Source organism: Duganella sp. GW822-FHT06D06, assembly GCF_058799615.1.
Map to the genome: position 1 here is coordinate 1 of NZ_JBXALQ010000006.1, position 57,671 is coordinate 57,671.

The 57,671-nt window shown below is 64.3% G+C and carries 48 protein-coding genes and 1 tRNA gene (1 of these 49 running past the window's edge); 30 read left to right on the forward strand and 19 right to left on the reverse strand.

The window, feature by feature from the left end:
- A partial coding sequence (locus tag AC1RMD_RS12620) for an ATP-binding protein (protein ID WP_492926968.1) occupies positions 1–1,971 on the reverse strand: 1,971 nt, incomplete at its 3' end.
- A 174-nt stretch (positions 1,972–2,145) separates the two neighbouring features.
- Here AC1RMD_RS12620 and AC1RMD_RS12625 point away from each other — a divergent pair.
- Positions 2,146–3,357, forward strand: coding sequence for a glycosyltransferase (locus AC1RMD_RS12625; protein ID WP_492926969.1), 1,212 nt, complete (start codon positions 2,146–2,148; stop codon positions 3,355–3,357).
- On the opposite strand, the gene AC1RMD_RS12630 is transcribed toward AC1RMD_RS12625, so the two are convergent.
- The 5 genes from AC1RMD_RS12630 to AC1RMD_RS12650 form a co-directional block, all read right to left on the reverse strand.
- A complete protein-coding gene (locus tag AC1RMD_RS12630) occupies positions 3,297–3,566 on the reverse strand; it encodes a hypothetical protein (protein ID WP_492926970.1) in 270 nt (89 codons plus the stop codon). The two genes, AC1RMD_RS12625 and AC1RMD_RS12630, sit on opposite strands and share 61 nt — an antisense overlap.
- Before the next feature lie 143 nt (positions 3,567–3,709).
- A complete protein-coding gene (locus AC1RMD_RS12635; RefSeq protein ID WP_492926971.1) occupies positions 3,710–4,810 on the reverse strand; it encodes a nitroreductase family protein in 1,101 nt (366 codons plus the stop codon).
- A complete protein-coding gene (locus tag AC1RMD_RS12640; RefSeq protein WP_492926972.1) occupies positions 4,807–5,673 on the reverse strand; it encodes a ThiF family adenylyltransferase in 867 nt (288 codons plus the stop codon). The genes AC1RMD_RS12635 and AC1RMD_RS12640 overlap by 4 nt, the downstream gene beginning before the upstream one ends.
- Before the next feature lie 118 nt (positions 5,674–5,791).
- On the reverse strand, positions 5,792–5,992 hold the full coding sequence (locus AC1RMD_RS12645; RefSeq protein WP_492926973.1) for a YbdD/YjiX family protein: 201 nt from the start codon (positions 5,990–5,992) through the stop codon (positions 5,792–5,794).
- Complete coding sequence (locus AC1RMD_RS12650) at positions 5,992–8,076, reverse strand: carbon starvation CstA family protein (RefSeq protein WP_492926974.1); 2,085 nt, start codon at positions 8,074–8,076, stop codon at positions 5,992–5,994. Before AC1RMD_RS12650 ends, AC1RMD_RS12645 begins: the two co-directional genes overlap by 1 nt.
- A gap of 263 nt (positions 8,077–8,339) precedes the next feature.
- Between AC1RMD_RS12650 and AC1RMD_RS12655 the strand changes: the two genes are divergently transcribed.
- From AC1RMD_RS12655 to AC1RMD_RS12670, 4 genes are all read left to right on the forward strand, one after another.
- Positions 8,340–9,710, forward strand: coding sequence for a cache domain-containing protein (locus AC1RMD_RS12655; protein WP_492926975.1), 1,371 nt, complete (start codon positions 8,340–8,342; stop codon positions 9,708–9,710).
- Between the two features lie 22 nt (positions 9,711–9,732).
- A complete protein-coding gene (locus AC1RMD_RS12660) occupies positions 9,733–10,350 on the forward strand; it encodes a response regulator (RefSeq protein WP_492926976.1) in 618 nt (205 codons plus the stop codon).
- Between the two features lie 268 nt (positions 10,351–10,618).
- Positions 10,619–11,785 carry an EAL and HDOD domain-containing protein gene (locus AC1RMD_RS12665; RefSeq protein ID WP_492926977.1) on the forward strand — a complete coding sequence of 389 codons (1,167 nt, stop codon included), beginning with the start codon at positions 10,619–10,621 and terminating at the stop codon, positions 11,783–11,785.
- Positions 11,786–11,788: 3 nt separating this feature from the next.
- On the forward strand, positions 11,789–13,873 hold the full coding sequence (locus AC1RMD_RS12670; RefSeq protein WP_492926978.1) for a putative bifunctional diguanylate cyclase/phosphodiesterase: 2,085 nt from the start codon (positions 11,789–11,791) through the stop codon (positions 13,871–13,873).
- A gap of 95 nt (positions 13,874–13,968) precedes the next feature.
- Here AC1RMD_RS12670 and AC1RMD_RS12675 read toward each other — a convergent pair whose 3' ends face one another.
- Positions 13,969–14,472 carry an FxDxF family PEP-CTERM protein gene (locus AC1RMD_RS12675; RefSeq protein ID WP_492926979.1) on the reverse strand — a complete coding sequence of 168 codons (504 nt, stop codon included), beginning with the start codon at positions 14,470–14,472 and terminating at the stop codon, positions 13,969–13,971.
- A 286-nt stretch (positions 14,473–14,758) separates the two neighbouring features.
- On the opposite strand from AC1RMD_RS12675, the gene AC1RMD_RS12680 reads away from it, so the two are divergent.
- The 8 genes from AC1RMD_RS12680 (at position 14,759) to AC1RMD_RS12715 (ending at position 19,955) form a co-directional block, all read left to right on the forward strand.
- Positions 14,759–14,848: transfer RNA gene (locus AC1RMD_RS12680), tRNA-Ser, on the forward strand.
- A gap of 529 nt (positions 14,849–15,377) precedes the next feature.
- Complete coding sequence (locus AC1RMD_RS12685; protein WP_492926980.1) at positions 15,378–15,812, forward strand: STY0301 family protein; 435 nt, start codon at positions 15,378–15,380, stop codon at positions 15,810–15,812.
- Positions 15,813–15,868: 56 nt separating this feature from the next.
- Positions 15,869–16,165, forward strand: coding sequence for a hypothetical protein (locus AC1RMD_RS12690; RefSeq protein ID WP_492926981.1), 297 nt, complete (start codon positions 15,869–15,871; stop codon positions 16,163–16,165).
- A 126-nt stretch (positions 16,166–16,291) separates the two neighbouring features.
- The gene (locus AC1RMD_RS12695) at positions 16,292–16,549 is read left to right on the forward strand and encodes a helix-turn-helix domain-containing protein (protein WP_492926982.1); all 258 of its coding nucleotides are present in this window, start codon (positions 16,292–16,294) and stop codon (positions 16,547–16,549) included.
- Positions 16,550–16,552: 3 nt separating this feature from the next.
- Positions 16,553–17,878 (forward strand): type II toxin-antitoxin system HipA family toxin, encoded by a 1,326-nt coding sequence (locus AC1RMD_RS12700; RefSeq protein WP_492926983.1) that lies wholly within the window; start codon positions 16,553–16,555, stop codon positions 17,876–17,878.
- A gap of 199 nt (positions 17,879–18,077) precedes the next feature.
- Entirely contained in the window at positions 18,078–18,860 is a 783-nt protein-coding gene (locus AC1RMD_RS12705; protein ID WP_492926984.1) for a class I SAM-dependent methyltransferase, read from the forward strand.
- A 169-nt stretch (positions 18,861–19,029) separates the two neighbouring features.
- On the forward strand, positions 19,030–19,284 hold the full coding sequence (locus AC1RMD_RS12710; RefSeq protein WP_492926985.1) for a hypothetical protein: 255 nt from the start codon (positions 19,030–19,032) through the stop codon (positions 19,282–19,284).
- Between the two features lie 242 nt (positions 19,285–19,526).
- Positions 19,527–19,955 (forward strand): VOC family protein, encoded by a 429-nt coding sequence (locus tag AC1RMD_RS12715; RefSeq protein WP_492926986.1) that lies wholly within the window; start codon positions 19,527–19,529, stop codon positions 19,953–19,955.
- Positions 19,956–20,024: 69 nt separating this feature from the next.
- On the opposite strand, the gene AC1RMD_RS12720 is transcribed toward AC1RMD_RS12715, so the two are convergent.
- Both AC1RMD_RS12720 and AC1RMD_RS12725 read right to left on the reverse strand, forming a co-directional pair.
- Positions 20,025–21,425: an ATP-binding cassette domain-containing protein gene (locus tag AC1RMD_RS12720; protein ID WP_492926987.1), complete on the reverse strand. Its 1,401-nt coding sequence runs from the start codon at positions 21,423–21,425 to the stop codon at positions 20,025–20,027.
- Positions 21,426–21,568: 143 nt separating this feature from the next.
- Positions 21,569–22,357 carry an SOS response-associated peptidase gene (locus AC1RMD_RS12725; protein ID WP_492926988.1) on the reverse strand — a complete coding sequence of 263 codons (789 nt, stop codon included), beginning with the start codon at positions 22,355–22,357 and terminating at the stop codon, positions 21,569–21,571.
- A gap of 23 nt (positions 22,358–22,380) precedes the next feature.
- On the opposite strand from AC1RMD_RS12725, the gene AC1RMD_RS12730 reads away from it, so the two are divergent.
- Together AC1RMD_RS12730 and AC1RMD_RS12735 are read left to right on the forward strand one after the other, a co-directional pair.
- Positions 22,381–23,160 carry an alpha/beta hydrolase gene (locus tag AC1RMD_RS12730; RefSeq protein ID WP_492926989.1) on the forward strand — a complete coding sequence of 260 codons (780 nt, stop codon included), beginning with the start codon at positions 22,381–22,383 and terminating at the stop codon, positions 23,158–23,160.
- Between the two features lie 63 nt (positions 23,161–23,223).
- The gene (locus tag AC1RMD_RS12735; protein WP_492926990.1) at positions 23,224–24,123 is read left to right on the forward strand and encodes a helix-turn-helix domain-containing protein; all 900 of its coding nucleotides are present in this window, start codon (positions 23,224–23,226) and stop codon (positions 24,121–24,123) included.
- On the opposite strand, the gene AC1RMD_RS12740 is transcribed toward AC1RMD_RS12735, so the two are convergent.
- Both AC1RMD_RS12740 and AC1RMD_RS12745 read right to left on the reverse strand, forming a co-directional pair.
- Complete coding sequence (locus tag AC1RMD_RS12740; RefSeq protein ID WP_492927331.1) at positions 24,120–25,427, reverse strand: MFS transporter; 1,308 nt, start codon at positions 25,425–25,427, stop codon at positions 24,120–24,122. The genes AC1RMD_RS12735 and AC1RMD_RS12740 overlap by 4 nt on opposite strands.
- A 62-nt stretch (positions 25,428–25,489) precedes the next feature.
- On the reverse strand, positions 25,490–26,416 hold the full coding sequence (locus AC1RMD_RS12745) for a TauD/TfdA family dioxygenase (protein WP_492926991.1): 927 nt from the start codon (positions 26,414–26,416) through the stop codon (positions 25,490–25,492).
- A 340-nt stretch (positions 26,417–26,756) separates the two neighbouring features.
- Here AC1RMD_RS12745 and AC1RMD_RS12750 point away from each other — a divergent pair, with 340 nt between their 5' ends.
- The 3 genes from AC1RMD_RS12750 to AC1RMD_RS12760 all read left to right on the forward strand — a co-directional run bounded on the left by AC1RMD_RS12750 (position 26,757) and on the right by AC1RMD_RS12760 (position 32,087).
- Complete coding sequence (locus AC1RMD_RS12750) at positions 26,757–28,370, forward strand: methyl-accepting chemotaxis protein (RefSeq protein WP_492927333.1); 1,614 nt, start codon at positions 26,757–26,759, stop codon at positions 28,368–28,370.
- Positions 28,371–28,538: 168 nt separating this feature from the next.
- Entirely contained in the window at positions 28,539–31,217 is a 2,679-nt protein-coding gene (locus tag AC1RMD_RS12755; protein WP_492926992.1) for a TonB-dependent receptor plug domain-containing protein, read from the forward strand.
- Between the two features lie 48 nt (positions 31,218–31,265).
- Entirely contained in the window at positions 31,266–32,087 is an 822-nt protein-coding gene (locus tag AC1RMD_RS12760) for a zinc-binding metallopeptidase (protein WP_492926993.1), read from the forward strand.
- Positions 32,088–32,097: 10 nt separating this feature from the next.
- On the opposite strand, the gene AC1RMD_RS12765 is transcribed toward AC1RMD_RS12760, so the two are convergent.
- Positions 32,098–36,210, reverse strand: coding sequence for a DUF3857 domain-containing protein (locus AC1RMD_RS12765; RefSeq protein ID WP_492926994.1), 4,113 nt, complete (start codon positions 36,208–36,210; stop codon positions 32,098–32,100).
- A 161-nt stretch (positions 36,211–36,371) separates the two neighbouring features.
- Here AC1RMD_RS12765 and secD point away from each other — a divergent pair, with 161 nt between their 5' ends.
- From secD to AC1RMD_RS12800, 7 genes are all read left to right on the forward strand, one after another.
- On the forward strand, positions 36,372–38,225 hold the full coding sequence (secD, locus tag AC1RMD_RS12770; protein WP_492926995.1) for a protein translocase subunit SecD: 1,854 nt from the start codon (positions 36,372–36,374) through the stop codon (positions 38,223–38,225).
- A 104-nt stretch (positions 38,226–38,329) separates the two neighbouring features.
- Positions 38,330–41,803 carry a DUF748 domain-containing protein gene (locus AC1RMD_RS12775; protein ID WP_492926996.1) on the forward strand — a complete coding sequence of 1,158 codons (3,474 nt, stop codon included), beginning with the start codon at positions 38,330–38,332 and terminating at the stop codon, positions 41,801–41,803.
- Position 41,804: 1 nt separating this feature from the next.
- Positions 41,805–42,659 carry an EamA family transporter gene (locus tag AC1RMD_RS12780; RefSeq protein WP_492926997.1) on the forward strand — a complete coding sequence of 285 codons (855 nt, stop codon included), beginning with the start codon at positions 41,805–41,807 and terminating at the stop codon, positions 42,657–42,659.
- Positions 42,660–42,719: 60 nt separating this feature from the next.
- Positions 42,720–43,037 (forward strand): hypothetical protein, encoded by a 318-nt coding sequence (locus tag AC1RMD_RS12785; RefSeq protein WP_492926998.1) that lies wholly within the window; start codon positions 42,720–42,722, stop codon positions 43,035–43,037.
- Between the two features lie 113 nt (positions 43,038–43,150).
- Positions 43,151–44,347 (forward strand): alanine transaminase, encoded by a 1,197-nt coding sequence (gene alaC / locus AC1RMD_RS12790; RefSeq protein ID WP_492926999.1) that lies wholly within the window; start codon positions 43,151–43,153, stop codon positions 44,345–44,347.
- 84 nt (positions 44,348–44,431) lie between these two features.
- Positions 44,432–44,968, forward strand: coding sequence for a hypothetical protein (locus tag AC1RMD_RS12795; protein ID WP_492927000.1), 537 nt, complete (start codon positions 44,432–44,434; stop codon positions 44,966–44,968).
- A 211-nt stretch (positions 44,969–45,179) separates the two neighbouring features.
- The gene (locus tag AC1RMD_RS12800; RefSeq protein WP_492927001.1) at positions 45,180–46,253 is read left to right on the forward strand and encodes an AI-2E family transporter; all 1,074 of its coding nucleotides are present in this window, start codon (positions 45,180–45,182) and stop codon (positions 46,251–46,253) included.
- Between the two features lie 72 nt (positions 46,254–46,325).
- On the opposite strand, the gene AC1RMD_RS12805 is transcribed toward AC1RMD_RS12800, so the two are convergent.
- Positions 46,326–46,550, reverse strand: a complete 225-nt coding sequence (locus AC1RMD_RS12805; protein ID WP_026335227.1) for a hypothetical protein — start codon at positions 46,548–46,550, stop codon at positions 46,326–46,328.
- Positions 46,551–46,737: 187 nt separating this feature from the next.
- On the opposite strand from AC1RMD_RS12805, the gene AC1RMD_RS12810 reads away from it, so the two are divergent.
- Genes AC1RMD_RS12810 through AC1RMD_RS12820 form a run of 3 tightly spaced genes read left to right on the forward strand, consistent with a single transcriptional unit; the run spans position 46,738 to position 49,140 of the window.
- Entirely contained in the window at positions 46,738–47,403 is a 666-nt protein-coding gene (locus AC1RMD_RS12810) for a phosphatase PAP2 family protein (protein ID WP_492927002.1), read from the forward strand.
- The gene (locus tag AC1RMD_RS12815; RefSeq protein ID WP_492927003.1) at positions 47,337–48,320 is read left to right on the forward strand and encodes a diacylglycerol/lipid kinase family protein; all 984 of its coding nucleotides are present in this window, start codon (positions 47,337–47,339) and stop codon (positions 48,318–48,320) included. The genes AC1RMD_RS12810 and AC1RMD_RS12815 overlap by 67 nt, the downstream gene beginning before the upstream one ends.
- Before the next feature lies 1 nt (position 48,321).
- Positions 48,322–49,140, forward strand: coding sequence for a metallophosphoesterase family protein (locus tag AC1RMD_RS12820; protein WP_492927004.1), 819 nt, complete (start codon positions 48,322–48,324; stop codon positions 49,138–49,140).
- 97 nt (positions 49,141–49,237) lie between these two features.
- Here AC1RMD_RS12820 and cls read toward each other — a convergent pair whose 3' ends face one another.
- The 3 genes from cls to AC1RMD_RS12835 form a co-directional block, all read right to left on the reverse strand.
- Positions 49,238–50,629: a cardiolipin synthase gene (cls, locus tag AC1RMD_RS12825; RefSeq protein WP_492927005.1), complete on the reverse strand. Its 1,392-nt coding sequence runs from the start codon at positions 50,627–50,629 to the stop codon at positions 49,238–49,240.
- Positions 50,626–52,725, reverse strand: coding sequence for a site-specific recombinase (locus AC1RMD_RS12830; RefSeq protein ID WP_492927006.1), 2,100 nt, complete (start codon positions 52,723–52,725; stop codon positions 50,626–50,628). The genes cls and AC1RMD_RS12830 overlap by 4 nt, the downstream gene beginning before the upstream one ends.
- A gap of 103 nt (positions 52,726–52,828) precedes the next feature.
- Positions 52,829–54,121, reverse strand: coding sequence for an acetyl-CoA hydrolase/transferase family protein (locus tag AC1RMD_RS12835; protein WP_492927007.1), 1,293 nt, complete (start codon positions 54,119–54,121; stop codon positions 52,829–52,831).
- A 113-nt stretch (positions 54,122–54,234) separates the two neighbouring features.
- On the opposite strand from AC1RMD_RS12835, the gene AC1RMD_RS12840 reads away from it, so the two are divergent.
- Together AC1RMD_RS12840 and AC1RMD_RS12845 are read left to right on the forward strand one after the other, a co-directional pair.
- A complete protein-coding gene (locus AC1RMD_RS12840) occupies positions 54,235–55,314 on the forward strand; it encodes a porin (protein ID WP_492927008.1) in 1,080 nt (359 codons plus the stop codon).
- Positions 55,315–55,356: 42 nt separating this feature from the next.
- Positions 55,357–56,193, forward strand: coding sequence for a branched-chain amino acid aminotransferase (locus AC1RMD_RS12845; RefSeq protein WP_492927009.1), 837 nt, complete (start codon positions 55,357–55,359; stop codon positions 56,191–56,193).
- On the opposite strand, the gene AC1RMD_RS12850 is transcribed toward AC1RMD_RS12845, so the two are convergent.
- From AC1RMD_RS12850 to AC1RMD_RS12860, 3 genes are all read right to left on the reverse strand, one after another.
- Positions 56,194–56,724, reverse strand: coding sequence for a DUF3617 domain-containing protein (locus tag AC1RMD_RS12850; RefSeq protein ID WP_492927010.1), 531 nt, complete (start codon positions 56,722–56,724; stop codon positions 56,194–56,196).
- A 73-nt stretch (positions 56,725–56,797) separates the two neighbouring features.
- Positions 56,798–56,944 (reverse strand): lmo0937 family membrane protein, encoded by a 147-nt coding sequence (locus AC1RMD_RS12855; protein ID WP_492927011.1) that lies wholly within the window; start codon positions 56,942–56,944, stop codon positions 56,798–56,800.
- A 297-nt stretch (positions 56,945–57,241) separates the two neighbouring features.
- A protein-coding gene (locus tag AC1RMD_RS12860; protein ID WP_492927012.1) for a glycine zipper 2TM domain-containing protein crosses the window boundary here: on the reverse strand, positions 57,242–57,671 show its 3' portion. 200 nt of this gene lie beyond the right edge of the window; the window shows 430 of its 630 coding nt (coding positions 201–630); its start codon lies off the right edge, out of view; it ends in the stop codon at positions 57,242–57,244.

Here is a 57,671-nt window from a genome sequence, read left to right on the forward strand (position 1 = left end):
GGCCGGCGGCGCCTCGGCCGGGCGTGCCGGCGGCGCGTTGCGGCCGGGCGCCAGCAGGCAATCGAACAGGTCGCTGGCGCGCGGCGGCTTGATCAGCTGGAAGGCGACGCCGGCCTCGCGCCGCTGGACGCCGTCGGCGGCGTTGCGTTCGGTGCTCAGCAGCAGCAGCCGGCAGGCCGCCAACTCGGCCTCGGCGCGGATCGCGGCGGCCAGCGCCAGGCCGCTGGTGCGCGGCAATTCCATGTCCAGCAGCACCACGTCGTAGGGCCGGCCGGCGGCGGCCGCCTCGCGCAGTTGCGGCAGGGCGTCGGTGGCGGTGGCGCTGGCGCTGGCGATGCGCCAGCTGCGCAGCAGCGTTTCCAGCTCGTTCCGGCTGGCGGGATTCTCATCGACAATCAAGGCGCGGCATTCCTGGGTGGCGTGGCAAGAGGGATCGTCGACATCGATACGACGTTTGTCAAAATTTACGGCAAACCAAAAGATCGACCCTTGAGTTAGCGCATGGTCGACTCCTATCGTGCCACCCATCAGCTCCACCAGTTGTTTTGAGATCGCCAGGCCCAGGCCGGTGCCGCCGTGCTTGCGGGTGGTCGAGCCGTCCGCCTGCGAAAAGGAATCGAAGATGCGCGCCCGCGCCTCGCTGGAGACGCCGATGCCGGTGTCGTGCACTTCGAAGCGCAGGCCGACGGTTTGCGCATCCTCCTGCAGCACGGCGACCTTGACGGTGATCTTGCCGCTCTCGGTAAACTTGATGGCGTTGCCCAGCAGATTGAAGATGACCTGGCGCAGCCGGTTGGGATCGCCGCAGATGGCGATCGGGATATCGTTGGCGATCGCCAGCTCGAGCCGGATGCCCTTGGCCTGCGCCTGCGGCGAGAAGACGTTGTCTATGTCGTCGAGCAATTCGCGGAAATTGAAGTCGATGTATTCGACGGTCAGCTTGCCGGCCTCGATCTTGGAGAAGTCCAGGATGTCGTTGATGATGACCAGCAAGTGCTCGCCGGAGCGCTTGACCATGCTGGTGTAGTGGCGTTGCTGCTCGGACAGGCGGGTGGCCAGCAGCAGCTCGGTCATGCCCAGCACGCCGTTCATCGGCGTGCGGATTTCGTGGCTCATGGTGGCGAGGAAGGCGCTCTTGGCCTGGCTGGCGGACTCGGCGGCGTTCTTGGCTTTTTCCAGCTGTTCGGTGCGCACGCCGACCTGGCGTTCCAGCTGGTCGCGGTATTGCGCCAGCGCGGCGTCGCGCGCCTCGACCTGGGCCAGCATGTCGTTGAAGCTGTCGGTCAGCGCGCCCAGCTCGTCGCTGCGCTGGTGGACGATGCGCGGCGTGGCCAGGCCGCGGCTGACCTGCTGGGCGGCGGCGATCAGCTTGCCGACCGGCTCGGCAATGCTGCCCTTGAAGCGGGCCGCCGTCAGCAGCGCCATCATGAACGACAGCATGGCGGCCACGGCCGCCGCGGACAGGTTCTTGAACAGGTCCAGCCACATGCGGGTCTGCGCGCATTCGATCATCACGGTGCCGATGAACTCGTCCTTGACGTGCACCGGCCGGTACAGGCGCAAGGCCGGCGCCCACAGCGGGCCGCTGTGGAAGGTGCGGACCTCGTCGCCGGCGTCCTCGACCGCCAATTGTTCCGGCGCATCCTGTTCCGAGGGCAGGGCGGCCGACTTGTAGCGGGCCAGCAACTGGCCGGTGCTGTCGTACAGGATGGCCTGCTGGATCTGGTCTTCGACCGCCAGCGTGCTCAGCGTCTGCTGGGCGCGCCGGGTGTCGGCCGACAGCAGCGCCGCCACGCTGTTGTTGCCGATCACGCCGGCCAGCGAGGACAGCTGCCGGCGCTCGTCGTCGGTCCGGCTGAGGACCGACGTCGCGGCAAAGGCGAAGAACACCAGCATCAAGGCGCTGCCGGTGGACAGCACGGAAATGATGGTCAGTTTCTGGCTCAGACCCGAACGTTCGAAATTGAACATTGCTGTAAGCGGTGGCTAACGGTGAGCGCCGAAATCGTCGGCGCGACAAGCTGATCTGTAAGTGCCAAATGGAAAAATATAGCGTCCGGAACCAGACAGCCTTGATCTGCATCTAATCCCCGCACGTTTGAGCATTCTCAAAGGGCGCGGCAAAGTGCGTCGCAAGCTGCAAGGATGGAACGCAAAAAAATCCTCTTCGTGGCGGAAGCCGTCACGCTGGCCCATGTCGGCCGGCCGCTGGCGCTGGCGCAAACGCTGGCGCCGCAGCAGTACGACGTGCACTTCGCCTGCGCGCCCGGCTATGAAGCGTTCTTCCACGGCAGCAGGCTGAGCAACTGGCCGTTGAGCAGCATCTCCAGCGCGCGTTTCCTGGCGGCCCTGGCCGCGGGCAAGCCGGTGTACGACAGTTCCACCTTGCAGCAATATGTGCGGGACGACCTGCGCCTGCTGCAAGCGGTGCGGCCGGATGTGGTGGTGGGCGATTTCCGCCTGTCGCTGTCGGTCAGCGCGCGCGTGGCGCAAGTGCCGTATGTCGGCCTGCTCAACGCCTACTGGAGCCCCTACGTGCCGCAGCGCTACACGGTGCCGGCGATCGCGCTGGCGCGGGTGCTGCCGATCGCGCTGGCGGACCGGCTGTTCCGCCTGGTGCGGCCGCTGGCGTTCGCCATGCACAGCAGGCCGCTGAACCGGGTGCGGCGCAGCTACCGCCTGCCGTCGCTGGGCTACGACTTGCGCAGCGTGTATGCCGACGCCGACTACGTGCTGTATCCGGACATCGCCGAGATGTTCCCGGCGCTGGATCTGCCGCAACATCATTCCTATCTGGGGCCGGTGACCTGGTCGCCGCCGACGCCCTTGCCCGGCTGGTGGGATGCTTTGCCGACGGACAAGCCGTTGATCTACGTCACGCTGGGCAGCTCGGGGCAGGGCGCGCTGCTGCCGCAGATCATGCAGGCGCTGGCGGCGTTGCCGGTGCGGGTGATCGCCGCCACCGCCGGCCAGGTCGATGCCGGGCCGCCGCCGGACAACGCCCATGTGGCCGACTACCTGCCGGGCGAGGAGGCGGCGCGGCGGGCGCAGCTGGTGATCTGCAACGGCGGCAGTCCGACCAGCCAGCAGGCGCTGGCGGCCGGGGTGCCGGTGCTGGGCATAGCGGGCAACCTGGACCAGTATCTGAACATGCGCGCGGTGGCGGCGCTGGGGGCCGGCGCCCTGCTGCGCTCGGACCGGCTGGACGAGGAGACCTTGCGGCGCACCGTGGTGGACTTGCTGGAGCGCCCGGCGGCGCGGGCGGCGGCGGCCCAGCTGGCCTTGCTGTTTCAGCGCTACGACGTGGCGACGCGCTTCGATACGGCGCTGCGGCGCGCGGCCGGCGGCCGCGGCTGACGAGGATGGGCCCGCCGGCTGCGCGGGGGCGTGTACAGCGAGCGCATGGTGGCGGCGCCGGTGACATTGTTCTGGAACACGGCGCCGGTGGCGATGTCGAGATACCCGGCATCCACGAAGTCGATCTTGTCGCGCATGTCGAACGCGCCGGTGGACAGGGCGCCGGCGGCGGCGACCTTGGCTTCAAGGGCAATCAAGTGACCGGACATGATCGGGATGCCGTCGCCGTCGGAATCGCCGGCGCCGCCGCAGCCGGCTGAGCAAAAGCCTTGCCCGTGGCGGCGCGGCCTGTGAAATCAACGGCTTGAGCTCGCTTGCGGCCGGTGCCGGCGCGCCGTGGTAAAGAGCGCCGTCACGGCCTGCCGGCCGGGCCGACCAGCAACTCGCGCAGCGGCTTGCGCAGCGAACGCGCCGTCGCCGCCGGACCGGCGCCGATGCGGCCCATGAACACCGCCGTCTCCCACGCCGGCTGGCCGACCAGCGCCGCGCCCTCGCGCGCCAGCGCCTGCGCGCGCTCCTGCATGCCGCGGGCGCCGGAGAACACCCGGCCCTCGCGCACGTAGCGGGCGAAGATCAGCGGCGTCAGCTCCGGTTGCAGTTGCAGGCCCTGGGCGGTGGCGGTCAGCCAGAAGCGCTGCATGGCGCGCCCGGCCTGCAGGTAGTCGTCGATGCGCTGGGCCCGGCGCGGCGCCGTCAGCACGAAGTGGGCGGCGCAGGCCAGGCCGGGGATCAAGTCCATTTGCAGGCGCGGCGCCAGCGTGCCGGCCAGCCAGGTGTTGAAGAACTCCACCCGCTGCCAGCGCTGCATGATCCAGCGCATCAGCTTGGCGGTGGCGGCGTCCACCCCCAGCGCCTGGTCGGGGATGCGGTCCTCGCTGTAGCGGGCGTTCCATTCGATCACCGCCTTGTGCACCTGCCAGGCTTCCGGCATGGTCAGGCGCAGCTTGGCGTTGCGGAACATCAGGCGCGCCGCGGCGCGGCGTTGGCTGCCTTCCAGCCAGTGCACGCCGTAGCCGTCGGGCAGCGTGGCCAGCAGCGCGGAGCGTTCGGCCGGCGTCAGCGGGCGCCGGCTCAGCGGGCGCCGCTGCACGCTGCGCGGCAGGATGGCGTCGGCCAGCGGATCGGGCTCCAGCAGCGGCGCCGGAACGAACTCGACGCCGATGGTGGGGCGGCTCTCCGCCGCCTCGACGTGGCGCACGACATGCATCTCCAGCTGGTGGGTGCTGGCGGCGATGGCCATGGTTTCCAGCAGCGCGCCGATCGAGATCTGGCTGGGATGGCCGTCGAGGTCGTAGACGCAATGGTCGCGCGTGTCGTGGCCGTGCACCACCAGGCGGCGGGCGTCGAGGATTTCAAAGCGCCACGGCTGGGTGTTGTCGCCGCTGGGGGCCCAGCGCGCCAGCTCGAGGATCTGTTCCAGCGTGGCGTCGAGGTGTTGTTCCATCTTGCTCATGATTGCTCTCCGCGCCGGCGTTTCACCAGCATCATGGTCAGCCGCTGGAGCGGGTGGCGGTGGCCGCCGGGGCGCCAGGTGCGGACCAGCTTGTTGCGATAGGCGTCGAAATGATAACCGCGCGGAGCGGCGTCGACCGCGCCGCGGTTCAGCAGGATCTTCAGCGCCTCGGTGGCGGCCGCGCCGGCGCACAGCTCGCAGCCCATGATGGTCGACGGCCCGCGCTGCTGCTTCAGGTTGATGCTGGACGGATCGACCAGGTAGCGCGCGTGCAGCCCGGCCGGCGCCAGCCCGACCAGGAAGCGCAGCGCCTTTTCCTCGTCCGGCAGCGAGCCCCAGCCGAAGTATTGCTCGAACGTCATCTGCCCCGGCAGGAAGTTCAGCACCGCCGTGCCCATGCCCAGCGGCGCCGCCGTGATGGCTGGAATGCCCAGCCGCGCGCAGGCGGCGAAGGTGGCCTGGCGCGCGCCGAAGGCAAAGAAATCCAGGCCGTCCACGTACAAGTCTACGCCTTCGAAGAACTGCGCCAGGTTGCCGCTGTTGACGCCGCTCGGAAAGCGCGTGATCTGCACCTCGGGATTGATGTCGCGCGCCATCCCGGCCAGCACGTCGACCTTGGGCAGGCCCAGCGTGGACATGGTGGCGCCGACCTGCCGGTTGAAGTTGGCGATGTCGAAGGTGTCGAAGTCGGCGATGTGGAAGGCGCCCACGCCCAGCCGGGCCAAGGTCAGCAGATGCACGCCGCCGACGCCGCCCATGCCGGCGATGGCGATGCGCTTGCCGCGCAGGACCGATTGCTCGGCTTGCGTGACCCAGCCGATGTTGCGGGCGAACGCCTGTTGGTATGAAAAAGGTTGCGACATGTGTCTCCCTGGAATGGCCGGCAACGCGGCTCAGCGGAGTTAGACATGTGGGCGGCGCAAAAAGTTCCCGCAAAAAAAAGCCGATTCGCGCGGAACCGGCCTTTCCTTTCTATTTCGGCTAGCAGCAACCGCCGCGCTTGCCGGCGCCGCCGTAGCGGGCTTCCTGACGTTCGCGGAAAAATTGCTCGTACGTCATCATCGGCTCGTCGGGATGGGTGGCTTCCCGGTGCGAGACGTAGGTATCGTATTCCGGCAGGCCCATCATCAGACGCATGCTTTGTCCGAGATAGCGGCCGGCCTTGGCGATGTCGCCCAGCATCACAGCACCTGGGGCGACAGCACCATCGCGCTTTCCTGGGCGGTCGGCTGGGCCGAGGCGCGCGCCGCCAGCACCGTGCGGATGCCGAACGCCAGCACGCTGAGCACGACGACCATGAAGAAGCCGGCCAGCGACGCATCCAGGTAATCGTTGAAGATCACCTGCTGCATCTGCGCCACCGACTTGGCCGGCGCCAGCAGCTTGCCTTCGTCGTAGGCGGCCTGGTACTTGGCGGCGTGCGCCAGGAAGCCGATTTTCGGATTGGCGTCGAAGATCTTCTGGAAGCCGGCCGTCAGCGTGCACAGCAGCAGCCACACGGTCGGCAGCACGGTGACCCAGGCGAACCTGGCGCGCTTCATCTTGAACAGCACGCAGGTGCCGAGCATCAGCGCGATCGCCGCCAGCATCTGGTTGGCGATGCCGAACAGCGGCCACAAGGTGTTGATGCCGCCCAGCGGATCGACCACGCCCTGGTACAGGAAGTAGCCCCAGGCCGCCACGCACAGGGCGGTCGCGGTCAGGTTGGCGAACACGTTCTCGGTCTGCTTCATGGCCGGCACGAAGGCGCCCAGCAAGTCCTGCAGCATGAAGCGGCCGGCGCGGGTGCCGGCGTCGACCGCCGTCAGGATGAACAGCGCCTCGAACAGGATGGCGAAGTGGTACCAGAAGGCCATCATGACCTTGCCGCCGATGACGCCCGACAGGATCTGCGCCATGCCCACCGCCAAGGTCGGGGCGCCGCCGGCGCGCGAGATGATCGAGTGCTCGCCGACATCCTTGGCGGTCTGCGTCAGCATTTCCGGCGTGATGTAGAAGCCCATCTGCGACACCGCGTGTGCGGCGGACTCGGCCGTGGTGCCCAGCAGCGCGGCCGGGCTGTTCATGGCGAAGTAGACGCCCGGCTCGATGGTCGAGGCGGCCACCAGCGCCATGATGGCGACGAACGATTCCATCAGCATCGCGCCGTAGCCGATGAAGCGGGCGTGGGTTTCGTTCTCGATCATCTTGGGCGTGGTGCCGGAGGCGATCAGCGCGTGGAAGCCGGACACGGCGCCGCAGGCGATGGTGATGAACAGGAAGGGGAACAGCGAGCCGGCCCAGACCGGACCGGTGCCGTCGATGAACTTGGTCATGGCCGGCATTTTCAGGTAGGGCGCGACCACCACGATGCCCAGCGCCAGGCCGACGATGGTGCCGATCTTGAGGAAGGTCGACAGGTAGTCGCGCGGCGCCAGCAGCAGCCACACCGGCAGCACCGAGGCGACGAAGCCGTAGCCGATCAGCATCCAGGTCAGCTCGGTGCCGGTGAAGGTGAACATCGGCGCCAGCGCCGGGTTCTCCTGCACCAGCTGGCCGCCGAAGATGGCCGCCATCAGCAGCACGAAGCCGATGATCGACACTTCGCCGACGCGGCCGACGCGGATGTAGCGCGAGTAGACGCCCATGAACAGCGCGATCGGGATGGTGGCCATCACGGTGAAGCTGCCCCACGGCGAGCCGGTCAGCGCCTTCACCACGATCAGCGCCAGCACCGCCAGGATGATGACCATGATCATGAAGGTGCCCAGCAGCGCGATCATGCCGGGGATCTGGCCCAGCTCCGATTTGATCAGGTCGCCCAACGAGCGGCCGTCGCGGCGCATCGAAATGAACAGCACGATGAAGTCCTGCACGGCGCCGGCGAACACCACGCCGGCCAGGATCCACAGCATGCCGGGCAGATAGCCCATCTGCGCGGCCAGCACCGGGCCGACCAGCGGACCGGCGCCGGCGATGGCGGCGAAGTGGTGGCCGAACAGCACGTACTTATTGGTCGGCACGTGGTCGAGGCCGTCGTTCAGCTTGTTGGCCGGCGTCATGCGGCGGGCGTCCAGGCCCAGCACCTTGTCGGCGATGAACAGGCTGTAGAAGCGGTAGGCGATCAGGTAGACGCAGACGGCGGCGATGACGATCCAGATGGCGCTGATGGCTTCGCCGCGCTTGAGCGCGATGACGCCCAGCGCCGCGGCGCCGCACAGGGCGAGCGCGGCCCAGCCCAGCCGGCTGGCCAGCGTGGGTGGCGCGGTGTGGTGGTGTGTTTTCATGCTTCCTCCAAGGTTTTGGGCGCTGCTTTAAGGCGGGGGTCAAGTCTGACATTCGGACACGGCCTCTGCCGTAGCCGATCGTACGGCAGAGGCCGTGTCCGAATGTCAGACTTGACCCCCTTGGCAGCTTATGTCCAGTATTCAGGAAGCTGATATCCGCCGCAAGCGCAGCACTACGCACTATGGCTCGGTACAACTACGTAGTAGCCGCAGCCGGCGGGGGGCGTAGAATCGCGCTACAGAATAATTCGGGACGGAACGTCATGAAGTTGCGGCAAAAAGTCATATTCCTGGCCATCACGCCGCTGATCCTGGCGCTGATCGCCATCGCGCTGGCGGTGCGGCACCAGTCGGTGCTGCTGGCCCAGCAGCAGCGCGAGACCATCCAGCAAGCCTACCTGAGCAGCAAGGAGGCCGAGCTCAAGCACTACGTGGCGCTGGCCTCGCACGCCATCGCCCATCTGTACGAAGCGGGCCGCGACGACCAGGCCACCCGCGACGAGGCCAAGCGCATCCTGTCCTCGCTCAGCTATGGCGACGACGGCTATTTCTTCGTCTACGATATGCAGGGCAAGACGCTGATGCATCCGCGCCAGCCCGAACTGGTCGGCCAGAACCTGTTTGAGATGCGCGACGAGCAGGGCCAGCCGACCATCCAGAACCTGCTGGCGCGCGCCCGCGCGGGCGGCGGGCTGGAACGCTACCGCTGGGTCAAGCCGTCCACCCACAAGTCCGGCGCCAAGCTGGGCTATGTGATCCCGATGCCCAAGTGGGGCTGGATGCTGGGCACTGGTATCTATCTGGACGACGTCGACCAGGCGCTGGCCAAGGTCGACGTCCAGCAATCGGGCAACATCCACAACACCATGCTGTGGATCGCCGCGATCGCCATCGCGGCCTCGGTGGCGGTCGCCAGTTCCGGGTTGGCGCTCAACATCAGCGAGCTGCGGGTGGCCGACGCCAAGCTCAAGGTGCTGGCCCAGCGGGTGGTCGAATCGCAGGAGGAGGAGCGGGCGCGGCTGTCGCGCGACCTGCACGACGGCATCAGCCAGTGGCTGGTGTCGATCAAGCTGCAGATCGAGGCCGGCATCATCCGGCTGACCTCCGGCCTGGCGTCCGGCAAGGTCGAGCAGCAGCAGGCGGCGCAGGCGGCGTTCGAGCACGCGGCCGACCAGCTCAACAACGTGATGGGCGAGGTGCGCCGCATCTCGCACAATCTGCGCCCGGCCATCCTGGACGACCTGGGCCTGGCGGCGGCGCTGCACCACCTGGGCCAGGAGTACACGCTCAGCAGCGGAACCCCGGTACACTTCGAGGCGGAGGGGGGCACCGACGATTTGCCCGATGTCGCCAACACCGTGCTGTTCCGCGTGGCCCAGGAAGCCTTGACCAATATCGAGCGCCACGCCGGCGCCAGCCGCATCGAGATCCGCCTGACCGGCGAGCACGGCGGCGTCACCTTGCGGGTCCGCGACGACGGCGCCGGCTTCGATGCGGAGGGCATCGCCCAGCATCCCAAGCGCGGCATCGGCCTGCGCAATATGATGGAGCGCATGGACGCCATCGGCGGCCGCTTTGAAATCGCTTCCTCCAGCGACGGCACGGCGGTGACCGCCTTTGCCGGCAATGGTTAAAACAGTTTATAAAGATTAAAACATGACAGCCACAATCAAAATCCTGCTGGTCGACGACCATCCCCTGGTGCGCGACGGCCTGCGCGCGCGGCTGGAGGCGATGCCGCAATTCCAGGTGGTGGCCGAGGCCAGCGGCGCGGCCGAGGCGCTGGAGCAGGCCGCGTTATGCGAGGTCGACCTGGTGCTGATGGACATCAATATGCGCGGCACCAACGGCATCGAAGCGACGGCCCAGTTCAAGCAGGCGTTTCCGCGCATCGCCGTGCTGATCCTGTCGATGCACGACAAGCTGGAGTACGTGTCGCAGGCGATCCAGGCCGGCGCGCGCGGCTATGTGCTCAAGGACGCGCCCGGCAAGGACATCGTGGTGGCGATCGAGACCGTCATGTCCGGCGGCATCTACTACAGCGCCGCGCTGGCGCGCCAGCTGGCCCAGCCGCACACCCAGGACAACCAGCTGACCTCGCGCGAGCACGAGGTGCTGCGCCACATCGCCAACGGCGAGTCGAACAAGCAGATCGCCCGCGCGCTCGACCTCAGCGTGCGCACCGTCGAAACCCACCGCCTGAACATCAAGCGCAAGCTGGGCATCGAAGGGCAGGCCGAGCTGATCCGGTTCGCGGTCCAGCATCTGCAGTAATATTGCGGGGAACGCAATGCTGTTGTAAATACAGAGTATCGACTCTAATTCTATTAAGCAATTTTTAACAGTGCGTGTTTGTGCGGCAATATCTGCTATATTCCTGCACCGCTTGTGTATTTGCAATTGTATAAAAGTAAACGTTTCGCGCGCGATGATTGGTCTTGAACTGGTCGTATTGAAAATAACAATACTGTCGGGTGGTAATTGATTGCCTAATGTCAATGCTTGATCTAAGATTGCGCGCACAACCTTCAATGAGATATTGATGTCTGCGCCTGAAACTAGCATGTTTCCACTGGTGGAATTACAAGCCGTGTCCAACGCTCACAACGAGTGGGTGGCACTGACTTTTGAATTGTCCGCAGATTCGGGCGACGCCTTCCAGGCGGCGCTGAGCTTGCTCAAGACGCCGGACGTGTTCGCCGCGCTGGCGCCGCTCGATTGCATCCTGCCGGTGGCCCAGCCGGCGCTGCTGGAACTGTCCCAACTGTCCGAGTTGCCGCCCAACCGGGTGATCCTGCGCGTGCCGGCCGCGGCCTGCGCCGCGATGCCGGTGCAAAAGAAACTGTCCTCGTACGCCGACGCCGGCTACCGCATCATGATCGAAGGCGTGGCCGGCATGGACGCCACCCTGTGCGGCGCCAAGTCGCTGATGGTCGACGCCGCGCTGGTCATGCCGCCGGTGCTGGCGCTGGTGGCCCAGCCGGGCCCGCACCTGGCCACCGGCATGGGCAGCGAGGAGCGCATCGCCGAATGCGCCAAGGCCGGCTTCAGCTGGTTCGCCGGCGACTTCGCCCTGCATCCGCCGCAAGACATGAACGCCGGCGACGGCACCTCGCGCAAGCGCCTGCTGGCGCTGCTGGGCCTGCTGGCCCGCGACGCCGACTCGCGCGAACTGGAAGTGCTGCTCAAGCAGGATCCGGCGCTGTCCTACCACTTGCTCAAACTGGTGAACTCGGCCGCCTTCGCGCTCAGTTCGCCGATCCACAGCTTCGGCCAGGCCATCAACGTGCTGGGCCGTCGCCAGTTGCAGCGCTGGCTGCAGCTGCTGCTGTACGCGCGCCAGCAGGACGACGGCCTGTCCAACCCGCTGCTGCCGCTGGCGGCGGTGCGCGCCTCGCAGATGGAAGGGCTGAGCAAGGCGCTCGGCTGGGAGCGCGACCAGCAGGACATGGCCTTCGTGGCCGGCGTGTTCTCGCTGCTCGATGTGTTGCTGGGCATGCCGATGACGGAAATCGTCGCCGCGCTCAGCCTCGACCTGGACGTGGTGATGGCGCTGCTGGACCGCGCCGGCCCGCTGGGAGAACTGTTGGCCCTGGTGGAGCGCCACGACCGCGCCGGTCTGGACCAGGCCGGCATCGACCATGAGACTTACTGGCAAGTGCAATTGCAGGCTTACCACTGGGCGATCCAAGTGAGCAGGAATATCTAAGCCATGGTCGCGCACCCCGTCTCCGATTTCCTGAGCAACAGCGCGGCCTTGTGCGACGCGGTGTTGCGCTTGCGCGGAGCGGCGCTGGCCGAGGAGCTGGGGCGCATCGTCCGCAGCGTGATGAACAGTCCCTTGGGCGAATTCCTGCCGGCCGACACCCACGCCATGCTGCTCAAGCCGCCGGTGATCGAAGTGCTGGCCGCCAACGACGACGCGGTGCCCAGCCTGACCCAGGACATCCTGTTCGACGACGAATATTTCGGCCGCTTCGTGGTGTCCGGGCGCGCGCATTACAGCTCGCTCGACCACGAGCACCTGGCCAGCCTGGCCAACCTGGCCGGCAGCGTCTTGCAGGTGCACGCGCTGGCGCAGCGTTCCACCCACGCCTACGTGCAAGTGGAATCGCAGTTGCAGCACCAGGCGCAGATCCTCGACCACATCCACGAGTCGGTGCTGACCATGGACATGAACGGCTTCATCATCAGCTGGAACAAGGGCGCGGAGCGCCTGTTCGGCTACAGCTCGGTGGAAGCGGTGGGGCGCAACATCCTGTTCCTGTACGACGACGAAGACGAGAGTTTCGACGACACCTTCCTGGAGCAGGGCGGGCGCCTGATGGAAGTGCGGCGCAAGAAAAAATCGGGTGAAGTGTTCTGGGCCAGCCTGTCGCTGTCGCCGCTGCGCGACATCAACGACCGCGCCATCGGCCTGATCGCCTACCTGACCGACATCACCGAACGCAAGATGGCGGAAGAGCGCATCCACCACCTGGCCTACTACGACGCGTTGACCAACCTGCCGAACCGTTCGCTGCTGACCAAGCTGGTCGACCAGGCCTTGACCGTGGCCCAGCGCAGCAAGCTGCACGGCTGCGTCCTGTTCATCGACCTCAACCGCTTCAAGCTGATCAACGACACCCTGGGCCGCAAGATCGGCGACGAGCTGCTGTGCGAAGTGGCGCGCCGCTTCCGCGCCGTGCTGCGCGACCAGGACCTGGTGGCGCGGCTGGGCGGCGACGAATTCGCCGTCGGCCTGTTCGACATCGGCCAGCATTTCGAAGCGAGCATGGTGGCGCAAAAGCTGCTGGGGACCTTGAACACGCCGATCCTGATCGACGGCCACGACCTGCGCGTGGGCGGCAGCATCGGCATCAGCGTCTACCCGCAGGACGGCGGCGACGCCGAGACCCTGTTGCGGCTGGCCGACATCGCCATGTACCGCGCCAAGCAGGAGGGCGGGTCGGAAGGCGACCACGTCGCGTTCTACAGCCAGGACATGAACCAGGGCATGCAGGAGCGCATGCGGATCGAATCGGGGCTGCGCCACGCGCTGGGCCACGGCGAGCTGCTGCTGCACTACCAGCCCAAGTTCAGCATCGACAGCGGCAAGATCATCGGCGCCGAAGCGCTGGTGCGCTGGCGCCATCCGGTGCGCGGCCTGGTGCCGCCGATCGAGTTCATTCCGCTGGCCGAGGCCACCGGGCTGGTGGTGCAGGTCGGCGAATGGGTGCTGGAGGCGGCTTGCGCGCAGGCCAAGGTGTGGAAGGATGCCGGCTTGCCGCCGATACGGCTGGCGGTCAATGTGTCGGCGCGCGAGTTCACCTCGGCCTTGCCGGGGCGGGTGCAGGAGACGCTGACGCGCTACGGGCTGGAGCCGTCGTGGCTGGAGCTGGAGATCACCGAAAGCACGCTGATGCACAACATCGACCGGGTGATCGGCATCATGGATCGGATCACGGCGCTGGGCGTGACTTTGTCGCTGGACGATTTCGGCACCGGCTATTCGAGCTTGTCTTACCTGAAGCGCTTCCCGATCGATACTTTGAAGATCGACCGTTCGTTCACCATCGGCATCCCTGGCGACGCCAATGACTGCGCGATCGCCAACACCATCATCAGCATTGCGCAGCAGCTCAAGCACAAAGTCATCGCCGAGGGCGTGGAGACGGTCGAGCAGCTGGCGTTTCTGAAGAATTCGGGCTGCGACGAAGTGCAAGGCTATCTGTTCTCGCGGCCGCTGGAGGCGGAGGCGTTCGAGCAGGCGCTGCGCGAGAACTGGACGCCGGGGCGTTCCAGCCGGGCCGCTTGAAGCTGGCCCGATGCCAATCGTAGGGATGAAAAAAAACAGACCGTGAGGTCTGTTTTTGTTTGCTGGTGCCGGACGCCATCGGCGCCGGCCGAGCATTATGCCTTGCGGCGGCGGGCCATGAAGCCTACCAGGCCCAGGCCGGCGATCATCATCGCATAGGTTTCTGGTTCAGGTACTGGGGTGGCGACCAGCGACAGCGAACCGACGAAACCTTGGGTGCTGATCAGTGGCGTACCGGTCACGACGATGTGGTGCAGCGTGCTGGTCAGCGCTGGCAGGGACAGCAGCCAGTAGTCGGCGCCATTGTTGCCGATCTGGCTATCTACCAGCGGGAAGAAGTTGATGCCGTCCAGCTTCACGCCGGTGACGTTGTAGCCAGCGCCGCCGGTGAAGTTGGCCGATACCTGGCCGAAGAAATTGTTGACGCCGGTGAAGTTGGTCAGGTCCAGATCAAAGGTGTTGGTCGCAGCGTTGCCGGCGAAGGTGCCCGAGTAGGCGTTAGGCCCCGCCGCTGGGGTCAGGACGATAGCGGTGTTTGCCGAAGCAACTGCGGAAGCAACCAGCAGCGCCGCTGCCAGGATGGTGGATTTAAAGTTCATAGATTCCCGTCAATTCTGTTGGGTTAGGATGCGATAAATTTCCGCAGAAGGCTATTTCTCGATGGAAAAACAGTTTTAACTGATTATTAAGTTGCATGATATCCAAGTCGGGCAATCATTGCAACTTATTTTTCAAATAAACAACTATGATGTAATTTTGTAACCTATTGACATGATGTGGCGGGGCGGGAGAGGCGGTTGTCGTTGGCTGCTGCCGATGCGATACGGCAAGTAGCGGGTTTTGGCACCCAGGCGGGGGTGAAATCTGTATAATGCTGCACACTTAGGAAGCGTGGCCGAGTGGTTGAAGGCACTAGTCTTGAAAACTAGCGACGGGTTAAACTGTTCGTGAGTTCGAATCTCACCGCTTCCGCCAGGAAATAAAGAAACCGCCTTCGGGCGGTTTTTTATTGCCTGGCGGAAGCGAGCAGGGCCCATCCGGGCTTGTTCCGCAGGCGCAGGGGCGGTGCCCTGCGAATTCCCTGCTACACTCCCTGCGGGCCCTGCGTGTGAGATTCGAAGGGCATGGCCCTGCAGGGCCATCCCGCTCCGAATCGGCCAACTGCTGCCGCGTAGCGGCAGCCTCGCGCGCCGAGGGCGCGCGGTCAGCACACTCCAACTCTCACGGCGAGCGGACCGGCGGCCCGTCAAAAAATTTCCCAACTTCAACTTCATGCTCGGCGACCCAAAACGTAGAATGCGCGTTCCCGACCTGACTCTTTACGCGACGGATTAAGTCTGCTCAACTCATCCAGCACCTCCATCTTGCAACATCAATCAGCCGCGCATCCGAGTGGCCGACCTAATTGTTTGGTAGTGACTACGATAAACAATATCTATCCCTAATGGCACTTTCAGGCGGGCATCGGATAACGCCGAAGCATTTTCCGTGATCAGGTAAAGCGATGAACAGTCATCTTCGGAAAATCGTACTTGCAGTGTTGGCGGCAATTTCATACGCTGCTCAAGGGGCATCGCTGCGTATTGAATGCCCCGCTGAGATTCCTGCAGCTTCGATACATATCCAGAGCGTCAGTAAAGAGTGGCTGCCGGTTGTAGACGAGCCTGGAAAGCTGACTAGCGCGGGGGCTGCGTCAGGGCCACCCCATTCGTATCAAACCTTGATCGGCGAACCGAACAAGACTAATCGGGACGTCCTGTCTACCACCTTCGAGTTTGATCGCCCGTCTCGCGAGGCTGGCAACTGGATCGAGTGTATCTATGGAGGCGGGCCAGAGATGTCATTGTGGCAGCGCCTGCCTGATGGCGTCACTTCCTGTGTTGTTGATATTCGTAAGAAGTCAAAACCCGTGCAGGTGCAGGTGAACTGCAAGCAGTAAGACCCTGAAGCAATGACGCCGTCGCGCAGACCGGCGATGCCTCGAAGGAGGAATAAATGGAATTTACTTTTAAGCTCAACTATCAACTGTCCGGTGCCGATGGAAATCAGGACGAACTGATCGAGCGTTTGGGAGCGGTCGGATGTGACGATGCGCTGATTGGCGTAGGCGTGCCTGGCCGCATCGCGCTTGAGTTTACGCGAGAAGCGAGCTCTAGCTTTGAAGCGCTGACCAGTGCACTGGCAAATGTGAAGCAGGCTATTCCAACTGCCAAACTCATCGAGACGGGAACGGACTTGGCCGGCCTTGCCGACATAGCGGAAGTCAAATCGATCCTGCGTCTGCAGACGTGACGCAGGCATTGTTCGCCGATGATTTGTCCCTACACAAGCTAGCTGTATGACGGGTATTTGACGAATACCTGCTATACGCGTAATCTGCAAATATTTGGTACGCAGGTAAAACGCGGAAAGCATCCCATGACGCAAATTCTGTCGCTCTCCAAGCAGCTAGGCCCAATTCTGCAGTCGGCGCGAAAATCCGCTGGCCTTTCGCAGACGGAACTCGCGCAACGCCTGGGCATCAGCCAAAGCCGCATCTCTGCGATGGAACTGGATCCGGGGTCGATCAACGTCGAGCAGCTGCTGGCGCTGCTGGCTGCATTGAATCACGAGGTACTGGTGCAGCCGAAAAATGGCAGCGCCAAAGAGCGTGGATCTGGCACGACGGATTGGTAAGCCATGGGCCGCAACTCACACTCGCGCTCGCTGTCGGTTTGGAGCAACGGCGAGCGCGTAGGAACCTGGATCATCCCAGCTCGTGGCGAGACCCAATTCCTTTACGATAAAGCGTGGCGGGCATCGGCCGTAGGGCGGCCGCTGTCGCTGTCGTTGCCCTACACTGGCGACCAACCTTTGCGGGGCGATGTCGTCCGCGATTTCTTCGATAACCTGTTGCCCGACAGCGAACCTATCCGCAAGCGCCTGGCATCGCACTACAAGCTGGCGTCCATTGAAGCGTTCGATTTGTTGCAGGAAATCGGCAGGGACTGCGTTGGCGCGGTCCAGCTGCTGAAGGAAGACGAAGCGCCCACCAACGTCAAACGCATCGACGGCAGGCCAATGTCCGAGGAAGACGTCGAGCGGCATCTGATCCAGCTCACGCAGTCGGGGACGATGGGGCGTGGCGAGGATGCCGACGACCTGCGCATCTCACTGGCCGGCGCGCAGGAAAAGACCGCTCTGCTGTGGCATAACGGCGGGTGGATGCGCCCGCACGGATCGACGCCAACTACCCACATGCTCAAATTGCCATTGGGGTTGGTCGGCCACCGCAAAGCGGACCTGACAGCATCGGTAGAGAACGAATGGTTGTGCATGAACCTGCTGGCGGAGTTCGGCCTGCCGGTTGCCCAGACCGCCATCTTGAATTTTGGCGGTCAGAAGGTGCTTGGTGTCGAACGCTTCGACCGCCGAATGCACCCGTCCGGAAAATGGATCATGCGCTTGCCGCAGGAGGACTTCTGCCAGGCCCTTGGGGTACCATCGCATTTGAAGTACGAGAGCGACGGCGGGCCGGGCCTGGCGGATCTGGCTGCGGTGCTGCGCGGTTCCGAGCGCGCGGAGGAAGACCTGACGACTCTGCTGACCAGTCAGGTGTTGTTCTGGCTGATGGCGGCGCCGGACGGTCACGCCAAGAACTTCAGCATCCACTTGCTGCCGGGCGGTCGTTATGCGCTAACGCCGCTTTACGATGTCATGTCGATCTGGCCGGTTGAGGGTGGTGGGGCGAATCAATATTCGCTGCACAAGGCCAGGTTGGCCATGGCGATGTTAGGCACGAACAAGCATTACCAGTACTCAGACGTACAGCGTCGACACTTCAGCAGCACCGCCGCCAAGTGCTTCCTGCGCACCGATGCAGAAGACATCATCGAAAGGGTGCTGGCGAGGACCCAAGGAGCGATCGAGGCGGTCGCTGCCCGGCTGCCACCAGGATTTCCTGAACGCGTCGCCGGGACGATTTTTGCCGGCATCGAGCGATCCGCAAAGCAGTTGAGTGGGTGAACTCCAACAGCGTTACAACAGCGACGAGGAGTCCATATACAAGCAAAAGGTGCGGGGGATGTGCCCACCTTTTGTCGGCGGTACGCTCGCGAACGCATTTGATGCACGCAAATGTTAACTTGACGACAAGTAGAGCATGGTCGATGATTGCCGGGCGGCACGGCATGGCGCCGCTGCCATCAATCCTGGAGACGACACATTGAAGATATTCATCCTGGCCGCCGGCTTGCTGGCGTGCAGCCTGGCTGGCCTCACGCAGGCCGCCGATATGGCCGACGATGCCCCACTGCGCACGGCCATCGCAAGCAGCCACCGGAGTAGCACCAACGTGGCGCGCGATACTTGGCGCCATCCTTACGAAACGCTCACTTTCTTCGGCATCAAGCCGACCATGACGGTGGTCGAATTGCTGCCGGAAGGCGGCTGGTACACCGAGATCCTGGCGCCCTATCTGCGCCAGAACGGCAAGCTGATCAGCGCCGGCGTCATATCCAGGACCTTGCTGGAGTCCAAGCCGGCGGTCTATGACAAGGTCGTGCGGGGCGCCTTCAGTCCGCCCAAGGCCATCTACAACTTCGCCCCGGCAAACAGCGTCGACATGGTGCTCACCTTCCGCAACGTGCACAACTTCGTCGAGCTGGGCGACGACAAGGTCAAGGACATGTTCAAGGCGCTGTACACCAGCCTGAAGCCCGGTGGCGTGCTGGGCGTGACTGACCACCGCCTGCCGGAATCCAAGCCGCAAGATGCCACGGCTACGAGCGGCTACGTCCACGAGTCGTATGTGATCAAGATGGCCGAGAGCGCCGGCTTCAAGCTGGCCGGCAAATCCGAGATCAACGCCAATCCGAAGGACAAGGCCGACCACAAGGGTGGCGTGTGGGCGCTGCCGCCGACCCTGTCCAACGCCGCACTTGATCGCGACAAGTACCAGGCCATCGGCGAGAGCGATCGCATGACGCTCAAGTTCGTGAAGCCATAAACGGCCGGTGCTCGCCGCGGCCAACGTAACGCCGGGCGAGTATTTGTGATTTTTTGATGCAGTGTCGCGCGTAGTCGTGGCTGAAGCTTCACCTTGCGGCTGAATCCGGCCAAGAACGGTCCTCCGATAATCCGCAATTGGAATCAACTTGGCGCTTTGAGATACCTACATGAAACTCTTACAAAGTGAGCGCGAGACGCTGGTAGGACCTGCGGTGGTAGGCGTCGTGGTAGGTATCGTTTCCGCAGTCTGCACTGTCGCTTTTAACAGTGAATACAAAGCACCAGCTTCGGCCGACTGGGCGACAATAAGCGACACGATGCGGAGCTTTTTCAGCGGTTTTTTCCTAACGTTCGTCCCTTTTGGTGTGGTCCCCGTGATAATTGCGCGCTTCGGGTCCGGTGCCGGAAACAAAAGCAAGTAATGGCCGCTCGGAAGGACTGTGGCCTCAATGTAGTGCTGTATTGAAGAAATAAACCTTTAGCCGTTGCTGCGGCCTGCGGTCCTGATGACCACAACCGGGCAAGAACAGACATTGAGATTGTAGGACTACTTGCTGTAACGGTTGGCTATTTTGTGACCACCCATGTCGGCTGATGTGACAGACCCGCAGCCGGCCAAAAATCGGTCCATCGACATATTTATTCAAGAAGAAATGGAATTTTCATGCAGCAATCCATAGTCCATATAGCCTTGGTGGTGCGAGACTACGATGAAGCCATCGATTTTTACGTCACAAAGTTAGGTTTCGAGCTTATTGAGGACACATATCAGGCTGAGCAAGGCAAGCGTTGGGTTGTAGTGGCGCCACCTGGAGGTGTAGGTACAACGCTACTGCTGGCAAAGGCGTCTAAACCGGAGCAAGAACCATTTGTTGGAAATCAGGCAGGTGGTCGGGTATTCCTGTTCCTAAACACGGACAACTTCTGGCGGGACTATGAACGTCTACGAGCCCAGAACATAACCTTCATACGCGATCCGAAAGAAGAAGAATATGGGACAGTAGCTGTATTTAGGGACCTATACGGTAATCTCTGGGACTTGTTACAGTTACGTTCTGATCATAGGATTGCAGCGCGTGCTCGGCCTTGTTGAAGAACTCCGCTTTCGGCCAGAGGACTAAACCGCTCGCGCGGTAGGACTTCGGTTAACGGTGATTCGTAGTTAATTCAGCTGATAACTTTGATTCACGTCGATCTGTCGCAGGAAGTCCTCGTCGTGAGAAATCAGCACCAGGGCGCCAGGATATGAGCGCAGCACCTCTATCACATGCTTGCGCACCCGCATATCCAGATTGTTGGTAATCTCATCGAGTATCAATAGCTCCGGCGCTTTCGCCGCGATACATGCGAGCGAGAGGCGTGCCCGTTCTCCTCCTGAAAGAACGCCAACCCGCGCGTTGACCAGATCATTGTGCCGGAATAAAAAATCACTCAGATGGCCGCGCAAGGCCGTTGCATCCCACGTTGGGACCACACTCTGCAGCGCCTGCAAGACCGTATGCTCAGGATCGATGTTGGCGTAGTGCTGATCCAGATATCCGATCTCGTCCGCTTTCGGCGTGAACCAGTCGCCGCTGCGCGCCACCTCCGGCGCGCCCATGATCGCCAGCGCCAAGGTGGACTTCCCACTGCCGTTGGCGCCTTTGAGCAGCAGGCGCTCGCCGCTGGCCAGCGACAGATGGATGCCTTGCAACAGCGGTTGCGCATAGCCTGCCGCGCCATTTGAAATTTGTAATACGGTATGGCGCGATTTGGGCGCCGCGCCAAGGTGAAAACGCGGCTCGATGACGGGATCGGTACGCAAGGCCTCCATCTGTTCCAGCAATTGATGCTTGTGCTCCTTGATACCGGCCATTTTACGCCCCGACGTGGTAGTGCCGCGGCCGAGTTTTGTCGGCGACTTCACGGTGGCCCATTTACGGTTTTCGATGTTCTTGGCGCCGCGTTCCCGTGCACGGCTGGCGCGCTCTTGTTCCTGCATCAATGCATGGTGGGCATCCTGCTTGGCGTGCTCGATGGCGGAGAGCTGCTTTTCAAGCGCAGAATTTTGAAGTTGTCGTTCCGCGAGATAGTCGGAATATTTCCCAGCGAAGACTTCGATTTCCCCGGAGCGCAGACACCAGATGGTATCGCAAACCTGATTCATCAAAGCCTCGTCGTGGGTGACCAGTATCACGCCCCCGTAAAAGGCCTTGAGCATGCGCGCCAGCGATCGCCGGTTGTCGGCGTCGAGGTGATTGGTCGGTTCATCGAGCAGCAGGAGGTCGGTCGCCTGTGCCAGTGCCGCGCTGAGCGCTTGATTGACGCGCTGGCCGCCGCTCAGATGTTGGCCGCCGTGCTGTACTTGAGCAAGGTAACCGATGCCCAGGCCCGGGCTTGCGCAAACTTGCCCTTCGGTCGGCGCCAGGAGGCCGCCCAATAGTTTTAGCAGGGACGATTTTCCACACCCATTGTCGCCGACAATGGCAATGCGCTGCCCCCATTCGATGGTGGCATTGAATTCGGAAAAACAAATTTTATGTGGGAATGCAAGGCCCAGGCCTTGCAGCTGAATCATAGACATGAATACTCTCGCGATAAATCGGATCAAAGGGCAGATCTTTTGTTTGCCCGTAGAGGGCGATTAAGCGAGTGTTTTCATTTCTAAAGTGTCCTTGGGTGTGGAGGGTTAATTCTAATGCAACTGTACTGAAAAGTAAATCTTCGTCAGAACAACTCCAGATTGTCGCTGGCCGGTTTGGGCTGGACCGGCTTTTCCTTCTTCGGCACCGGCGCCGGCCACGCGGTCATTTTCTCGGCGGGGTAGGGCTGCAGGAAGCTGCGGGCAAACTCGGGATTGGTGCAGTTCAGCCAGTCGTCCCATGCGGCCGGCGGCACGATCACCAGGCCGCGCTTCTCGTCGGGCGGGCGGCGCTCGTCGCCGAGAAAATGGAAGCGCTGCATCAACGGATGATCGTCGGCGTTGATCGTCAACTGGGTGAAGGAAGTCTGCATGCCGTCCTCGCTTTCCCACTCGCGCCACAGGCCCGCCACCGCGAACATCGACTGGTCCTCCATGCCTATGCCCCAGCGCACGGCCTTGCCGCTTTCATAGCACGGTTCGTAGAACGTGCGCATCGGCACCAGGCAAAGCTGCGCCTGCTTCCATGCGCCCGAAAAGGAGCGTAGCTGGCCCACCGTCTCGGCCCGCGCGTTCATTGTGTCGTAGGGCTTAACGCCGGCCGGGATGCGATGGCGCGGCACCATGCCGTAGCTCGCCAGCACGCCTTCGCGGCCGCCATCCGCGCCGCGCCGGACGATGGGCGCGGCGTAGTCCTTCCAGGTTTCCTCTTTCCAGAAACCGGTGTCGTGCAGGTCGATGATGACGCCCATGACCGCTTCCAGCATTTCAGGTTCAGGCGGGCGGAAGTTGACGCACATGGTGACGATATGGTGTGGGGACGATAGCGAATGATAGCGCTTTTGGAGCGCGCGACGAAGTTGTGATATTTTCATGTTTTCACTTCGGGGAGCGGTCGATGGGCAGATATCGTTGGTGGCTGGCGTTGATATTCGCCACGTGCGGCTGCTCCGCCTGGGCCGACGGCCAGACCTTTCGCATTCCCACCCGTCCCGGCGTCGAGACCAGCGTCTACTGGGAAGCGCAGGAGGGCGCCAAGGCCACCGTGTTCCTGTTCACCGGCGGCAACGGCGGCTACGGTAAGGTGGTCGACGGCAAGCCCACCAGCCACAACTTCCTGGCGCGCAGCGTGGCGCTGTTCCTGGCCGACGGTTTCAACGTCGCCATCTTCGGCCTGCCCAGCGACACCCCGGCGCTCGACTACAGCGACCGGGTCAACCCCAAGCACCTGGCCGACGTGCGCGCCGCGCTGGAATTCGTGCGCAGCAAGAGCCCGGCGCCGGTGTGGCTGGTCGGCACCAGCCGCGGCACGGTGTCGGCTGCCTACGTCGCCATCGCCAGCGTCGACAATCCCGGCATCGCCGGCCTGGTGCTGACCTCCAGCGTGACCGCCTTCAAGAAGGAGGGCGCGGTGCCGACGCAAAACCTGGCCGCGCTGAAACTGCCGGTGCTGGTGGTGCACCACGCCAGCGACGGCTGCGCGGTCTGCCGTCCCCACGAAGTGGACTGGATCATGAAGGGCCTGAAAAACGCCCCGTTCAAAAAACTGCTGATGATCACCGGTGGCGCCAACCCCACCGGCGACCCCTGCGAGAGCTACCACTACCATGCCTACATCGGCCAGGAGCGGGAAGTGGTCGACCGGATGTCGTCCTGGATGCACAATCCTGCCAATTGATGATTTGACATCAAGACTGGCGCGGCCGATAATCGACGCTTCGCCATATGCCGAGACGAGCCCATGGGTACCGCGATAGACAACACCGAAGTGCTGAAAGACTGGTTCCTGCGCAGTGGCGTCCATACGCCGCTGCATACCTGCATCGGCCCCTTGCCCAGCTCCAAGGCTTCGATCGTGCGCTGGAGCAGCAACCAGCCGGACTCGATGATCCAGACCATCAGCTCCCATCCCAACGATTACCGCATCGCCATCATGCTGGAGCCGGTCGACGCCCGCATCTGGTTGCACGGCCAGCCGGTGTGGGGCGGGGTGATCGCGGCCGAGCGTTTCCGCATCTGTCCGCCCAGCGGGTCCAGCCAGTGGAGCCGTTTGAGCAGCTGCGACATCGTCAACCTGTTCGTGCCGGCCGCGCTGATCGACAACCTGAACGCGCAGCGTGAAACGCCGCTGAGCCTGGGCGCCCAACAGTTCACCTCGGACCGGCATGTGATGGAGCTGGTGCGCCGCATGCTCAACGGCGACGCCATGGCCGGGCCGCTGCAATCGCAGTACTGCGACGGCCTGATGGTGGCGCTGCTGAGCTATCTGCTGGAGCACTACAGCCGGCCCGCCACGGCGCCGCAATCGAGCACCCTGGGCGGCGGACGCCTGCGCCGCGTGCTGACCCACATGGGCGGCAACCTGGCCACCGGCGTCAGCAACCGCGACCTGGCGGCGTTGTGCGGCATGAGCGAGGCGCATTTCTCGCGCGAATTCCACCTGGCGCTGGGCCTGCCGCCGCACCGCTACCTGATGAAGATGCGGCTGGAGCAGGCGCGCACCATGTTGCTGGCCGGCGGACGGGCGATGGCCGACATCGCCGAAGCCTGCGGTTTCCACGACGCCAGCCATCTGTCGCGCACCTTCAGCCGCCATTTCGGCACGCCACCAGCCAGATTCCGCCAGCAAAAAGGAAATTAATTTCTCAGCAGCCGGCGCGAGAAACTCACCGCCGCCCCCAGCGCGGCGAAACCGGCCGCCACCAGCAGCGCGTACACCGTGCCGCGCGTGTCCGACAGCATGAAGCAATACGCCACCAGCGCCGCGCCGGTGGCCTGGCCGCTGAGGCGGGCGGTGGCGACGATGCCGCTGGCGCTGCCTGAGCGCGAATGCGGCGCGCTGCCCATGATGGCCTTCATGTTCGGCGCCTGGAAGAAACCGAAGCCGACCCCGCACAGCGCCATGCGCCAGCCGATGTCGAACGCCGAGGCGTCGGCCGCCATCCCGCTCAACAACAGCACGCCGGCGCACAGCAGCAGCAGGCCGATGCCGCCCAGCGTGCCGGCGTTGTAGCGGTCGCTCAGCCGGCCGGCCACCGGCCCCATCACCGCCACCAGCGCCGGCCAAGGCGTCATCAACAAGCCGGTGTCGATCGGCGAGCGGCCCAGCGTGTGCTCGAAGAAAAACGGCAGCGACACGAAGGCCAGCCCCTGCACCGCGAAGGTACAGAACGCCGTCAGCGCCGACAACGCGAACATCGGATTGCGGAACAAGTCCACCGGCAGCAGCGGCGCCGCGTGGCCGCGCTGGCGGCGCAGCAGCAGCACCCAGCAGACCGCCGCGCCGGCGATCTCGGCCGGCAGCCGTTGCGGCGCGACGCCATGCGCGGCGTCGCCCAGCGCCAGGATCAGCAGGCCGAAGGCGCCGACGTTGTACAGCGCCGCCAGCAGGTCCACCTGGTGCGACGCGCGCGGCGTGTGCGGCAGCGCCTGCCAGGCGGCGCTCAGCGCCAGCAAGCCCAGCGGCACGTTGATCGCGAACAGCCACGGCCACGACGACAGCGACAGGATCAGCGAGGCCACCGTCGGCCCCACCGCGAACGCCACCGCCACCACCAGCGCATTGGTGCCGAAGCCCTGGCCCTGGCGCTCGGGCGGGTAGATGGCGCGTATCAGCGCGGTGCTGACCGCCATCATGGCGCTGGCGCCCACGCCTTGCAGCAGTCGCGCCGCCACCAGCGACGGCAGCGACCAGGCCAGCGCGCACGCCAGCGAGGCCAGCGTGAACAGCACCAGCCCGCCAAGCGCGACGCGGCGGTAGCCGGCGATCTCACCCAGCGCGGCGAACGGCAGCAGCGTCGCCACCATCGCCAGCTGGTAGGCGTTGACGATCCACACCGACGCCGCCGGCGTTGCGTGCAGCTGCTGCGCCATGGCCGGCAAGGCGGTGTTGGCGATCGCCGTGTCCAGCGAGGCCAGCGCCACGCCGGTCATCAGCGACAGCATGGCCCACAGGCGCTCGGCCGGCGGCAGGCCGGTCTCGACCGCCGCGCAGCCGCCCACCGCGCTCAATCGCGCACCACGCCGGACGGTCCGATGCGCTCGGCGTTGGGGACGTCGGACATGCGGATGCGGATCAGGTGGCGGCGTTCGTCCACGTAGGTGGTGCGGCCGTGCAGCATGCGGTGGTTGTCGGCCCACAGCAGGGTGTCGGTGGCCAGCTGCTGCTTGAAGCGCGGCGCGCTGTGCTCGGCCACCTCGTTCATCAACGCCAGCGCCGCCACCAGCGCCGGCGAGCTCAGGTCCGGCCGTACGGCCAGGCCTTTCTGGATGGCGTCGTAGCGCCAGCGCAGCGTGAAGCGGTCGCCGTCGCGGCGCGGCGGCCCGAACACCGGCGCCACGTGGTGTTCGATGGACGTCTCGCCGGCGGCGTACACGGCCGGCACGCGGAACGGCACCGGCGCGCTGCACAGCAGTTCATAGGCCGCGCGGCCGGCCGCCGTTTGTTGCAGGGTCTGGTAAATGTCCGCACCGTCGATCAGCAGCGAATGGCCGCCCTCGCAACTGGCGGCCTGCACCACGTACAGGATGAACTGCTCCTCCGGCATCGGATAGAACGAGGAATCGGTGTGCATGTCGGCGCTGCCGACGCGCTCGGAAAAGGTGGTGAAGCGGGCGTCGCTGTGCGCGGCCGGGCGCGACTTGACGTCCCAGGCCACGCGGCCGGTGCGCTGGTCGGTGGAGGTGGGGTAGCCCAGCATCAGCGTGATCGCATACAGGGCGGCGTTGCGGCGCTCTTCGCTCAGGCCGTGCAGGCCGAGGTCGGTCAGCGCCGCGCCGTTGGTGCCCAGGCCGCGCAGCTGGCGGGTCAGCCGCCGCAGCGCGCCAACCTCGCCCAGCTCGGCGCGCAGGGCCACTTCCTGCGGGTGGGCATAAAATCCGTTTTCATTAAAACCATTAAACCGCGCGCGCAGAATCTCATATATGGAATTCAAATCGCTGCCCCAAGATATATCAGCGGCTGAAATAGTGACATTCTCACTTTTATTCAATGACGTAGACATGGAGTTCCTTTTGTTTAAGACGCGGCTGGCGGCGGGGGAGTGGGATATTCTAATACCGGTTGGTTGGGTTATCTGTTGTTTTTAATGGATGATGGAAACTATAATTTCCATCTTTATCATTATGAAAATGCTTTGGAAACAAGGTGTTGCGAATCATCAACAATGTGATAAAGCCCGCTGCTTGCCTGGCGCGCGATGCGCTATGATTTGAATATGACCCACGCCGATTTGCGGAAGTTACTATCAAATTAAACGTTGAGGGACTAGTATGATGAAATGGTTTAATTCGCTACGCCTGGCGCAAAAACTGGGGTTGGTATTCTCCCTGGTATTGGCTTTGACCGTGTTGGTGGGGGTATTTTCCGTCTGGGAGCTATCCCAGGTTAATAATACGTCCAAGCGGTTTTCGGCACGCTGGATGCCCAGCATCCGGGTGATCGAAGACATCAAGTCGCAGATCGCGCGCATCCGCACCCGTGAGTTGCAATACATCATTTCGACCAGCCCGGCGGACATGGACAAGTACGACCAGGTGATCGCCAAGGACCTGGTCGACCTGAAGAAGATGCAGGACGACTATGTGGTGCTGGCCAGCAGCGCCGAGGAAAAGGCCATGTACGGCAAGTTCGTCGATCTGTGGGCGCGCTACATGCAGGAGGACGCCAAGATCCGCGCCGCCGCCCGTGCCAGGGACGACGACCAGGCCAAGGCCTTGATCCGCGGCGAGTCGAACAAGTTGATCGTGGCCCTGCGCGGCCAGGTCGACCAGCTGGTCGAGTACTACACCGACGGCGGCAAGCAGGAGGCGGTCGAGGGCGACCGCCGCTACGCCTCGTCGCGGCTGTGGATACTGGCGCTGGTGGCCGGCAGCGTGGTGTTCGGCGCCGCCGGCGCGCTGCTGATCACGCGCTGGCTGACGCGCAGCCTGGGCGGCGAGCCCGACTATGCGACCGACATCGTGCGCCAGATCGCCGCCGGCGACCTGGGCGTGACGGTCGAGACCCGCGCCGGCGACACCACCAGCCTGCTGTTCGGCATGCGCAGCATGCGCGACAACCTGGAGAAGATCGTCGGCGAGGTGCGCGGCGCGACCGGCGTGATCGCCAGCGCCTCCGGCCAGATCGCCGCCGGCAACCTGGACCTGTCCTCGCGCACCGAGCAGCAAGCCAGTTCGCTGGAGGAAACCGCCGCCTCGATGGAGGAGCTGACCTCGACCGTGCGCCACAACGCCGACAACTCGGCCCAGGCCAACCAGCTGGCCACGGTGGCCGCCAGCGTGGCGCAGAAGGGCAGCGCGGTGGTGGCGCAGGTGGTCGATACCATGGGCGCGATCAATGCCTCGTCGCGCAAGATCGCCGACATCATCGCCGTCATCGACGGCATCGCCTTCCAGACCAATATCCTGGCCCTGAACGCGGCGGTGGAGGCGGCCCGCGCCGGCGAGCAAGGCCGTGGCTTCGCGGTGGTGGCGACCGAAGTGCGCAACCTGGCCCAGCGCTCCGCCGCGTCGGCCAAGGAAATCAAGGACTTGATCGGCGAATCGGTGGGGCAGGTGGACATCGGCAGCAAGCTGGTGGCCGAGGCCGGCGCGACCATGAACGAAGTGCTGGAAAGCGTGCAGAGCATGGCCGGCGTGATGGCGCAGATCACCCATGCCAGCCGCGAGCAGAGCGCCGGCATCGAGCAGGTGAACCAGGCGATTTCGCAGATGGACACGGTGACCCAGCAGAACGCCGAACTGGTGCAGCAGGCCGCCTCGGCCTCGCAGGGCTTGCAGGACCAGGCCGCCACATTGTCGCAGCTGGTCAGCGTGTTCCGGCTCAAGGATGGGGCACGTTCCTCGCGCGCGGAAAAGTGGCCGGCGCTGAGCGGCGCGGCGCCTTAGCGTCGCTGGCGTTGGCGTGGTCAGCGCCCCACAGTTTGCACTGCGGCATGGGAATGCGAGCAGGAAAGTACTAAAACAGCAGTCCTGTCCGTGACCTGAGCGCGGCGACCAAAGACACTCCGTGACAGTTGCAGTATTTCATCAAACTGTCATACCACGGAGTGTCTCATGTCGCCTATTCGCCCTATCGTTCGTGCCGTCGCGCTGTTGTGCGCCGGCGCGGTTCCCCTGACCGCCGCCGCCCAGGCCAGCGCTGAAACCAGCCCCGCCGTCGCGCCGCGCGTGGAAATCACCGGTTCGCGCATCAAGCGTGTCGACGCCGAAACCGCGTCCGCCGTGCAGGTTATCACGGCCGAGCAAATCGCCCGTTCCGGCGCGGCCACCATCACCGACGTGCTGCGCGATCTGCCGGCCGGCAATACCGGCGGCTACACGGCCGAGGGCACGCCGGGCCAGGCCTTCGGCTCGGCCGGCATCTCGCTGCGCGGCCTGGGCGCCGGCGCCACGCTGACCCTGATCAACGGCCGCCGCGTGGCGCCGTTCGGCTTCGGCTCGGCCTCGTTCGTCGACACCAATGCGATCCCGGTCGACGCCGTCGAGCGCATCGAGGTGCTGCTGGACGGCGCCTCGGCGATCTACGGCGCCGACGCCATCGGCGGCGTCATCAACATCATCCTGCGCAAGAACTACGAGGGCCTGGCGCTCAAGGTTTCCGGCGGCACCTCGGCCTACCACGACGGCAATACCGGCGACATCGGCCTGACCTACGGCAAGGGCACGCTGGCGCAGGACGGCTACAACTGGCTGCTGAGCCTGTCCCACCGCGACACCAGCCCGGTGCTGGTCAATGCCCGCCCGCGCACCAAGGATGCCGACTTCCGCCGCTTCGGCCTGGCCGACCGCCGCTCCTCGTTCTCCAGCAACGTCTACACCGCGTCCGGCACCACCGGCGGCAGCTTCCTCGGCATCCTGGGCGACTGTCCGGCGCTGGTGGACGCCGGCTCGCCGCTGAACGGCCGCTGCATCAACGACAACACCAGCGCCGTCACGCTGCAATCGAAGAGCCAGCGCGACAACGTCTACAGCGCGCTGACCTACGACCTGGGGCGGGGCTGGGAATTGTTCGGCGACGCCGCGCTCAGCCGCAGCCGCCAGGCTTCCAGCATGTACAGCTACGCCACCAATTCCTACGGCGCCTACACCAACGACCTGCTCGACAAGTACGGCCTGTACGGCAACGCGCCGGGCACCACCATCAGCTACCTGCTGCTGCCGGCCGGTCATCCGCAGAACAAGTGGGGCAAGACGGTGGGCGTGCGCTACGTCTTCAACGACGTGCCGACCACCATCAACAGCGAGAGCCGCAATGTGCGCGCCACCCTGGGCGCGCGCGGCACGCTGGGCAAGTGGGACCTGGAAGCGGCGGCGATGTTCTCGCGCTCGCTGACCGACACCCGCTACCACGGCTACATCCAGGACAAGGTGCTGATCGACGAGGTGCTGGATGCGGACGGCCTGGTGCGCAACAGCTTCCTGCTGCGCAACCCGGGCGGCAACGACCAGGCGCTGATGGCGCGCCTGTATCCGCTGCTGGACAACCACGCCGACACCCGCACCAGCAGCGTCGACGTGCACGGCAATCGCGAACTGTTCGCGCTGCCGGGCGGACCGCTGTCGATCGCGGTCGGCGCCGAGTACCGCAGCGAAAAATTCAACGCCACGCCGGACCGGCTGTTCACCGACGGTTCCATCCAGCTGATCGGCATGACCGGCGCCAGCGGCTCGCGCAGCGTGGCGGCCGCGTATGGCGAGCTGTCGGCGCCGGTGCTCAAGACGGTGGAGCTGAGCCTGGCCGCGCGTTCGGACCGCTACAACGATTTCGGCTCGGCCTTCACGCCCAAGGTCGGCGCCAAATGGAGCGCGCTGCCGCAGCTGGCGTTCCGCAGCACTTACGCCGAAGGCTTCCGCGCGCCGTCGCTGCCGGAGCTGCATGCGGGCAACACCAACGGCTACACCAAGGTGCTCGATCCCAAGCGCTGCCCGGTGTTCAGCACCACCAACGAAGATTGCGAACGCTATGTGGCCTTTACCACCGGCGCCAACCCCGACATCCAGGCGGAGAAATCCAAGAGCGTGACGATAGGTTTCGTGGCCGAGCCTGTGCCGGGCTGGTCGCTGTCGGTGGATGCGTACAACATCAAGCGCCGCGACGAGCTGTCCACCATCAGCTCCACCTACCTGTTGGAGCATGAAGCACAGTTTGCCGACCGCATCGTGCGCAACCCGGTCAGCGGCAAGCTCGATCATCTGAGCCTGATCACGGCCAACCTGTCGACCACGGAGACCCGCGGCGTCGACGTCGATGCGCGCGGCAGCTTCAAGGTGGGCAGCTGGGGCCGCTTCTCGCTGAGCGCCAGCTACAACCGCATGAACAGCTACAAGAGCATCGATGTGCCGGGCAACGATCCGGTCGACTACGTCGGCTACTACGGACTGCCGAAGAACCGCGGCCGCGCCGGCGTGGCCTGGGATCGTGGTTCGTGGGATGCCAGCGTCAACTGGAGCTACGTCGGCGGTTATTTGCTGAAGAGTTCGCCGGATGCGGTCTGCTCGTTTGAAGCGGCCACGCCGCAGTTGTGCAACGTGCGTTCGTGGCTGACGGCCAGCGCCTATGTCAGCTACAAGGGCTTCCGCAACCTGACGCTGTCGATGTCGGTGCAGAACCTGGCCAACAAGGAAGCGCCGATGGACGCCAGCCAGATCGCCTACCTGCAAGGCTACAGCCCGTCGTACCATAGCCAGCTGGGCCGCTTTGTGCAGCTGAGCGCCAACTACAAGTTCAAGTAATCAACCCAGGCGCCGGCCCAGTGCCGGCGCCGTTCTAAAAGTCTCCCCATGTCCTGTCACCGAATTCTTATTGCGCTGAGTGCGCTGCTGCTGTCCGCCTGCAGCACCCTCGCGCCTGTCGATCACAACAACGATGCGCTGCGCATCGAATGCCACTGGGATCTGCAATATCCGAGCGTGGCGCCGGCCGACGCCACGCTGGCGCAGCTGCGCGAAACAGCCACGCGCCGCCTGGCCGCGCTGAACCTGAACGCCCAGTGGGAACTGAACAGCGAAGGCGCCAGCGCCGAAGCCTTCACCGACAGCGAGTCGGACCGCCAGCGCCTGCATCGCTTGCTGAGCGTGGTGCTGCCGGGGATGGAGCGTTATCCGGCCTCGTTCTTCGCCAACGTCCGCCTGCACAACGTCCTGCTGGTGAAGGAGCTGGCGGTGGCCGGCCAACGCCGGCTGGCGATGCCGATGGCCGAGGTCGACAGCGTGGCCTATGCCGACAACAGCGCCAAGCTGTGCCCGGCCGGCATGGAGATGCGCGTGCATCACGAGTTCTACCATTTCATCGACTACCGCGAACACAACGACTACTACCATGCCGATCCCGCGTGGCTGGCGCTCAATCCGGCCGGACTCACCTACGGCAAGGGCGGCGCCAGCTTCTACGGCAAGAACCTGCAGGACGTCGGCCACGCCAAGCCTGGCGTGGTCAGCCTGTATTCCAGCTACGGCCAGGAAGAAGACAAGGCCGAAACCTTCGGCTGGATGATGACGCCCGACTACGCCGCGCGGCTGGACCTGTATGCGATGCAGGACGCCAACCTGGCGGCCAAGCTGCGCCACATGCGCGAGCAGTTCCGCAAATACAGCCGGCCTTGATGGGGGCAAGCTACTGCGGCGATTTTCCTTCCACGTCCAGGCCGTCAGGCAGCGGCTGCGACGGTCGCCAGGCGGCGGCAATCGCTGTCGCCTTCGCGACCTGGTCGACGCTTAACTCATGCGCCAACCGGTCGCGGTGTATTGCGCTAGCCGCGTGCCCGTTGGCGGCCAGGTGATAGTACAAGAACGCCTGGTATTTGTTCACCGCCATGCCTTTGCCTGATTCGTTAAGTTCTCCGAGGCTAGCCTGCGCCAGCACTTCGCCGGTGCGTGCCGCCTCGCGGTACATGCGAATCGCACGTGGGAGGTCGACCGGGACGCCCAGGCCTTTTTCGTACATGTCCGCCAGATTGTTGAGCGCTTCCATATGCCCCTGATCGATCGCCTTGCGGTACCAGGCTGCGGCTTCGACCGGAGCCAAAGTGCCGGCGCTGCCGTATTCCAGCACTTGTCCCAATCGGAACTGACAGTCTGCATGGCCATTGCCGGCGCATTGCCGGAATTCCTTCTCTGCTCGCGGCAGATCGACGGGCGTGCCTTTGCCCAGTGCGTAGGCAAGGCCAAGCTGCGCACGCGCGGCATTCAATCCCTGCGCTGCGGCTTGCTCATACAACTTGAATGCGGCGGCCAGGTCTTTTGGGACCCCTTGACCCGATGCATATGCCATCCCCAATTGCAACTGCGCAAAGGCGGAGCCTTGGTCGGCTGCTTTCCGCCATAGTTCGATGGCGCGCGGCAGGTTCTTGTCTATGCCTACTCCCTGGCTGAGCAGCGTCCCCAATTGCGCGATGCCGTGTGCATTGTTCTGTTCCACGGCGCGCGCAATCCACAGTAGCGCCAGCCCGACATCCGTGGTACTCCCTTCGCCGGTCAAATACATGCCACCCACCAAGGCTTGGGCTTCGCTGTTGCCCAATTCTGCCGCCGTGTGCAGATACCGGAATGCTAGCTCTGGATTGGGTTTAATTCCGTCAATGCCGATACGATATATCTGCCCCAAGTTCAGCGCAGCGTGGTCATGTCCAGCGTCGGCCGCGCGCGCGTACCATTCGACCGCCTTGGCTGTGTCTTGTGCTGTCCCACGGCCGGTGGCGTAGACGTTGGCGAGCTCGTTCATGGCGGCCAGCTCGCCTTGCTCCGCCGCGTGCCGGTACATGGCGATTGCTGTGCTCGGGTCCGGCTTGAGGTCGTGACCTTCTTCCAACAGGCAGCCTAGTTCCAATTCACCCCGTGCGTCGCCGCGCGCCATGGCTTTCCTGTAGTGTTCCCTTGCCGCTTTGTAGTCTGGAGGGTTGGCGCCTGCGGCCGCCAGACCCAACTGGACATCGGGGTCCAGCGGCTCCAGCAGTTGCAGTTCTTTGCGCGCTAACAGCGCCGTGCGCGTGCCGTCGATGCCGTGCACAGGGAACCAGCGCACAGCGCGCAGCGCGGCGTCGCGTTGACCAGACTGGCGCAGCTTGGCGCCGATATAGAACCAGGCTTCGTTGAGCGCCAGCTCGCGCTTGGAGGGACCGAACTGTCCGGCGATAGCCAGCAACTGTTCCTGAGTCAAATTCCCTGACAGATAAGCCAGTACCGGGCGCGGCCACGGACCATCGGTCAGCGTATCCAGATAGGTTTGGAACACGGTCGAAGGTTGGCGACCATTGCGTTGCAGGATCAGCAGTACTTGCGCGGCGTCGGCTGGCATCAGCGTGCCACCGGCCAGTTGTGCGCTCGCGTAGCGTTCCGCGTCGGCGGAGGCCCCGGACAAATCGCCGCTGTACAGCCGCGCCCAAGCCAGGTTCAGCGTCAACGCATCATTGTCTTTGAGCTGCTTGGTCTTGACGAAACTGGCGACTGCGTCGCGATGCCGGCCCTGGTGGAAGGCGATCAGGGCTTTGCACTGGTCACGTTCGGTATCGACGTCTTTCAGTTCGTCGATCATGGCGATCAACTTTGATGTCTTGGTGGCGAAACTGGGGTAGCTGCTGCCCAGAGCCAAGGCGTCGAGTATGCCGTTGCACATCAGGTTGACGTTGGCGCCGCTCGCCTTGTCCGATTTGATGGCCGATAATTCCTGACCGATTCCGCGCAACTCGCCGAGCAAACGCGTCGCGTTAACATCGCGCACGGAGAAGTTCACTGCGTTCGGCGCTGGCAGCGAACCTTCGTGCAGCTTCATCGAGGATTCGCCAAACGTGTTGAGGGCCGGCGACTTGGCCTGGGCTGCGAGCTCCGGCAATTCTGCGGCGTCTAGCCGCTTGCGTTTGATTGCGTAGTCGATGACATAGTCGACTTCATTGCCGCGCCAGGAGTACTCCTTGTGCGCGTGGAAGTAGGGATTGTCGACGATGGTGGTGTCATCGGCGCCGATGACCTTGACCCGGCTGGGCCAGACGATCCCCATGCGATAGCGGGCCCGGTATAGCCCCATCGGGATTTCGAACGGGAAGGTGCGCGTCAGCTTGTTTGGAATGCCCAAGGTGTCTTCCAGGATCCTGGACTTGTGGGCGATTGCGTACCAGTTGTCGCTCAGTGTAACCGGCTTGGGCAGGGAAATATGGGCCAGGACCGAGAAGGTGCTCCCGTCTTCGCTGTCCTGGAGGGTGGGGGTGCCCACCAGTTTGGCGCCGCGGAATTGTTTGTCGTAGTCGCCCACCACGTCCTTGCGAAGTTCGGCGGGCGACATCGCAGTGTAGCGGACGCGCGCATAGCGGCTGTAGTAGTCGCGATAAATGGTTCGGACGTCGAGCTGGACGTCGCCGTCAAGTTCGCCGATGATGAATTTTTCCTGAACTTCATACAGCGGCGCGCTGCTGGTATTTTTCGGCAAGTTCAGCAGCTCGCTGGTATCGGCGGTGGCTACCAGGCCGGCGGCGCCGGGCGCTGCGGTTGGCAGCATTGACAGCTGGCCTTTCTCGCCGTCGCGAGTAGGGTCGACGAAATAGGTTTTGCCGTCGGCGTGCACGCGCACGATGACGTGGTCGAACCACGATGGCGACGGTTGCAGCCTGGTTGGGAGGGTTGGGCTGCTGGCACTGACCAATACCGGTTCGGCCTTGATGCCCATCTGGGCCAGGATCGCAATCAGTAAGCTGCTCTTATCCTTGCAGTCGCCAAAGCGGCGCTTGAGGACCACCTCCGGCAGTTGGGGGCGATGCGAGTTCTCGCCCAGCGCTACGCTGAAGTAACGGACTTCATCCTGCACCCAGTGCAGCGCTGCGCTGGCGCGTTCTTCTTCCGTTTTTTCGTTTAAAAACTGACGCGCAACGGCGGTCACACCGGCCGACGTCAGCGGCCTGGTGAACAGGCTCGCTGCCCAGGCTGCCACTTGTTGCCAACTGCTGTATTCACTGGTCTGTATCATTCGCAGCGGCAGGAAATCCGTCGGGATATTGCTCTCCATATCCACCGGCGCGATGGACTTTTCCTCAAAGCGCAGACGCTCGATGGCGCCGCTTTTCTCGACCACAGGTTTCAACTGGGGCGGCTGAGCATCGCCCAGTTCGCGCCAATACATAGGCTGGCCCGCCGGACGGGAAATGGTCACGCGTCTCAGTTCCTGCGGCAATATGCCGTCCCAGGAGAAATCGTCGGCGGACAGATTGCCGAAGACCGGATTGCGGCCCTCGGTTGTATAGATGATGTGCAAGGTATCGCCGACGCGGATGTCGTCGAGCAGCAGCTGGACCGTGGTGGCGCCGACATAGAATCCGCTTTCCAGGCTAGCCTCGCGATCGAGCAGGCGTGTGTTGGCAGTGGCGGTGCGGTCCAATACCTGGTCTCCGCGCAGGATCGCTACCCGGTGCAGCAGCAGCTTCTGGTACGCGGGGAAATAGGAGATTCCGAATTGGCCAATTTCGCCCAGTGATGACTTGTCGTTGACCTGTATCGCGCGATTTACCAGAAAGGCTGGATTTGGGCCGGTCCAGGCTTGCGTCTCCGCGAGCCTGACGATCACCGGGCCGGACTGCATAGCTGCCGGGACACTTGCCAACGGCGTTATCCATTTTGGTAAAGCTGCGTTGCGAAAGAAACTGTTCTGGACCTTGGCTGCGGCGGGCGCCGTGGGCGTAACGGCTGCTTGGGCGGAGGTGGCGACGAGAACCGGCGCGCAAACTAGTAGAAAAGATGAACGCATGGATAGACTGGAGGTGTGGCAGTGAGAATCGCACTATTGTATATGAAATAACAAATGCAGAGAGGAAACAGTTATTGAGGAAAATATTTCATCGATTGTGCTTGCAATAAATTCAAGCAGCCACAGCTTAGGTCGGTCCATTCTTAAAAAGTGATTAAGAAATGAATCGTTACCCGTTGTGGAAGTACATCGTGATTGTGATCACGGTGTTGTTGGGCGCGCTCTACACCGCGCCCAATTATTTTGGCCAGTCGCCGTCGCTGCAAATCAGCAGTGGCAAGACCAGCGTGCGCGTGGGCGCCGAGCTGGTCGGCAAGGTGGAAAGCGCGCTCAAGCAAGCGCAGGTGCCAAGCACCGGCGTCGCCTACGACCGCGCCCACGCCGCGGTGCGCGCGCGCTTCGCCGATCCCGATACCCAGTTCCGCGCCAAGTCGGTGCTGGAGAAAAGTCTGAACGCCGACACCGCCGATCCGCAATACCTGGTCGCGCTGAACCTGCAGGCCGATACGCCGAAGTGGATGCAGAGCCTGCACGCGCTGCCGATGTACCTGGGCCTGGATCTGCGCGGCGGCGTCCACTTCCTGATGCAGGTCGATACCAAGGCCGTGCTGGACAAGAAGCTGCAAGGCGTGCAGGCGTCGGTGCGCAGCGTGCTGCGCGACAAGGCCGTGTTCCATAGCGGGATTAAGCGCATCGGCAACACCTTGGAGATCGGCTTCCGCGACGAAGCCACGCGGCAGAAGGCGAAAGACCTGATCGCCGGCCAGGGCCCCGAGCTGCTGCTGACCGACGCCAGCGACGGCGCGCAGCTGAAGATCGTCGTCACGCTCAAGCCGGACGCGTTGACGCAGACCATCAACGACGGCGTGACGCAGAACATTGCCACCTTGTCCAAGCGCGTGAACGAGCTGGGCGTGGCCGAGCCCATCATCCAGCAGCAGGGGGCGGACCGCATCGTGGTGCAGCTGCCCGGCGAACAGGACGTGGCGCGGGCGCGCGCCGTCATCGGCCGCACGGCCACGCTGGAAGTGCGCATGGTCGACGAGAGCATCACGCGCGGCACGGAACTGGACGCGGCGATACCGTTGAACTCGCAGCTGTACACGGTGGGGCGGGGCGCGCCTACCGTGCTGTACAAGGACGTGGTGCTGACCGGCGACTACATCACCAGCGCCACCGCCGGCCTGGACGAGAATCAGCAACCGGCCGTGTTCATCGACCTCAACACGGCGGGCGGACGCAAGATGTCGGCCGCCACCAGCGACCGCGTCGGCAAGCACATGGCCATCGTGCTGATCGAGAAGACCGGCAAGCCGGAAGTGATTTCGGTGGCCACGCTGACCAGCGAACTGAACGCCCACTTCCGCACCACCGGCGTCGGCACCGCGCAGGACGCGGCCGACCTGGCGCTGATGCTGCGCTCGGGCGCGCTGTCGGCGCCGATGGAGATCGTTGAAGAGCGCACCATCGGCCCGCAGCTGGGCGCGGAGAACGTCGCCAAGGGTCTGCATTCGACCATGTACGGCTTTGCCGCGATTGCCGTGTTCATGATCGGCTACTACATGCTGTTCGGCTTCTTCAGCGTGCTGGCGCTGGCCTGCAATCTGTTGCTGTTGCTGGCCTTGTTGTCGCGGATGCAGGCGACCTTGACCTTGCCCGGCATCGCCGCGATCGCGCTGGCGCTGGGCATGGCGATCGACGCCAACGTGCTGATCAACGAGCGCATCCGCGAAGAGCTGCGCGGCGGCGCCACGCCGCAGCAGGCGATCGCCACCGGCTTCGACCGCGCCTGGGCCACCATCCTCGACTCCAACGTCACCACCCTGATCGTCGGCGCGGCCTTGTGGGTGTTCGGCTCCGGGGCGATACGCGGCTTTGCCGTGGTGCACTGCCTGGGGATCTTGACGTCGATGTTTTCGGCGGTGTTCGTGTCGCGCGGCGTGGTCAACCTGTGGTACGGGCGGCGCAAGAAACTGGCGTCGCTGGCGATCGGCACCGTTTGGCGCGGCAAATAGAGGGTGGCGGGGACAGTCCCGCCCGGTCCGAGTAAGCCTGCTATTGCCATGCTTGCTATACTGTTGCCTGTGAGAGAAATTTTCAGGGGAATAGTTTGCAGGCATTGAACAGACGATGGAAGCGGTGGGGCTTGGGCGTGGCTGGCGCGGTGGGTGTGTATGCGTTGGCGGGCGGCTGGCTGTTGCCGCAGGTGATCAAGAGCCAGCTTCCAAAGTTTGTCGAGACCGAGCTGGAACGCAAGGCTAGCATCGGCGAAGTCAGTTTCAATCCCTTCACGCTGCGGCTGGCGGTGCAGCAATTTCAGCTGACCGAGGCCAGCGGCGCGCCCTTGTTCGGTGTCGGTGGGCTGGAGGTGGAGATGCAGTGGCGCTCGCTGCTGCGTCGCGCCTGGAGTTTTGCCGAGATCCGCATCGTGGCGCCGACGGTGCAGCTGGCCATCGCGCCGGACGGCAAGTTCAATATCGCCGAGTTCGTGGCGACGCTGAATAAACGCAAGCACGACGACAGCGACAGCGGCATGCCGCGCCTAGTCATCGAGCATTTCGCGCTGGAGCAGGGCAAGGTCGATATGCATGACCGTCATGCCGGCTACAACGATACCTATGCGCCGATCGCCTTCGCGCTGAACAACCTGAGCACGTTGCCGGACGAGAACGGCGATTACACGCTGAGCGCAGATGCGGGGCTGGGCGGCAAGCTGCGCTGGAAGGGCACGAACGCGCTCAATCCGATAGTCGGCAGCGGCGTGCTGACGCTGGAGAATGTGGCCTTGCCGGGCGTGTCGACGTACTTGAAGTCGCTCGCGCGGGTGGCGGTGGTGGACGGGCGCTTGTCGGCCAAGCTGCCGTACAAATTCGCTTACAAGGATGGGCAGCTGGATGCCAACGTGGCCGGGGCCGGCCTGGCGTTGAACGACCTGGTGGTCAAGCGCGATGGCGCGGCCGAGGCCTTCGTCAAGTTGAAGCTGTTCGATGTCAGCGATGTCGGCGTGGATCTGCTCAAGCGCACCGTGACGGTGGGCGGCCTGCATGTCAACGGCGGTTCGCTGGCGGTGCGCCGCGACGCCAAGGGCGAGCTGGATGTGGCGAATTTGATGGTGCCTGCTGCGCCGATGCCTACGACAACTGCTGCGCCGGTTGCGGTTGGCGCGCCTGCACAGGCCTCAACGCCGGCCACGGCGGGCAAGCCGGCGGCTGTCGCGACGGCCAAGCCTGCGCCGGCGGGCAACTGGAAAATCCAGCTCAAGCAACTCGCCCTGGACGACATCGCCGTGGCGGCGGTGGACGAAACCGTCAGCCCCGCGCTGAAGTTCAATGCGGACAAGCTCAAGCTGCACCTGCAACTGCAAGCCGAACCCGCCGTCGACGGCCTCAAGCTGAACATCGCCGACGCCGCCTTCTCGGTGGACAATCTGGTGTTGAACAGTGGCGCGATGACGCCGCTCAAGCTGGCGCGGCTGGGCTTCGACGGCGGCGAGGTCGACCTGGCGGCACACCGCGCCAGCCTGGGGCGCCTGTACTTCGACGGTGGCCAGCTGGACCTGTCGCGCGACGGCAAAGGCAAGTTCCTGTTCCTGAACGCCTTCCCGAAATCGGGCAGCGGCGCGCAAGCGCCGGCCAAGGCTGCCCCAGCCTCGGCGCCATGGACGGCCAACATCAAAACCGTCGAGTTCAAAAAATTCGGCGCGCGTTATGACGATGCCAGCAGCGGCATCAAAGCCAATCTGCAAGACTTCAACCTCAAGCTGACCGACGCCAGCACCGACCTGAAGAAGCCGCTGGCCTTCGATGGCGCGGTCGGCCTGCGCGAAGGCGGCTTGTTGACCGCCAAGGGCAAGGTCGTGCCGTCCACCGGCGCCGTCGATACCGATCTCAAGCTGACCAAGCTGGCGATCGCACCGGTGCAGCCTTTGCTGTCCAAGTACGTCAAGCTGAAGATCGCGGCCGGCAGCATCTCCGGCCAGGGCCGCCTGCACACCGGCGCCGGCGGCAAGGCCGATCCCGGCCTGCGCTACGACGGTTCGCTGGAAGTGGCGGAACTGGCGCTCGACGAGGAAGACAACGATCGCTTCGCTCATTGGAAATCGGTACGCGCCGACAAGCTGGCCTTCGGCCTGTCGCCGGATGTGCTGGATATCGCCGAACTGCGCGTCATCGAGCCGGACGCCACCCTCATCATCGAAAACGACCGCAGCTTCAACGCCCAGCGCCTGCTGGTGACGCAGCCCGCCTCGGACGCGGCGGCCAAGCCGACTGCCGCGCCGGCGACTGCCGCCGAACCGTTCCCGGTCAAGGTGCGCCGCGTGCGCTTCGAGAACGCCAAGCTGGCCTTCACCGACCTCAGCTTGCGTCCGCAATTCGGCGCCAAAATCTATGAGCTGGGCGGTGTGATCACCGGCCTGTCGTCCAAGCGCGACGCCAGCAGCCAGATCGAGCTGGACGGCCGCGTCGACGACTTCGGGCTGGCGCGCATCCGTGGCAAGCTCAATCCCTTCGTCCCGGCCGACAACACCGACATCAAGGTGATGTTCAAGAACGTGGACATGGTGTCCGCCTCGCCGTACAGCATGAAGTTCGCCGGCTATAAAATCGCCCAAGGCAAGATCTCGCTGGACCTGGAATACAAGGTCGCCAAGGGCCAGCTGGAAGGCAACAACCACATCGTGCTCGACAACCTGACGCTGGGCGAACGCATCGACAGCCCGGACGCGCTCAAGCTGCCGCTGGAGCTGGCGCTGGCCATCCTGAAGGATAGCGACGGCCGCATCGATCTCGGCGTGCCGGTCTCCGGCAATATGAACGATCCTCAGTTCAGCTATGGCTCGGTGGTGTGGAAGGCGATCGGCAACATCATGAGCAAGATCGTGACCTCGCCGTTCCGCGCGCTGGGCAATCTGTTCGGCGTCAGCGGCGACAAGCTGGAGTCCATCGACTTCGATGCGGGCAGCGACACGGTGCTGCCGCCGGAGCGCGAGAAACTCAAGCAGGTGGCGCTGATCCTGGCCAAGAAGACGCAGCTGAAACTGTCCGTGCCGGGCCAGTACAGCGAACCGGTGGACGGCGCGGCCCTGCGCGCGCAAGCCTTGCGCCGCGTGGTGCTGGCGCGCGCCGACGTCAAGCTGGCCGCCGGCGAACAGCCGGGTCCGCTCGACATGGGTCAACGCAAAGTGCGCGGCGCCATGCGCGAGCTGTATGCCGAACGTTTCGGCGCGGCAGAACTGGACCAGCAGAAGAAGGCCGCCGAAGCCGCCGCCGGTCCTGCCGCTGGCGCTGCCACCGCCGATTCTGCGCAAAAGAAACTGCCCATGCTGCAACGCCTGGGCAAGCTGGTGCAGGGCGAGCCGCAAGTGGCGGACGCTACGGCCTTCTACGCCAGGCTGCAAGAGCGCCTGGAGCAGAAGCAGCCCTTGCCGGCGGACGCCTTGCCGCAACTGGGCGCCAGGCGTTCCGCCGCGATCCTGGCCGCGTTGAAAGGCGAGGGCGTCGACGCCGCCGCCGCGCACACCACCGCGCCGGAGCCGGTGGACGCCAGCGCCGGCAAGCCGATCGCCTTGAAACTCGGATTGTCGGCCAAATAAGATGAGCGACGAAAAAAAACACGCTGGCGGCAGCGCGCTGCTGGCCGGGTTTGCACTGCTGGCCAGCCAGCTGTCGCTGAACTTCGGCGCGGCGATCGCCAAGCACCTGTTCCCGCTGATCGGCGTGGAGGGCGTGACGGCGTATCGGGTCGGCATCGCGGCGGTGCTGATGCTGCTGATCTTTCGTCCGTGGCGCACGCCGCTGACGTGGGCGCAGGGCGTCAACGTGGCGATCTACGGCAGCGTGATCGGCCTGATGAACTTGCTGATCTACCGCTCCTTCGACCGCATCCCGCTGGGCATCGCGGTGGCGATCGAAGTGGCCGGGCCGTTGACGGTGGCGGTGCTGTCGTCGCGCCGGCCGCGCGATTTCGCCGCGGTCTGTCTGGCGATGCTGGGCTTGTATTTCCTGCTGCCGATACACGGCAAGGTCGACCAGCTCGATCCGGTCGGCGTGCTGTACGCGGCCGGCGCGGCGGTATGCTGGGCCTTGTACATTGTGTTCGGCAAGCGGGTGTCGGTGATGCATGGCGGACAGTCGGTGGCGTGGGCCATGCTGGCGGCCTCGCTGTTCATCGTGCCGATCGGCGGGTGGTACGGCGGCGCGGTGCTGCTGACGCCCAGCTATCTGCTGATCGGCCTGGCGATTGCGGTGATGTCGAGCGCCTTGCCGTACACGCTGGAGATGCTGTCGATGCGCACCTTGTCGTCGCGCACCTTCAGCATGTTCAGCAGCGGCGCGCCGGCGCTCAGCGCGCTGGCCGGTATGGTGGTGCTGGGCGAGCACCTGACCTTGACGCAATGGCTGGCCATCGCCAGCATCGTGCTGGCCTCGGCGCTGACCTCGTTGCGTTGAACCGTGTTGCGTTTGTGACTAGTTCGTGGCAGCATAGCCGCTTACTGGAGGAGTCACCCTATGCAAGTCGCCCGCGCACAACAACCGATCGCTGCCGCCACCGTCTCGCTGATCGCGTGGGTGTTGTGCGTCGCCGCCTTCCTGCCGCCGCTGAATAAATACATCCTGGACTCGGTGCCGCTGATGATTTTGGCCGGCGTCGGCATCGCTGTCAGCCTCATCCTGCACCTGGTGTTCATCGGCATGTCGGCCAAAGTGCTGGGCCGTTCGCCGGTGTTGTGGGTGCTGATTTGCCTGTGCCTGTTGCCGGTGGCGTCGATCGTCGGCCTGATTCTGTTCGAGTGGTTCAGCGACCAGGAAAAACAAGCCAGCGCATAAATTTACGCAAATAAGGGTATTGCAAAAAGCCTGAAGCTTCGGCTAGTATGGATCCCGATGCAACATTGCATCGACGTCGCTCGGACGGTTCCGGGCGCTTACGTGAGATATCCATGACTGACACCCAAGCTCCGCGCAGCTTTTCGCGCATCGATCGCCTGCCTCCCTACGTTTTCAATGTCACCGCCGAGCTCAAGCTGGCGGCCCGCCGTCGCGGCGAAGACATCATCGACATGTCGATGGGCAATCCCGATGGCGCCACGCCGGCGCACATCGTCGAGAAACTGGTCGACACCGTGCAACGTCCCGACACGCACGGCTACTCGGCCTCCAAGGGCATACCGCGTCTGCGGCGCGCGATCACCAAGTGGTACAAGAACCGCTACGACGTCGAGTTCGATCCCGATGCGGAAGCCATCGTCACCATCGGCTCCAAGGAAGGCCTGGCGCACCTGATGCTGGCGACGCTGGACCAGGGCGACACGGTGCTGGTGCCCAACCCCAGCTACCCGATCCACATCTGGGGCGCGGTGATCGCCGGCGCCAACATCCGCTCGGTGCGCATGACGCCCGGCGTCGATTTCTTCGACGAGCTGGAACGCGCGGTGCGCGAAAGCTATCCGAAACCGAAGATGATGATACTCGGCTTCCCGTCCAACCCGACCGCGCAATGCGTGGAGCTGGAGTTCTTCGAGCGCGTGGTGGCGCTGGCCAGGCAGCACAACATCCTGGTGGTGCACGACCTGGCTTACGCCGACATCACCTTCGACGGCTGGAAAGCGCCGTCCATCATGCAGGTGCCGGGCGCGCGCGAGGTGGCGGTGGAATTCTTCACCATGTCCAAGAGCTACAACATGGCGGGCTGGCGCATCGGCTTCATGGTCGGCAACAAGGAGCTGGTGTCGGCGCTGGCGCGCATCAAGAGCTATCACGACTACGGCAGCTTCACGCCGGTGCAGGTGGCGGCGATCGCCGCGCTGGAAGGCGACCAGAGCTGCGTCAGCGAGATCTGCGCGATGTACCAGAGCCGCCGCGACGTGCTGCACAAGGGTCTGTGCGAAGCCGGCTGGCCGGTGGACAAGCCGAAGGCGTCGATGTACATCTGGGCCCGCATCCCCGAGCAGTATCGCCACCTGGGTTCGCTGGAATTCTCCAAGCTGCTGCTGGCCGAGGCCAAGGTGTGCGTGTCGCCCGGCATCGGCTTCGGCGACTACGGCGACGAGTATGTGCGCTTCGCGCTGATTGAAAACGAAGCGCGCATCCGCCAGGGCCTCCGCGGCATCAAGGCCATGTTCCGCAAAGCCGAATAAATCTGCGTGGACCTTACGCCGCGTCAAACGGGATGTTTGACGCGGCGGCTACTGTGTTCCTGAATTCCTCCAGGAGCGCCCATCATGCCTTTCTCGTCCGTCAGCGACAGCACGCGTCGATTGCTCGACGCCGTCAGGAAACTCGAACTCACTTTGCAATCGGCCGGCCTGCCGCGCATCCTGGCGCGGCTGCCGGTGTGCTGGCTGTGCTGGCACTATTGCCGCATGCTGGACCAGAAGATCGTCCGCATCAAACGCATCGCCGGCAAGTTCGAACAGTGGCTGCCGACGATTCGCGCCTACTCGGGCGACGGCACGGCGAGGATGGAGCTGATCGACGTCGACCTCAGCATGCGCAACGATATCGAGATCACCAAGAACACCATGTGGGAGCTGCGCAGCTACTGCATCGACGTCGGCCGCATGTTCGAGCAGCTGGGCTACCAGTCGCCGGGGCTGCGCCGGCGGCAGGCGCTGTTCCTGCAGGTGTTGGAGAACTCGTGCGTAGCGGCCGGCACCATGCAGGCCGCGCTGGCCGAGCACGACAACACTGCGCTGGCCTTGCTGCGGGCGCGGCAGGTGACGCAACTTGTCGTCGGCGGCGAGGCGCCGGCCGTTTAACGGCCTTCCAGTCGAGCGCCAGCCGCGACTAGCCGCGCAGGCCCTGTCGCGGCTCACTTCCAGACCTTCGAACAGCTGTGCCCGTGCGGTGACGATCCCCGCGGCGGGCGCCTGCGTAAAAGCTTAGAAAATAATTAAAACCATAAGCAGGGGCTTACGGCGGCGCAAAATGCGCTTACCATAGCCCCAATATTTACCAGGAGATAGTCCGATGACCGAAACCCAGCGCGACATCCTCAGTGCCGGCTTTTCCCTGACCTTGATCGCGCTGGCGGCGTTTGTCATGCATCGCTTCTTCCTGCCGCTGATCTGGGCCGGCATCCTGTGCGTGGCGACGTGGCCGCTGTACCTGCGCATACGGGCGCGCTTCGGCCGCCACGACGTGCTGGCCGCCGCCGCGCTGACCTTGATCTGCGTGGCCGTTTTCATCGTGCCGGTGTCGCTCGGCGTGGCGCAGGCCGCCAGGCAGGCGCCGGAGCTGGCCAACTACATCGTCACCGCCAACACCGACGGCATACCGGTGCCGGCCTTCGTCCTGCAGCTGCCGATGGTCGGTGTATGGCTCCGCGACTGGTGGCAAGCCACGTTGAGCCAGCCGCATGGACTGTCGCACCTGCTGTCCGAGCGTGAAATCAATAGCCTGCATTCGGCCAGCGACATGATCAAGGTGGTCGGCGTCGGCTTCATGCACCGGCTGGTCGATTTCGGCCTGGCCTTCCTGTGCCTGTTCTTCTTCTACAAAGACGGCGAGGCGCTGAATCGCCAGATCACCGCCATCGGCAGCCATTGCTTCAGCGAGCAGCGCTGGGCGCGCTACGCTGAAAAAATCCCGACGGCGATCCGCGCCACCGTCAACGGCCTGGTGCTGGTGGGCCTGGCGGAAGGTGTGTTGATCGGCATCGGCTACGCGTTCGCCGGCCTGCCGTCACCGGCTCTGTGGGCGGCGGTGACAGGCATCCTGGCGATCATTCCATTTGGTGCGCCGATCGCTTTCGTCAGCGCGGCGGCGGTGCTGGTGTTCAATGGCGCCGTGCCGGCGGCCATCGCGGTCGCGGTATGGGGCACCATCGTGCTGTTCGTGGCGGATCACTTTGTACGGCCCGGCATGATCGGCAACGCCACGCGGTTGCCGTTCCTGGCCGTACTATTTGGTATCCTGGGCGGGGTTGAAACCCTGGGCCTGGTCGGACTGTTTATCGGTCCGGTTGTGATGGTTCTGTTTGTGACGCTTTGGTACGAGGCGAATCTGTTTGATGACGGTTCGCCAGTTGCCAAACCCAGGTGAGGAGCGCGAGCGAGGTCGCGGCATCGGCCGGCCTGTCTTGCGACTGGATCGGACAACTGGCACCGGCAACCATTAGTGCGCCTTCGACAGGATCAGCAGCCAGCGGCGGAACATCAGCACTTCCAGATGGCCTGCCTGTACGCCGGTGTCGCATTCCATGATCGGGTTGACCGCGTAGTAGCGCTTGCGAAAGTCACGGCACACCAGCACTTCGCGTTTGCCCATGCGTACCAGGAACGAGGTAGGCATATATTCGAGACCGAAGCGGGAACCAAAGCTGCTATTCAGTGTAGTCATGACATTTCCTTTGTGGGGAGTAGCGTTTAACGAGGAGTTCAGAATAGCATAACTACTGTATGAATAAACAGGTACTGTGTAAATAAACAGTAAATTCGTTTTTCCGTGGTTTTTCCACCAACTTGCACGGCTAGAAGCGTTGGAGCACCAAATTTTCACCAAATTCGTCCGTTTCATTGAAGCAAGATTGTCGCCGGGTGGCGAGTTCGGCCTGCACCTGACCGCCGGCCTGGCGCTGCTGGTGGCCGCCGCCGCGATTTTCAGCGAGCTGGCCGAGGATGTGATGGGCAAGGAGGCGATCACCGTGCTGGACATGCAGGTGGCGCACTGGTTCCATGCCCACGCCTTCGAGCCGCTGACCAGCTTCATGCTGGGCGTGTCGCTGGCGCATACGGGGTACGGGATGGTGTTGCTGGTGGCGGCGCTGGGCTGGTATTTCTGGCGCGTGCAGGCGCGCTACTGGTTGCTGGCGATGCTAGTGGCCGTGCCCAGCGGCGCGCTGTTGAACGTGGCGCTGAAGTATCACTTCCAGCGGGCCCGGCCGGCCTTCGAGGAACCGCTGGTGAGCTTGATGACCTACAGCTTCCCCAGCGGCCACACATCGGCCGCGACCTTGTTCTACGGCCTGCTGGCGAGCTATCTGGTGATGGCCCGCCCACACTGGCATGTGCGCTTGAGTACGGCGGTCGGCTGCGCCATGATGGTATTGTTGGTGGCGTTCAGCCGCGTCTATCTGGGCGCGCATTATCTGAGCGACGTGCTGGCGGCCATGGCCGAGAGCGTGGCGTGGCTGGCGGTCTGCATCACGGCGATCTCGACGCTGCGCCGGCGCCGCGAGGCCAGAACCTTATAAACTATTTCCGGGAGAACGCGCTGGACCGCATCATCGTCATCATCAACGCCGGCGCAGGGCTGGGCTATTGCGGCGGCTGGACCGCCGCGTTGGCGGAGAAATTCCGCCGCCACGGCGTCGAGCCGGACATCACGCTGGCCAGGAGCGGCGCGGAGATGATCGCGCGCGCCGAGCGGGCCTTGGCCGACGGCGCGCCGGTGGTGGTGGCGGGCGGCGGCGACGGCACCATCAACGCGGTGGCGTCGGTGCTGGTGGGCAGCGCGACGCGGCTGGGCGTGCTGCCGCTGGGCACGCTGAACCACTTCGCCAAGGACTTGAAGATACCGCTGGAGCTCGATGCGGCCGTGGCCAATGCGGTGCAGGGCAGGGTGTGCCTGGTGGACGTGGGCGAAGTGAACGGCCGCATCTTCCTCAACAACTCCGGCCTGGGCATCTATCCCGACATCGTGCGCGACCGCGAACAGCAGCAGCGCCATCTGGGCCGCAGCAAGTGGCCGGCGTTCGGACGCGCGGTGTTCGCGGCCTTGCGGCGCTTTCCGTTCATGAGCGTGCGGCTCAAGATCAATGGCGAAGAGCATCTGCGCCGTACGCCCTTCGTCTTCATCGGCAACAACGAATATTTGCAAGGCTTGACGCTGGGTGCGCGCTCGCGGCTCGATAGCGGTAATCTGTGCCTGTACGTGGCGCAGAAGCCGACCAGGCTGGGACTGCTGCGCTACGGGCTGCACGCCATGCTCGGCAAGCTGGGCGAGGCGCGCGATTTCGACGTGCTGTCGGCGCCGGAATTGATCATCGAAACGCGCCACCATCACATGCGGGTGGCCACCGACGGCGAAGTGTCGTTGATGAAGCCGCCGCTATGCTACCGCTCGCGGGCGGCGGCGTTGAGCGTCATCGTACCGGCCCAGGAGGGATAGCATGCGCACCATCGTTCATTTATCCGATCTGCATTTTGGCCGCGTCGACCAGGATCTGCTGCGGCCGCTGCAAGAGCTGGTCGCCAGCCTGACGCCGGACGTGGTGGTGGTGGCCGGCGATCTGACGCAGCGCGCCCGGACCGAGGAGTTCAAGGCGGCGCGGGCCTTCCTGGATACCTTGCCGGGGCCGCAGATCGTGGTGCCGGGCAATCACGACATCCCCTTGTACAACGTCGCCAGCCGCTTCCTGACGCCGCTGCGCAAGTACACCCGCTACGTCACGCTGGACCTGACGCCGGAATATGTGGATGAAGAGATCGCCGTACTGGGCATCAACACCGCGCGCTCGCTGACCTTCAAGGACGGTCGCATCAATCGCGAACAGATCGAGCAGATCCGCCGCCGCATGGGCGCGGTGGATCCGCGCCTGACGCGCATCATCGTCACCCACCACCCCTTCGATATGCCGGAGGCGCTCGACGAGAACGACCTGGTCAACCGCGCGCCGCTGGCGATGCGGGCGTTCGCCGAGTGCGGCGTCGATTTGCTGCTGGCCGGACATCTGCACGTCAGCCATGCGCACAACACGGCGCAGCGTTACGAGATCAGCGGCTACGCGGCCTTGATGGTGCAGGCGGGAACGGCGACCTCCACCCGCGGGCGGGGCGAAACGAATTCGTTCAACGTCATCCGCGTCGAGCACGACAAAGTGGAAGTGCAACGCCACAGCTGGGTGGAAGGCACCGGCGCCTTCGAACTGGCGCACACCGAGCGCTTCCAGCGCAGCTGCGGCGTCTGGACCCTCACCGCCGAAGCCTAAACCCGGTGGGGTCAAGTCTGACATTCGGACACGAGCTCAACCGTAATGCGTTATTACGGTTGAGCTCGTGTCCGAATGTCAGACTTGACCCCAGTGGTTAGAGCCAATAGTTCATGAAGCGGGCGGCGAATTCGCGCAGGCGGTCGGCCCAGGGGCGCCGGCGCCAGGCTTCCTGGGTGATCTGCACGGAGTCGCGCAGGTCTTCCTGGAAGGCGCGTTCCATCTCGCCGCCGAAGACGTCGCCCATAATGACCACGTTGAGCTCGCTGTTGTGCAGGAAGCTGCGGGTGTCGATGTTGGTCGAACCGACGGTCGACCAGTTGCCGTCGATGACGGCGGTCTTGGCGTGCAACACCGCCAGCTTCAGCTGGTGGATCTGGACGCCGCTGCCCAGCAGGTCGTCGTAGAAGGCGTGGCCGGCGTAGAACACCAGCCCGCTATCGGAGACGCCGGGCAGCACGATCTTGACGTCCACCCCGCGCCGCGCGGCCGCCATCAGCGCCTCCACCGTCTGCCGGTCCGGCACGAAGTAGGCCGAGGTGATGTGGATGCTCTGCTTCGCTTGCTGGATCGCCAGGTTGTAGGCCTTGTAGATCTCGAACTTGCCGCCGGGCTCGCTGCCCAGCACGCGCACCACCTTGTCGCCGGCGATCACCGGCCGCGGGAAGTAGTCGGCCTCGCTCAGGTCGTCCTTGTCCTGCGTCGCCCACTGGCGCACGAACAGCCACTGGAAGGCCTGCACCGCCGGCCCTTCGACCTTGATGTGGGTGTCGCGCCAGCCCACCTGCGACTTGTCGGTCGGCCTGGCGGCGGAGCGGAACAGCGAGCTCTTGGCATAGGTCGCGCTGATGTTGATGCCGCCGGTGAAGGCGATCTTGCCGTCGACGATCAGCACCTTGCGGTGGTCGCGGTTGTTGAGCTTCCAGCTTTCGCCGCTCAGCTTGGCGGGATTGACCGGATTGAATTCGATCAGGTGGATGCCGGCTTCGCGCATGCGCTTGAAGAACTCGGCCGGCACGCCCAGGGTGCCGACGCTGTCGTACAGGATGTTGACGACCACGCCTTGCCGCTGTTTTTCAATCAGCGCGTCGGCGAACTTCCGCCCCAGCTCGTCCTGGTCGAAGATATAGGTTTCCAGGTTGATGTTGTTGCGCGCGCCGTTGATGGCCTTGAGCATCTCGGCCATGGTCTGCGGACCGTCGAACAGCAAGGTGGTCTTGTTGCCGGCGATCAGGGGCACGCCGGTGGCGGCTTCCTCCAGCGCGGCTTGCGCCTGCATGTCCAGCGAGCCCTTCGGCCAGCGCTTGGCCAGCAAGGCCTTGCCGCGCTCGGCGCTCAGGTCGCCGTTGACGCCCGTGACGCTGGGCGCGGCGGCCGGATCGAGCCGGCCGCTCATCGCCGACACGTTGGGCAGCGACGCGCATGCGCCCAGCAAGCCCCAGCACATCAGGCAGAGGGGAAGCCAGCAACGCACGCGCGCGGTTTTCATTTGAGGGTCTTTTCAGGAGTGAGCGATTCATCGGGCGGCGCCAACTGCGCCGCTTCTTCCGCCGCCGAGCCGAACAGGAACGACACCGGCCCCTGGCGGAAACGCCGGCCCAGCGCCTTCACCAGCAGCCAGCCGTGCTTGAAGCGCACCTGGCGCGAACGCAGCGCCACCCACAACGCCAATCCGAAGCTGACCAGCAGGTTGACCGAGCCGATCGCCAGGAAGCCCGCGACCGAGGTCAACACTAGTTCCCAGGTGACATGGTAGTCCAGTCCGACCATCGCTGTCGCAAAGTTGGCGGACGAGAAGGTGACGTGGCGGATGTCCAGCGGCATGCCCAGCAGGAAGCCCAGCAGCGGCATCACGCCGAGCAGGATGCCGAAGAAGAAATTCCCCATCAGCCCGCCCAGGTTGTTCTCCATGTAGACGCCCAAACGGTCCAGGCGTTCCTGGCCCAGCAGCCAGCGCAGGCCGCGCAGCTGCGCGATGCGCTGCGCCCAGCGGGTGTACAGCGCCTTGTTGTCGTAGTAGCCCGAGATCAGGCCGGCCACGAACAGGCAGACGCCGGCGATGGCCGCATACACCAGCGTCGGTCCGTGGATCGGATCGATGTCGTGCAGCAGGTGCATGGCCTTCTCCGGCGACACCAGATGGTGGCCGGTGATCAGCGGCCAGGCCATGGCGATCAGCCAGGCGGTCGGGATGGCGGTGGCCAGGTTGCCCAGCACCGCCATGTTCTGCGTGCGGATCACCTTGTTGCACAGCTCGGCCATGCTGTCGATGTCGATGTTGCGGCCGTCCCTGCTGTGCAGGCCGGCGGCGATGCGCGAGGCCGTCATCGCCGGCTGCTTGGTGGCCACCGTGAAATGCAGCAGGTGGATGAACATGAAGCCCAGCGAATAGTTCATGCTGAACAGGAAGGCTTCCACCAGCGGCGCGGCGCGCAGGTAGGACATCAGGATCTTGAACAGCGCCATGAAGCCGATCACCAGGCCGGCGCCGGCCGAGGACACGAACATGCTGCCCAGTTCCTTGCGGCTGTCGGCCACATAGTGCTCGCCGGTGTGGCTGGCGTTTTCGGTGACGTTGCGCGCCAACAGGTCGATGTTGTCGCGCATCAGGTCGCGCACCATGTACTTGTTGTTGTGGGCTTCGATCAGCTCCAGCGCCATGCCGACGGCGGCGCCGCGGCGCGGGCTGGGCGGGCCTTCCTGCTGGTGCGGCGCGTGGGGCGCGGCCAGCAGCTTGAGGTCGGCCGGCGGCGTCACCGGCAGCGCGCCGCCGACGTCGACCAGGAACAGCAGCTTGCGCAGCCGGTCTATGCTTTGCGTCAAGGTCACCAGCAGGTAGGTCAGGGCGATGCTGGTGCCCTGGCTCAGCGCCTTCTTGCGGATCTTGGCGATCACCACGTCGCACTGGTCCAGCATCACCAGCAGGTGGCGGGCGTCTTCCAGCGGCACGTCGTCGCCGGCCAGCATGCGCTGGTAGCTGTCGAGATAGGCGTTGACCTCGTAGTTCTGCACCATGAAGGGCGACTCGTAGGCCTCGATCTCGGTATGGAAATTGGTCAGCTTGGGTTCCAGGCCGATCGCGCTGACGCGGTAAGACAGCGTGCGTATCGATTCGAGCAGGCCGGGCAGCATCAGGTTGGGGCCGGCGTCCGCCGCGTCATGCAGGCCGACCACGTCCACCAGGGCCAGCCAGTCGGCGGCCGGCACGGCGGCGATCCAGAGGTGGTCGGTGCGTTGGTAGACCACCTGGTCGAGCGCGTCGCTCAGGTAGATCTGGCCCAGCGCGGGCGGCAGGATGCGGTAGGCGATGCGGCGCTTGAGCTCGCTGAAGAAGCCGTCGTTCGACAGCACGCCGATCTCGGTGTACAGGCTGGCGTGGCGGCGGCTGGCCAGCAGCGTGCACGCGTAGCGGCGCAGGGCCAGCGCGTGCGCCGGATTGCCTTTCAACAGTTGGCACAGGGTGCGCACATTGGCGGTGGCGCGGGCGCCGTCGCTGGCGCGTTGGGGACGCAGGGTATTGAACAGCTCGACCATCAGGCCGATGTCGCTGCTGTCTGCGTCGATGCGTTCGAGGATCTCTAGCATGCGTAAGGCGGGCGGACCGCGTAGGGACAAAACCGCAGTATAGACGTATAAGTCTGGCAAGTATGTACGTTGGCGAACATTGGTTGTTCGCCAGGAAACCCAGCTAGCTGCAAAGCAAGATCTTGCGGGCCTGCTGGCGCAATTCGGCGCGGAAGTCGGGATGGGCGATGCCGATCAGCGCCTCGGCCCGCTGGTGGGCGGACTTGCCGCGCAACTGGGCCACGCCGTATTCGGTGACCACGTAGTTGACGTCGTTCTTGCCGGTGGTGACATGGGTGCCCGGCGTCAGCGTCGGCACGATGCGCGAGATCGTGCCCTCCCTGGCGGTCGACGGCAGCACGATGAAGGCCTTGCCGCCGCGCGAGCGGTTGGCGGCGCGCACGAAGTCGACCTGGCCGCCGGTGCCGGAATAGGGCAGGTGGGCCAGGCTCTCGGAGCCGCACTGGCCCAGCAGGTCGACCTGCAGGCTGGCGTTGATCGCCACCAGCTGGTTGTTCTGGCCGGCCAGGTAGGGATCGTTGGTGTAGCTGACCGGGTGTATTTCCAGCATCGGGTTGTGGTGCATGAAGTCGTACAGCTTGCGCGAGCCGAGCGCGAAGGTGGCCACCATGCGGCCCGGCAGCCAGGTCTTGCGGCTGTTGTTGACGGCGCCGGATTCGACCAGTTTCAAGATGCCGTCGCCGATCATCTCGGTGTGGACGCCCAGGTCGTGCTTGGCGGTCAGCTGCATCACCACCGCGTCGGGGATGCCGCCGTAGCCGATCTGCAGCGTCGAGCCGTCCTCGATCATCGCCGCCACGTGGCGGCCGATGGCTTCCTGCACCGGGCCGATCTTGGGCAGGCCGACTTCGATCACCGGCTCGCTGCTCTCCACCAGCGCCGTCACCTGCGAGATGTGGACGTGGCACTGGCCGTGCGCGTAGGGCACGTTGGGATTGACCTCCAGCACGATCGCGCGCGCCTCGTGGATGGCGGCCATGGTGTAGTCGGCGCCCAGGCTGAGCGCGAAATTGCCGTGCTCGTCCATCGGTGAGGCCAGCGAGAACACCACGTCGGCCGCCAGCTGCCCACGCTCGATCAGCGCCGGCAGCTCGGAAAAATAGGCCGGAACGAAATCCACCCAGCCCGCCTGGCCGGCCGCGCGCGAGGCGCCGCCGAAGAACAGCGCGAGGTGGCGCACGTGCTGGACGGTGTCGCAATCGAAGTAGGCGTATTTGCGCATCGCCAGGATTTGCGCCACCTTGACGTCGTGGAAGCGGGTGCGCTGCGCGGACAGCGCGTGCAGCAGCGCGGGCGGCTCGCCGGCGCCGCAGGGCACGATGATGGTGTCGCCGTCGCGCAGCAGGTCCAGTGCTTCGCCTGGGGTGCAACGCTTGCCGTCATACAGGGCCTGCATAGTGACCGCCTTTCGCATGGTGAAATGTCACTATAAACCAAGTAGCTGCAAAATATGTCGGAAACGTGGTCCTGCGCACAGAGGTGTTGCGCCCGCTGTCCTAGGATGAGGTCATGAAACCTAACCTCTACCTGCTGGCCTTGATCTATCCGCTGTCGGCGGTGGCGCAAACGGCGTCGCCGCCGCAGGTGTACGGCCTGCTCGACGCCGGCGTGGTGGCGGAACGGGGCTGCGGCGGCGATTGCGCGCGCACCCGGCTCGACAGCGGGATCGCGTCCGGCTCGCGGCTGGGCGTGCGCGGGCGCGAGGAGCTGGGCGGCGGCACGGCGGCGGTCTACACGCTGGAGGCGGGCATCCTCAACGATACCGGCGGTTCCGACCAGAATGGCAGGCTGTTCGGCCGCCAGGCCTATGTCGGGCTGGACGGGCCGCTGGGCATGGTCACGCTGGGCCGGCAGTACAACCTGCTGTACGAGACGCTGACCGACGTCGCCGATCCCTTCCACGGCGGCATGGCGGGCAGCGCGGCCAACCTGGTCGGCAGCACCATCCAGCGCTACGACAACACGATCAAATACCAGTCGCCGCGCAGCCGCGGCGGCTGGACCGGCGCGGCCATCTACAGCTTCGGCGAATCGCCCTACAACAGCAGGGTCAACCGCGCATACGGCGCCACCATCGGCTACGCCAACGGCGCCGCCACGCTGCGCATCACCCACCAGCGCAAGAACAACCTGCTCGACGCCAGCGGCACCACGCCGGCGGTCGACCAGTCGGCCAGCAACACGCTGGTGGCGGCCAACATCGATTTCGGCCGCTTCGTCGCCTATGCCGCGTACGGCCACAGCCGGGGCGACGGCAGCGCGCCGTGGGACATGACCAACCCCTACGGCGCGGTGGTGCAGAGCATGCCGTCCAACAATAGCCGCGATGTGCTGGTCGGCATCGCCGTGCCGATGGGCGCCACCACCTGGCTGGCGTCCTACATCCACAAGGACGACCGCAGCGGCGCCAACCGCGACGCCGACCAGTTCGCCGTCGGCGCCAGTTATGCGCTGTCGCGCCGCACCGACTTCTATGCCTCGTTCGCGCGCATCCAGAACCGCAACGGCGCCGGCTACACGGTCGGCAACGCCAGCGCGCCCGGCCGCGGCGACCGCGCCCTCACCGTCGGTCTGCGCCGCGCTTTCTGAACCGTGCTAAATTGCTTGTTTTAGCTATCATCGGGAACAAGCATGTATCTGACTTACTTCAACGGCGGCTGGTCCGAAGGCAATACCCCTTTGTTTGGCGCGATGGATCACAGCGTATGGCTGGGCTCGTCCGTGTTCGACGGCGCGCGCTCGATACGCGGCCACATGCCGGACCTGCGCCTGCACCTGCAACGCGTGATCACCTCGTCGGAACGGGTCGGCCTGGTGTGCCCGCTGAGCGTCGATGAAATGGAACAGCTGGTGCGGGAAGGCGTGGCCAAGTTCCCGGCCGAAGCCGAGCTGTATGTGCGGCCGCTGGTGTTCGGCACCGAGGGCCTGCTGGTGCCGCTGCCGGACAAGAGCGCCTTCGCGCTGACCCTGTTCGATGCGCCGATGCCGCCGTTCACCGGCTTCTCGGCCTGCCTGACGGCGCTGCGCCGTCCCGATCCATCGATGGCGCCGACCGACGCCAAGGCTTCGGCGCTGTACGCCAACACCAGCAAGGCGATCCGCGAAGCGCAGCAGCGCGGCTTTGACAACGCGGTGGTGTGCGACAACGCCGGCAACGTGGCCGAGTTCGCATCGGCCAATCTGTTCCTGGTCACGCCCGAAGGCAAGGTGGTGACGCCGGTGGCCAACGGCACCTTCTTGTCCGGCATCACCCGCGCGCGCGTGATCGCCCTGCTGGCGCAAGAGGGCGTCGCCGTCGAGGAACGCTCGGTGCGTCCCGAAGAGCTGGAGACGGCCGTCGAGATCTTCAACACCGGCAACTACGGCAAGGTCACGCCGTGCATCCGCTATGAGGCGCGCAGCCTGCCGGTGGGCCCGATCGCCACGCTGGCCTTCCAGCGCTACATGGCGTTCTCCGACCGCGAGTAATCAGTTCGACCGGGCCGGACAGGTGGCGCCCAGCCAGCGTCCGGTCGACTCCACCTGCACGTTCTGCTGCCGGCCGCTGGCCTCGCTGTGGATGTTCATGTTCATCAGATAGCCGCTGTCGCCGTGGTAGCGCAGTGTGCCGGTGCCGGTGGAGACCGGGTCGGTGCAGCTGAACGAGAGGTTCAGGCCGCCCGCCACCGGGTCGCTCTTCGAGCTGCACTTGCCCTTCTGATTCATCGGCAATTCTCTTTTCGCCGCCATCTCGGGCGTGACGCAGGCGGTGATGACCATGGCGCCGTCGCCGCCGGCCGTGGGCATGGAGGCGCCGTTCTGCTTCATCATCGCCTCGATCTGCGCGCGCTGCGCGGGTGGCATGGTGGCCAGCTGCTGGAGCGCCATGCTCATGGCCTGGTCGGTTTGCGCGCTGCCGGTCTTGACCTTGTTGCTCAGCTCCCACAAGCCGGGCTTGATGCTCTGGGCCGACGCCTGCGCGGCGGCCAGCATGGCCAGGGAAATTATCAGTCGTTTCATGTGCTCTCCTGAAAATGAAAAACGGCGCGCCACCGTTGGTGGAGCGCCGCTTCCAAGACTTGCCGAGGTGGCGCTACACGCCGCGTCCGCTAATCAGGCGCAGCAGCACCATGATGATAGCAATGACCAGCAGGATGTGGATAAAACCGCCTATGGTGTAGGAAGTGACCAGGCCAAGCAGCCACAGGATAAGCAAAACGACAGCGATGGTATAGAGCATGATTCTCTCCTCAGGTTGTTATGTGACGTCCATATTGGTCATCGATTGCGATCTCGAACCTGCAACCCTGTTGCCATGTTCGTATCTTGTAGCCATTATCTGCAATGCCGGATCGGCCCTCTGTACGGTATCGTACTTAAGGCCACGTCAAAAAATAACTTGACCGTTTTGGCTGTCCCGAAGCGGCGCGCTGCGGCGTTGCCAGCCGCTTGCAGTGCTCGCACTGCGGCGCGACTGGCGCCTTGCATCGCAACCGCTTAGGTCCGCCAAGACGTCCAATTTATTTTTCAACGTGTCCTAAGCTGAACGCAACTGGCCGTTGACGATCTTGACCTGGTCGCCCGAGCGCCATTGCGGCTGCGCCGACTGGTGCAGCACGCGCTTCTTGCCATTGTCCATGCGCACCACGATCTCCCAGCTGTGCGTGGTTTTCATATTGCCTTCGACCTGGTTGCCGGCCACTGCGCCGCCGACCGCGCCGGCCACGGTGGCCAGTTGGCGGCCGTGGCCGCTGCCGACCTGGTTGCCCAGCAGGCCGCCCAGGATGGCGCCGCCGGCCGCGCCCACGCCGCTACCCTGGCCGCGGTGTTCGATCGAACGCACCGACTCCACCACGCCGCAGCTGTTGCAGACGGCCGGCGCCGGTTGCGCGACCTGTTGCTGTGGCTGCGCCGGATATTGGCCCTGGGCCGGTGCGGCGTGGTTGGCTTGGCCGGCCGCTGACGAT

Bases quoted from the DNA above. Each gene is read 5' to 3' on its own strand.
- AC1RMD_RS12850 (WP_492927010.1), bottom strand. From the start codon at position 56,724: ATGAAACGACTGATAATTTCCCTGGCCATGCTGGCCGCCGCGCAGGCG.
- AC1RMD_RS12650 (WP_492926974.1), bottom strand. From the start codon at position 8,076: ATGAAAACACACCACCACACCGCGCCACCCACGCTGGCCAGCCGGCTG.
- AC1RMD_RS12645 (WP_492926973.1), bottom strand. From the start codon at position 5,992: ATGCTGGGCGACATCGCCAAGGCCGGCCGCTATCTCGGACAAAGCATG.
- AC1RMD_RS12795 (WP_492927000.1), top strand. From the start codon at position 44,432: ATGCCTTTCTCGTCCGTCAGCGACAGCACGCGTCGATTGCTCGACGCC.
- AC1RMD_RS12800 (WP_492927001.1), top strand. From the start codon at position 45,180: ATGACCGAAACCCAGCGCGACATCCTCAGTGCCGGCTTTTCCCTGACC.
- AC1RMD_RS12695 (WP_492926982.1), top strand. From the start codon at position 16,292: ATGACGCAAATTCTGTCGCTCTCCAAGCAGCTAGGCCCAATTCTGCAG.
- AC1RMD_RS12660 (WP_492926976.1), top strand. From the start codon at position 9,733: ATGACAGCCACAATCAAAATCCTGCTGGTCGACGACCATCCCCTGGTG.
- AC1RMD_RS12665 (WP_492926977.1), top strand. From the start codon at position 10,619: ATGTCTGCGCCTGAAACTAGCATGTTTCCACTGGTGGAATTACAAGCC.
- AC1RMD_RS12840 (WP_492927008.1), top strand. From the start codon at position 54,235: ATGAAACCTAACCTCTACCTGCTGGCCTTGATCTATCCGCTGTCGGCG.
- AC1RMD_RS12855 (WP_492927011.1), bottom strand. From the start codon at position 56,944: ATGCTCTATACCATCGCTGTCGTTTTGCTTATCCTGTGGCTGCTTGGC.
- secD (WP_492926995.1), top strand. From the start codon at position 36,372: ATGAATCGTTACCCGTTGTGGAAGTACATCGTGATTGTGATCACGGTG.
- AC1RMD_RS12670 (WP_492926978.1), top strand. From the start codon at position 11,789: ATGGTCGCGCACCCCGTCTCCGATTTCCTGAGCAACAGCGCGGCCTTG.
- AC1RMD_RS12820 (WP_492927004.1), top strand. From the start codon at position 48,322: ATGCGCACCATCGTTCATTTATCCGATCTGCATTTTGGCCGCGTCGAC.
- cls (WP_492927005.1), bottom strand. From the start codon at position 50,629: ATGAAAACCGCGCGCGTGCGTTGCTGGCTTCCCCTCTGCCTGATGTGC.
- AC1RMD_RS12630 (WP_492926970.1), bottom strand. From the start codon at position 3,566: ATGTCCGGTCACTTGATTGCCCTTGAAGCCAAGGTCGCCGCCGCCGGC.
- AC1RMD_RS12740 (WP_492927331.1), bottom strand. From the start codon at position 25,427: ATGCTGTCGCTGATGACCGGCGTGGCGCTGGCCTCGCTGGACACGGCG.
- AC1RMD_RS12725 (WP_492926988.1), bottom strand. From the start codon at position 22,357: ATGAAAATATCACAACTTCGTCGCGCGCTCCAAAAGCGCTATCATTCG.
- AC1RMD_RS12755 (WP_492926992.1), top strand. From the start codon at position 28,539: ATGTCGCCTATTCGCCCTATCGTTCGTGCCGTCGCGCTGTTGTGCGCC.
- AC1RMD_RS12835 (WP_492927007.1), bottom strand. From the start codon at position 54,121: ATGCAGGCCCTGTATGACGGCAAGCGTTGCACCCCAGGCGAAGCACTG.
- AC1RMD_RS12845 (WP_492927009.1), top strand. From the start codon at position 55,357: ATGTATCTGACTTACTTCAACGGCGGCTGGTCCGAAGGCAATACCCCT.
- AC1RMD_RS12690 (WP_492926981.1), top strand. From the start codon at position 15,869: ATGGAATTTACTTTTAAGCTCAACTATCAACTGTCCGGTGCCGATGGA.
- AC1RMD_RS12805 (WP_026335227.1), bottom strand. From the start codon at position 46,550: ATGACTACACTGAATAGCAGCTTTGGTTCCCGCTTCGGTCTCGAATAT.
- AC1RMD_RS12685 (WP_492926980.1), top strand. From the start codon at position 15,378: ATGAACAGTCATCTTCGGAAAATCGTACTTGCAGTGTTGGCGGCAATT.
- AC1RMD_RS12785 (WP_492926998.1), top strand. From the start codon at position 42,720: ATGCAAGTCGCCCGCGCACAACAACCGATCGCTGCCGCCACCGTCTCG.
- alaC (WP_492926999.1), top strand. From the start codon at position 43,151: ATGACTGACACCCAAGCTCCGCGCAGCTTTTCGCGCATCGATCGCCTG.
- AC1RMD_RS12780 (WP_492926997.1), top strand. From the start codon at position 41,805: ATGAGCGACGAAAAAAAACACGCTGGCGGCAGCGCGCTGCTGGCCGGG.
- AC1RMD_RS12675 (WP_492926979.1), bottom strand. From the start codon at position 14,472: ATGAACTTTAAATCCACCATCCTGGCAGCGGCGCTGCTGGTTGCTTCC.
- AC1RMD_RS12655 (WP_492926975.1), top strand. From the start codon at position 8,340: ATGAAGTTGCGGCAAAAAGTCATATTCCTGGCCATCACGCCGCTGATC.
- AC1RMD_RS12635 (WP_492926971.1), bottom strand. From the start codon at position 4,810: ATGAGCAAGATGGAACAACACCTCGACGCCACGCTGGAACAGATCCTC.
- AC1RMD_RS12735 (WP_492926990.1), top strand. From the start codon at position 23,224: ATGGGTACCGCGATAGACAACACCGAAGTGCTGAAAGACTGGTTCCTG.
- AC1RMD_RS12750 (WP_492927333.1), top strand. From the start codon at position 26,757: ATGAAATGGTTTAATTCGCTACGCCTGGCGCAAAAACTGGGGTTGGTA.
- AC1RMD_RS12625 (WP_492926969.1), top strand. From the start codon at position 2,146: ATGGAACGCAAAAAAATCCTCTTCGTGGCGGAAGCCGTCACGCTGGCC.
- AC1RMD_RS12765 (WP_492926994.1), bottom strand. From the start codon at position 36,210: ATGCGTTCATCTTTTCTACTAGTTTGCGCGCCGGTTCTCGTCGCCACC.
- AC1RMD_RS12640 (WP_492926972.1), bottom strand. From the start codon at position 5,673: ATGTCGCAACCTTTTTCATACCAACAGGCGTTCGCCCGCAACATCGGC.
- AC1RMD_RS12715 (WP_492926986.1), top strand. From the start codon at position 19,527: ATGCAGCAATCCATAGTCCATATAGCCTTGGTGGTGCGAGACTACGAT.
- AC1RMD_RS12760 (WP_492926993.1), top strand. From the start codon at position 31,266: ATGTCCTGTCACCGAATTCTTATTGCGCTGAGTGCGCTGCTGCTGTCC.
- AC1RMD_RS12720 (WP_492926987.1), bottom strand. From the start codon at position 21,425: ATGTCTATGATTCAGCTGCAAGGCCTGGGCCTTGCATTCCCACATAAA.
- AC1RMD_RS12830 (WP_492927006.1), bottom strand. From the start codon at position 52,725: ATGCTAGAGATCCTCGAACGCATCGACGCAGACAGCAGCGACATCGGC.
- AC1RMD_RS12730 (WP_492926989.1), top strand. From the start codon at position 22,381: ATGGGCAGATATCGTTGGTGGCTGGCGTTGATATTCGCCACGTGCGGC.
- AC1RMD_RS12700 (WP_492926983.1), top strand. From the start codon at position 16,553: ATGGGCCGCAACTCACACTCGCGCTCGCTGTCGGTTTGGAGCAACGGC.
- AC1RMD_RS12710 (WP_492926985.1), top strand. From the start codon at position 19,030: ATGAAACTCTTACAAAGTGAGCGCGAGACGCTGGTAGGACCTGCGGTG.